Annotated in this window: 39 protein-coding genes, 1 tRNA gene and 2 pseudogenes (1 of these 42 running past the window's edge); 24 read left to right on the top strand and 18 right to left on the bottom strand. The window is 69.2% G+C overall.

From position 1 onward, the window contains the following. The 3 genes from FB455_RS34570 to FB455_RS20100 all read left to right on the top strand — a co-directional run. Positions 1–273, top strand: a 273-nt coding sequence (locus tag FB455_RS34570) for a transposase (protein WP_222434141.1), incomplete at its 5' end; no start/stop codon positions are given. Between the two features lie 107 nt (positions 274–380). Next, complete coding sequence (locus tag FB455_RS20105) at positions 381–1322, top strand: HAD family hydrolase (RefSeq protein WP_083816921.1); 942 nt, start codon at positions 381–383, stop codon at positions 1320–1322. Between the two features lie 47 nt (positions 1323–1369). Next, entirely contained in the window at positions 1370–2407 is a 1038-nt protein-coding gene (locus FB455_RS20100; protein ID WP_377626399.1) for a TRM11 family SAM-dependent methyltransferase, read from the top strand. On the opposite strand, the gene FB455_RS20095 is transcribed toward FB455_RS20100, so the two are convergent. Genes FB455_RS20095 through FB455_RS34835 form a run of 3 tightly spaced genes read right to left on the bottom strand, consistent with a single transcriptional unit; the run spans position 2398 to position 4178 of the window. Next, entirely contained in the window at positions 2398–3348 is a 951-nt protein-coding gene (locus FB455_RS20095; RefSeq protein WP_013473831.1) for a GNAT family protein, read from the bottom strand. The genes FB455_RS20100 and FB455_RS20095 overlap by 10 nt on opposite strands. A 1-nt stretch (position 3349) precedes the next feature. Beyond that, positions 3350–4060, bottom strand: a complete 711-nt coding sequence (locus tag FB455_RS20090) for an HAD family hydrolase (RefSeq protein ID WP_013473832.1) — start codon at positions 4058–4060, stop codon at positions 3350–3352. After that, positions 4053–4178: a hypothetical protein gene (locus tag FB455_RS34835; protein ID WP_255348694.1), complete on the bottom strand. Its 126-nt coding sequence runs from the start codon at positions 4176–4178 to the stop codon at positions 4053–4055. Before FB455_RS34835 ends, FB455_RS20090 begins: the two co-directional genes overlap by 8 nt. A 364-nt stretch (positions 4179–4542) precedes the next feature. On the opposite strand from FB455_RS34835, the gene FB455_RS20085 reads away from it, so the two are divergent. Next, on the top strand, positions 4543–8571 hold the full coding sequence (locus tag FB455_RS20085) for a non-ribosomal peptide synthetase (RefSeq protein WP_186461717.1): 4029 nt from the start codon (positions 4543–4545) through the stop codon (positions 8569–8571). Here the strand turns inward: FB455_RS20085 and FB455_RS20080 are convergent. The 4 genes from FB455_RS20080 to FB455_RS20065 are packed head-to-tail and all read right to left on the bottom strand — an operon-like array spanning position 8546 to position 11435. After that, the gene (locus tag FB455_RS20080) at positions 8546–9331 is read right to left on the bottom strand and encodes an ABC transporter permease (RefSeq protein WP_013473834.1); all 786 of its coding nucleotides are present in this window, start codon (positions 9329–9331) and stop codon (positions 8546–8548) included. The genes FB455_RS20085 and FB455_RS20080 overlap by 26 nt on opposite strands. Further along, on the bottom strand, positions 9328–10104 hold the full coding sequence (locus FB455_RS20075; RefSeq protein WP_013473835.1) for an ABC transporter permease: 777 nt from the start codon (positions 10102–10104) through the stop codon (positions 9328–9330). Before FB455_RS20075 ends, FB455_RS20080 begins: the two co-directional genes overlap by 4 nt. Continuing rightward, positions 10101–11120 carry an ABC transporter ATP-binding protein gene (locus tag FB455_RS20070; RefSeq protein WP_013473836.1) on the bottom strand — a complete coding sequence of 340 codons (1020 nt, stop codon included), beginning with the start codon at positions 11118–11120 and terminating at the stop codon, positions 10101–10103. Before FB455_RS20070 ends, FB455_RS20075 begins: the two co-directional genes overlap by 4 nt. 48 nt (positions 11121–11168) lie before the next feature. Then, the gene (locus FB455_RS20065; protein WP_041784091.1) at positions 11169–11435 is read right to left on the bottom strand and encodes an acyl carrier protein; all 267 of its coding nucleotides are present in this window, start codon (positions 11433–11435) and stop codon (positions 11169–11171) included. Between the two features lie 283 nt (positions 11436–11718). On the opposite strand from FB455_RS20065, the gene FB455_RS20060 reads away from it, so the two are divergent. From FB455_RS20060 to FB455_RS20045, 4 genes are read left to right on the top strand one after another with little or no spacing between them, the layout of a single operon-like run. After that, positions 11719–12864: a radical SAM protein gene (locus FB455_RS20060; protein WP_222434140.1), complete on the top strand. Its 1146-nt coding sequence runs from the start codon at positions 11719–11721 to the stop codon at positions 12862–12864. A gap of 20 nt (positions 12865–12884) precedes the next feature. Continuing rightward, on the top strand, positions 12885–14330 hold the full coding sequence (locus FB455_RS20055) for a glycosyltransferase family 2 protein (RefSeq protein WP_013473838.1): 1446 nt from the start codon (positions 12885–12887) through the stop codon (positions 14328–14330). After that, on the top strand, positions 14330–15151 hold the full coding sequence (locus FB455_RS20050; protein WP_186461716.1) for a phytanoyl-CoA dioxygenase family protein: 822 nt from the start codon (positions 14330–14332) through the stop codon (positions 15149–15151). Before FB455_RS20055 ends, FB455_RS20050 begins: the two co-directional genes overlap by 1 nt. A gap of 31 nt (positions 15152–15182) precedes the next feature. After that, positions 15183–16661, top strand: coding sequence for an FAD-dependent oxidoreductase (locus FB455_RS20045; RefSeq protein WP_013473840.1), 1479 nt, complete (start codon positions 15183–15185; stop codon positions 16659–16661). Here the strand turns inward: FB455_RS20045 and FB455_RS20040 are convergent. Together FB455_RS20040 and FB455_RS20035 are read right to left on the bottom strand one after the other, a co-directional pair. Beyond that, entirely contained in the window at positions 16658–19096 is a 2439-nt protein-coding gene (locus FB455_RS20040) for an amino acid adenylation domain-containing protein (protein ID WP_186461715.1), read from the bottom strand. The genes FB455_RS20045 and FB455_RS20040 overlap by 4 nt on opposite strands. A 7-nt stretch (positions 19097–19103) precedes the next feature. After that, positions 19104–20060 carry an LLM class F420-dependent oxidoreductase gene (locus FB455_RS20035; RefSeq protein WP_013473842.1) on the bottom strand — a complete coding sequence of 319 codons (957 nt, stop codon included), beginning with the start codon at positions 20058–20060 and terminating at the stop codon, positions 19104–19106. Between the two features lie 89 nt (positions 20061–20149). On the opposite strand from FB455_RS20035, the gene FB455_RS20030 reads away from it, so the two are divergent. From FB455_RS20030 to FB455_RS19980, 11 genes and pseudogenes are all read left to right on the top strand, one after another. Next, positions 20150–20977 carry an FkbM family methyltransferase gene (locus FB455_RS20030; RefSeq protein ID WP_083816925.1) on the top strand — a complete coding sequence of 276 codons (828 nt, stop codon included), beginning with the start codon at positions 20150–20152 and terminating at the stop codon, positions 20975–20977. A gap of 31 nt (positions 20978–21008) precedes the next feature. Beyond that, entirely contained in the window at positions 21009–22154 is a 1146-nt protein-coding gene (locus tag FB455_RS20025; RefSeq protein WP_145754555.1) for a Gfo/Idh/MocA family protein, read from the top strand. A 92-nt stretch (positions 22155–22246) separates the two neighbouring features. After that, positions 22247–23230: an NAD-dependent epimerase/dehydratase family protein gene (locus tag FB455_RS20020; protein ID WP_013473845.1), complete on the top strand. Its 984-nt coding sequence runs from the start codon at positions 22247–22249 to the stop codon at positions 23228–23230. Then, complete coding sequence (locus tag FB455_RS20015; RefSeq protein ID WP_041784098.1) at positions 23223–23912, top strand: PIG-L deacetylase family protein; 690 nt, start codon at positions 23223–23225, stop codon at positions 23910–23912. Before FB455_RS20020 ends, FB455_RS20015 begins: the two co-directional genes overlap by 8 nt. After that, positions 23913–25913, top strand: coding sequence for a DegT/DnrJ/EryC1/StrS family aminotransferase (locus FB455_RS20010; RefSeq protein ID WP_145754553.1), 2001 nt, complete (start codon positions 23913–23915; stop codon positions 25911–25913). It begins immediately after the preceding gene. Beyond that, positions 25913–26839 (top strand): Gfo/Idh/MocA family oxidoreductase, encoded by a 927-nt coding sequence (locus FB455_RS20005; protein ID WP_145754550.1) that lies wholly within the window; start codon positions 25913–25915, stop codon positions 26837–26839. The genes FB455_RS20010 and FB455_RS20005 overlap by 1 nt, the downstream gene beginning before the upstream one ends. Before the next feature lie 204 nt (positions 26840–27043). After that, positions 27044–28036 (top strand): phosphotransferase, encoded by a 993-nt coding sequence (locus tag FB455_RS20000; protein ID WP_013473849.1) that lies wholly within the window; start codon positions 27044–27046, stop codon positions 28034–28036. A 171-nt stretch (positions 28037–28207) separates the two neighbouring features. After that, positions 28208–28495: pseudogene (locus FB455_RS19995) on the top strand (transposase); the annotation flags it as partial. A gap of 216 nt (positions 28496–28711) precedes the next feature. Next, positions 28712–29797 (top strand): IS110 family RNA-guided transposase, encoded by a 1086-nt coding sequence (locus tag FB455_RS19990; RefSeq protein WP_013473851.1) that lies wholly within the window; start codon positions 28712–28714, stop codon positions 29795–29797. A 14-nt stretch (positions 29798–29811) separates the two neighbouring features. Beyond that, positions 29812–30761: pseudogene (locus FB455_RS19985) on the top strand (IS3 family transposase); the annotation flags it as partial. Between the two features lie 436 nt (positions 30762–31197). Then, on the top strand, positions 31198–32457 hold the full coding sequence (locus tag FB455_RS19980) for a nucleotide sugar dehydrogenase (protein ID WP_013473852.1): 1260 nt from the start codon (positions 31198–31200) through the stop codon (positions 32455–32457). 6 nt (positions 32458–32463) lie between these two features. Here FB455_RS19980 and FB455_RS19975 read toward each other — a convergent pair whose 3' ends face one another. Further along, positions 32464–33081: an IS5 family transposase gene (locus FB455_RS19975; protein WP_085983661.1), complete on the bottom strand. Its 618-nt coding sequence runs from the start codon at positions 33079–33081 to the stop codon at positions 32464–32466. A 263-nt stretch (positions 33082–33344) separates the two neighbouring features. Between FB455_RS19975 and FB455_RS19970 the strand changes: the two genes are divergently transcribed. Beyond that, positions 33345–33420 (top strand) — tRNA-Arg (locus FB455_RS19970). A gap of 8 nt (positions 33421–33428) precedes the next feature. Here FB455_RS19970 and FB455_RS19965 read toward each other — a convergent pair. The 3 genes from FB455_RS19965 to FB455_RS34565 all read right to left on the bottom strand — a co-directional run bounded on the left by FB455_RS19965 (position 33429) and on the right by FB455_RS34565 (position 34796). Next, entirely contained in the window at positions 33429–34091 is a 663-nt protein-coding gene (locus FB455_RS19965; RefSeq protein WP_145754546.1) for a DUF6882 domain-containing protein, read from the bottom strand. Positions 34092–34165: 74 nt separating this feature from the next. After that, the gene (locus tag FB455_RS34355; RefSeq protein WP_013283846.1) at positions 34166–34339 is read right to left on the bottom strand and encodes a hypothetical protein; all 174 of its coding nucleotides are present in this window, start codon (positions 34337–34339) and stop codon (positions 34166–34168) included. Between the two features lie 316 nt (positions 34340–34655). Beyond that, positions 34656–34796: a hypothetical protein gene (locus FB455_RS34565; protein WP_222434139.1), complete on the bottom strand. Its 141-nt coding sequence runs from the start codon at positions 34794–34796 to the stop codon at positions 34656–34658. A gap of 433 nt (positions 34797–35229) precedes the next feature. Between FB455_RS34565 and FB455_RS19955 the strand changes: the two genes are divergently transcribed. Together FB455_RS19955 and FB455_RS19950 are read left to right on the top strand one after the other, a co-directional pair. Continuing rightward, a complete protein-coding gene (locus FB455_RS19955; protein WP_145754543.1) occupies positions 35230–36006 on the top strand; it encodes an HAD-IIB family hydrolase in 777 nt (258 codons plus the stop codon). Between the two features lie 120 nt (positions 36007–36126). Next, positions 36127–37926 carry an adenylyl cyclase gene (locus tag FB455_RS19950; RefSeq protein WP_145754540.1) on the top strand — a complete coding sequence of 600 codons (1800 nt, stop codon included), beginning with the start codon at positions 36127–36129 and terminating at the stop codon, positions 37924–37926. Between the two features lie 47 nt (positions 37927–37973). Here FB455_RS19950 and FB455_RS19945 read toward each other — a convergent pair whose 3' ends face one another. After that, positions 37974–38564: an ATP-dependent Clp protease proteolytic subunit gene (locus tag FB455_RS19945; protein ID WP_013283850.1), complete on the bottom strand. Its 591-nt coding sequence runs from the start codon at positions 38562–38564 to the stop codon at positions 37974–37976. Positions 38565–38689: 125 nt separating this feature from the next. Further along, the gene (locus FB455_RS19940) at positions 38690–39331 is read right to left on the bottom strand and encodes a helix-turn-helix domain-containing protein (protein ID WP_145754538.1); all 642 of its coding nucleotides are present in this window, start codon (positions 39329–39331) and stop codon (positions 38690–38692) included. A gap of 159 nt (positions 39332–39490) precedes the next feature. On the opposite strand from FB455_RS19940, the gene FB455_RS19935 reads away from it, so the two are divergent. After that, a complete protein-coding gene (locus FB455_RS19935) occupies positions 39491–40504 on the top strand; it encodes a potassium channel family protein (protein WP_013473883.1) in 1014 nt (337 codons plus the stop codon). 24 nt (positions 40505–40528) lie between these two features. On the opposite strand, the gene FB455_RS19930 is transcribed toward FB455_RS19935, so the two are convergent. Then, positions 40529–41011 carry a MarR family winged helix-turn-helix transcriptional regulator gene (locus FB455_RS19930; RefSeq protein WP_174361689.1) on the bottom strand — a complete coding sequence of 161 codons (483 nt, stop codon included), beginning with the start codon at positions 41009–41011 and terminating at the stop codon, positions 40529–40531. An 83-nt stretch (positions 41012–41094) separates the two neighbouring features. On the opposite strand from FB455_RS19930, the gene FB455_RS19925 reads away from it, so the two are divergent. Next, on the top strand, positions 41095–41742 hold the full coding sequence (locus FB455_RS19925; RefSeq protein ID WP_145754534.1) for an NAD(P)H-dependent oxidoreductase: 648 nt from the start codon (positions 41095–41097) through the stop codon (positions 41740–41742). Between the two features lie 39 nt (positions 41743–41781). On the opposite strand, the gene FB455_RS19920 is transcribed toward FB455_RS19925, so the two are convergent. Beyond that, positions 41782–42816 (bottom strand): 2-oxoacid:ferredoxin oxidoreductase subunit beta, encoded by a 1035-nt coding sequence (locus tag FB455_RS19920; RefSeq protein ID WP_013473885.1) that lies wholly within the window; start codon positions 42814–42816, stop codon positions 41782–41784. Continuing rightward, on the bottom strand, positions 42809–42917 hold the 3' end of the coding sequence (locus FB455_RS19915) for a 2-oxoacid:acceptor oxidoreductase subunit alpha (protein WP_013283856.1). 1739 nt of this gene lie beyond the right edge of the window; 109 of the gene's 1848 nt are visible here — the last part of the coding sequence; the start codon falls outside the window, past its right edge; it ends in the stop codon at positions 42809–42811. The genes FB455_RS19920 and FB455_RS19915 overlap by 8 nt, the downstream gene beginning before the upstream one ends.

Below are 42917 nucleotides of genomic sequence, written 5' to 3'. Positions count from 1 at the left end.
TACATCGGCACCCTGAGCACCTGGGCCCGCCACGCCCTCGACCTCACCGTGCACCTGGTCCACAAACTCCCCAGACAACACACCTTCGTCGTGCTTCCCCGACGCTGGGTCGTCGAACGGACCTTCGCCTGGATCAGCAAGAAACGCCGCTGCGTCCGCGACTACGAACGCCTACCCACAAGCCACGCCGCCTTCGTCACCTGGGCCATGATCCACGTCATGGTCACCCGCCTGGCCCGACACACGAAACCGGCCCAGGCAACCCACACCTGAGCCGGAATCTCAAACACTCACTTATAACCGTCCTCAATACGAAATCCAGGCATGCCGATGTCACTGTCCGGAGCGGCCCGGCGCGACATCAACCGCACCGGCCTCGTGTGGCAGGCACACGGTTGGCCTCCGCTCTCGGGGTCGATGCGCTGCTCGACGGGGAGGGCTGGTCGGGATGGGTCGGGCCTGATCTGCGGGCCGACGCCGCGCTGGGGGATGGACTACAGTCGGGCCGCCGGATGACGATGACAGAGCGGGGACTTCGAATGCGCCAGCGGTTGCCCAGGAACCATCAACCCGACGACTCCTGCGGGCGGCCATTTGTGCTCTTCGACCTCGACGGGACGTTGATCCGCCCGGGCTCATCCGTGCAGCGCGCCCACATGGGGGCGATGGCCGACGCGGTGCGGGCCGCCACTGGGCTGCCGATCCTCGACTTCACATACCAGCGCGGTCACCTGTCCTACGCGGGCGTCGACCTGGCCGGTTGCACCGACGCTGGAACGATCCGGGTCATGCTCCGGCGACACCGCGTCTCCGATCGCGACATCGACGGGCTCCTGCCGACGATCGTTGCATCCATGCCGGGGCACCTGGGTCCGCTCGAGGCCGGGGGCCCCGGCGATCTCCTGCCCGGCGTCCGCGTGATGCTCGCCCGACTGCAGGAGGCCGGTATCGCGCTCGGTATGTGTACCGGCAACGCCGCCCCCGTGGCGCGGTGGAAGATGAGCCGGACCAACCTGGCCGACCTGCTCATCGACGGCGGCTTCGGTGACCGTGCGGTCGATCGGGACGACATCGTGGTGGCGGCGTCGGACGCGGTTGCCGGCGGCTGCCGGTGCGGCGTGCTGATCGGCGACACGGTCAAGGACATCACGGCCGCCCACCGAGCAGGGTTGCGCGCGGTCGGGGTGACCACCGGCCCGGCCACGGTCAGTGACCTTCTGGCGGCTGGAGCTGATGCCGTGCTCGACGGGCTTGCCGACGGGTTCGGTCGGGTCGCCGCGCTGCTCGCGCCGGTTGGCCGGGCCGCCCGCGTACCGGCGTAGCCGGCGGGCCGCCGATGGCCACGGACACGAACCGTAAGATGCAACATATGACAAGCGATGGTCGACCCCGGCGACTTGATCTAGACCGGTCGATCGACGACGAGATCCTGCTGCGTACGGTGCCCGGCGCAGTGGATTACCTGTTCGAGGAGCTGCGCACCTTCTCCGGTGCCGAGGTGCGAGTGGTGGCCCGGCGGCGCGACGCACTGCAGCTCTCCTACCGGGGAACGCTGCGTCCGCTGGCCGCGATCCGCTACTTCGACACTGCAGCGATCTGCCTGTACCCGGACCCGGATCGGCGAGTACGGGAATCCACCGAGCGTGGTGTCCTGGCCGCGTTGACCGGCGACTCGCCGCAGATCCAGTTCAGGGTGGGTGACCTGGGTGAGGCGCGCTGGGACATCCGGGACCAGTTCGAGGCCGACCCACACTGGCATAACAGCGCCGGCAACTGGGACATCAACGTCGTCGACTCGCCCGGAGGACTGGTGGGCGAGGTGGGCGAATTGTACCTGACCGAGCGGTTCGGAGCATTGTTGCGGGCACCGGCGTCCACCAATCCGGTGATCGGCGCGGTGATGGTCCGTCTGGCGAAGATCGAAGACGGGCAGACCGTACTCGACCCGTTCTGCGGAGCCGGAACCCTACTGGTACTGGCCGGCGAGATGGCCAAGCCCGGCCTGCTGATCGGCGGCGACGTCCAATCGAGCTGGGCCCGGGCGGCCCGGACCAACGTACACAGCCGCGGGCTGGACGGTTCGCTGCTGAACGTCGACGCCCAGCGTCTGCCGTTCCCCAACGGCTCGATCGACCGGATCATCGCCAACATGCCGTTCGGCAAGCGGGTCGGCACGCACAAACACAACATCCAGATGTACCCGGCGGCACTGCGTGAGATCAGCAGGGTGATGACGCCTCGGGGAAGGGCGGTCCTGCTGACCGAGGACAAGCGTCTGTTCCGGGAGACCGTCCAACGCACGCCCCTGCTACGGGTGATCAAAGAGATCCTTCTTGAGCGGGGCGGGGCCCATCCGTCGGCGTACGTCGTGGTGAAGCGCGGCAACAGTCGGGCGGTTCAGCGCTGATCGGCGCGCCGCGGAATGAAATGGACACGGTGGGGGTCCACGTCGTACAGTGAAAGGTCGACCTCCGCACCGTCTTCGACGTACGCATTGAGCTGCAGGCAACACGTACCGTCGAGGTAGTCGAGGGCGGTGGCTGACGGGGTCGGGTCGTCGTCGAGGTACGCCAACGCGAGCGAGGACAAGCCGGCCAGGTTGACGACCCGTTCGCACACCATCTCGCCGACATCGTTCAGCAGATGGGTGGGGGTCGGCCGGAAACCCAGGCGCACCTTGAAATGCTGCAGGCCAGGCTTCAGGAGTTTGCTGTAGAAGTTGATGTCGTTGCCCAGCGAGAACAGTGCGCGGCCACGGTCACGGGCCCAGTCGGCGGTGACGAGGATCGCCGCTCTGGCCGCACCCAGATCGCGCAGGGCCGGCTCGAAGGCCGCGAAGCGCATCCGGAAGATGTCGAAGTCGGGCATGTCATACATGACCCAGCCGCCAACCAGTCGGCCGTCGCGGTGGACCGTCGCCATCCGGTGTGGCGAGTCGGGTGCGAGGATCTCGTCGCGCGAGTCCCGGGCGATGTTCAGCCCCTGCTCCATGCCGTCGACCATCGAGGTGTAGATGGTCAGCCATGGATCGAACACCTCCGCCTCGATCGTCGGGTGGAACCGGATGTCGAGCCCGTCGAAGGCCGCCAGCGCCTGCCGGGACCGGCGCCGTTCCCGCCCGGACTGGGCCGACAACAAGCTGGCTCGTCCGTCCGGGATCGGGCTGACCCAACTGATCCAGGTCGGCTTCGTGTCGAACATGGGGCGCAGCTGGTCGGCCGGGTAGCGGACGGCCGTCTGAATCATGTTGACGTCGTCCGGTGGGGTGAGCCCGCCGGCCACAAGCTGATCCGCCTCGGCGTCGGTGAGCTGCAGGATCTGCATACCCGCGAAGGTCATCCGTTCCATGTCACGCCTCCACCGCGTCGCGGAGCCGGTCGGTGGTGTCCGCGCCGGCAGCCAGGCCGAGGCATCTCAGGACCAGGCCCAGACCCCGGTCGCCGCCTGGATGCGGCGGCAGCAGCAGGGTCGGCATGCCGAACCGGATGGCCGCGCCGTCGGAGTACGGGTCGTCCCCGACCATCAGGCACTGCTCGGCCTGCACCCCGAGCGCCTGGGCGGCCGTCGTGAACATGAGCTGCTGCGGCTTCTCGATCCCCAGCTCGCAGGACAGCACGTAGGCGTCGATGAGATCGTGGATGTTCGCCCGAACGAAGTGCCGCCGCAGGTCCCACCCGATGTTGCTCACCACAGCCAGCCGTAGTCCGGCCGCATGCATGGTCCGTAGCGTCGAGGCCGTGTCGGAAAAGACCTCCCACGTGGCCTCCGCCACCAGCTGCGCGTAGAGCGCATCGGCCAACTTCTCCGACATCCCGGCCATGCGGTACCTGGTGATCAGGGCGGTCCGGTGGGCCTGCGGCGAGCGGTCCCGCACCTCCTCCATCGCGATCACGGTGGGATCGGACATCGTCTGCTGGAACCGCCGGGCCAGATCAGCGGCTTGATCCTCGGTCATCGACTCACCGGCTGATTCGGCCGCCCGCAGATACGGGCCGTAGCCCGGCGGCATGGCGAACAGCGTGCCGCCGAAGTCGAGCAGTACCGCGCGGATGTCAGTCATCGATTGCCCCCGAAGCGATGGATGTGGCCGACTCGATCAGGCTGACTAGCCGCGCCGGGCTCTCCACCGGGCGGCGGCCGTCGGTGGCGATCCAGTTCACCCACGAGGTCGGCTGCATGATCAGCTACCGTACCCGGAGCCGGCCGGTCCGCGCGCACGTCTTCATGGGTGCCGTAGCCGGCCAGGACGTCCGCCGTCCGCCGTGGATCCTCGGCCCTCACCGCGGACGGCCTCGGCTGTCGGTGCCTGGGTCCCGCTTGAGTGATGTGGACGCCCGCCTGGTCCAGCAGCTGCATCCGGCCATTATGCCGATCCGGGGCCGGCGTCGGCGGGGGCCGCCGATAGCAGCGAGTGTATGTATCCTCCGTCTGACGGCACCCAGATCACGGGCTGACCGCAGTACGGGGAGGCTGATTGTCCTGGCGAACCTCGAGTTCTTTGCTGCTCGCCACCGGGACGGCACCGAGAGCGCGATCGCCCAGGTGGCCAGCGAGTTCGGCGTGGAGTGCGGGAGTCTTGGTGCCCAGCAGTCGCTGCGACCGGTGTATGTCGACCCGGTGGCCCGGTACGCGTTCCTGGCCCGAATACGCGAGGTGTTCGGGTCGGGCGACCTCGCCGCGTGCTTCGATGAGCACAGCACGATCGCAACGCTCAGTGTCCACCTACGACGGCACGCAGACCGGCGATGGTGCCTGCAGCCCGCGCCGACCGTCACCCCTCCGGACGCCCCGACGATCTACTACATCCATTCCGCGTCAGGCAACGCGTTCGCGCTGGGTGCCGCCCGACCGGCACTACCCGCCCGGATCGTCGGCATCCGCGCGGCCGGGATCGAAGGCGAGTGCCCGATTCCGACCACGGTGCGGGGCTTCGTCGAGTACTACATTCCGCAGCTGAAGGCGTTCCAGCCACGTGGACCGTACCGGCTCTGTGGGTTCTCGGCTGGCGGCACGATCGCCCATGCGATCGCTGTCGAACTGCTGGCGGCCGGCGACGAGGTCGACCTGCTCGCGCTGTTCGACAGCGAGCCGCCCGCGCGAGACCGGGCGCCGCTGTCACAGTCGGACGTCATTCGGTACCGACTGATCGGGTTGCTGCGGCGTACCGGTTATCCGATCACCTATGACGATCAGCCGCCGACCATCGCCGAGGGGCACGCAATTCTGCAGGAGCGGCAGGCTTATCCGTTGGACACGAACGCGGATTCGCTGCGCTGTCGGCTTGAGGTGTTCGCTCGCACCCTGCAGGCCACCGCCACCCACGAGCCGGGCTGGTTTCCCGGTGACGCGCATTTCTTCCTCGGCGCCCACCCGGCCGACGTGACGGAACGATGGCGCCGCCACGTTGGCCGGCTGCACACCTACTACGTCGGGGGTGAGCACTTCGAACACAAGCTGTTCGCCGACCCGCGATTCAACGGACCGTTCTCGGCGCTCCTGCGGAACGTGTCCGGGCGCGGCCGCCCTGCGGGCCCACGTGGGCTCACCGCGCCGCTGACCGGTCGGCAACTGGCGATCTGGGCCACGACGGCCGTCCGGGGCGCGCCCACACCTCCGGTGGCGGTCCGGCTGAGCCTGCCAACGGGTGTCACTCCGGCCGACGTCCGGAGCGCGGTCGACCAGTTGGTCGCCCGGCACGCGGCCCTGCGCACCGAGATCGAGGTCCTTGACGGCGTTCCTGTGCAGCGCATCCATCCTCCGCAGCATCCGGCGCTGACCCGCGCGGTCGACGCGGTCACCGCCGCCGACGCCGGACCGCCTTCGGCGCCGGGCCCGTTTCCGTTGTGGGACCTCCGCCTGTCCGACCGTGGCGGGCCGGCCGTCGAGGTACGCATTGATCACACCGTCGCCGACGGCCGTGCGGTGGCGGTGCTCGCCGAAGATCTTCAGCGGTTGCTGGCCGGGACGTCGGACACCACCCAGGCGGCAGCCGACAGCACGGTGCGCTACGCCGACCTCGCGTTGCGGGACCGGCAGTCGCTCGACCCGCGACGAAACAGTGGTCCCCACGAGTTCTGGTCCGAGCGGCTGGCGGACGCAGTCGGGCGGTTGGTGCCCCCGGGCCGACCGGCACCGGCGCGGTGGGTTCCGGTGGTGGATGCGCCGCGCACCTGGACCCAGCTGGACGGTGTCGGGCACGCCGCCGACGCCAGCCCGGCGGTCGTCCGGTTGGCGGTATCGGCCCTTGCGCTGTCGCGGCTGACCGGGTGCACCGACCTGACGATCGGCATCCTGGCCGACTTCCGTACGCCGGCGACGAGGGACCTCGTGGGTTGCCTGGTCGGGGTCCTGCCGATCCGTGTCCGGGTCCAGTCAGGCCGGTCGTTCGTGGACCTGGTCAACGAGTGCCAGGAGCAGTTCGAAGATGCCGCGGCGCACAGCGGAGTGGGTTACGACTCGATCGTCGAGGCGTCGCGGCGCGGCGCCAACGGGCCGGGCATTCAGCTCGACGTGCTGCTCAACCATCTGCCCGAGCCGGAGATCGTGCACGGTGCGGTCCGGGTTCACGAGCACCACCTCGGGGCGGGCTTTCCGTTGACGATCGCGTCCCGCGGCACTGGCGAGCGGACGAGCATCGCCCTGATCAACGGGACCACTGGGCTGAGCGATCGGCAACTGGGCCGTTGGGCCGAAGCGTTCGGCCTGCTGGCGGCGGACGCGGCCGCCCGCCCGCACGTCGAACTGCGGCACTTGCGCTCGGCCGTGACTACCGATCGGGCCCCGGCGACCCGGGCCGAGGTGCCGGTAGCGGTGAACGATGTGATGGAGCGGTTCGTCGCGGCCGCGACGGCCGGGCCGGACCGGGTGGCCGTGGTTGATCGCGGTCGCGAATTGACGTATCGGCAACTGCAGGAGGCGGCGGGAAGCGCCGTCGAATCTCTGCGCGCGGCCGGCGTGCGACCGGGCGATCGGATCGGCCTGTACGCGCATCGGGGTGCCGAGTTCGTGATCGGGCTGGTGGCGGCCCTGTCCGTCGGAGCGGTGGCCGTCCCGCTCGATCCCGGCCAGCCGTCGGCCCGGTGCCAGGCGTGCTGTGAGATCGCTCGGCCCCGGTTGGTGATGTCGGTGGGCGCGACCGTCGACGAGGCGACCTCCCGCTACCTGGCCAACGCCGGCGTGCCCCAGCTCGAGGTCGATCCGACCCGGCGTGCCCGGCCTGCCTCGCCACTGCCCGCCATCCCGGAGGCCGGCTACGTCTTCTTCACCTCGGGCACGACCGGCCAACCCAAGGGTGTCCTGGGCGCGCGGGCCGGCCTGAGTCACTTCCTGCAGTGGCAGGCCACCCAGTTCCGGTTCGGCGCCACCGACCGGGTCGGCGCGATCACCGGGATCACCTTCGACGTCGTGCTGCGCGAGGTGCTGACCGTGCTCACCGTCGGCGGCACCGTCGTGTTCGGCGACCCGCTGCAAACCGGTGAGCAGATCCGGGACTGGGTGCGGGCTGACTCGGTCACCGTGCTGCACGTTGTGCCGTCACTGGCCCGCACCTGGTTGGACACCTGCGACGGTCCCGGTGAGACGCCGCTGCGGCTGGTGTTCTTCGCCGGCGAACCGTTGCAGGCCGACGACGTGCGGCGGTGGAAGGCTGCGTTCGGCCCGCAATGCCGGGTGATCAACCTGTACGGGCCGACGGAAACCACACTGGCGAAGTTCTGGTACGAGGTTGAGGATGCCTGCCCGGACCCGTTGCCGGTCGGTTGGCCGCTGCCGGAAACCGAACTCGCGGTGGTGGCGTCCGACGGCCGGCGATGCGGCACCGATGAGCCTGGTGAGGTGTGGATCGGCACGCGGTACCGGTCGCTGGGCTATCTCGGCGCCACCGCAGATCCGGCGAGCAGGCTTCCGGGTGAGGCGGCGACCGAGCCGCCGTGGTACCGGACCGGTGACCTCGGTTCGTACGACTATGACGGTCGGCTGTTTCTGCGCGGTCGGCTGGACGACCAGGTGAAGGTGAACGGGGTGCGGATCGAGCTCGCGGAGCTGACCACACTGCTGCGCGGCCTCCCCGGCGTCCGCGATGCCGTCGTCGTCCCGCGGCCCAACGCCGCCGGCACCGAACTTGTCGCCTTTCTGGTCAGCGACGGAACGAACTGGGCAGCGACCCGGGCCAGCGCCGCCGCGGCCGTCGCCCGGTGGATGCCGGCCGGGGTGGCACCGTCCCGCTTCGCCCGCGTCGACTCCCTTCCCCTACGCCCCAGCGGCAAGGTGGACCGGGAGGCCTTGCTCGCCGCCCTACCCGAAGCGGTACCGAACCCACCCGACGTCCAGTGGTCCCCGGCCGAGGCCCGGGTTCGAGCGATCTGGGCCGAGATCATCGGTAACCCCGGAGCCGGCCCCGATGACAGCTTCTTCTCGGCTGGCGGCGACTCGCTGGCCGCGGTACGACTGGCCGCGCGGCTCAGTGCGGAGTCGGGCGTACCGGTGGCCCCGGCGGACTGCCTGCTCCACCCGACGGTGGCGACGCAGGCGGCGTTGCTCACCGCGGCTACCAGAGGTCGAGAACGCCCTTGATCCGTGAGGCGTGCTCCAGCCGGCGCAGCACGATCAGACCGACCACCAGGTACCCCGCCCCAACCAGGAGCTCGACGCCCAGGTCGGGCAGGACGGCGCCGAAGGTCTGACCGTGCTCCAGATCCCGGGCGGCGGCCAGGCCGTGGGTGAGCGGCAGCCCCGAGGAGACAACGCGCAGCCAGTCGGGCAGCCGATCAAGCGGAATGTTGGCTCCGGTCAGGCCGAGCAGGATCATGTTCACCAGGTTGGAGCCGATGAAGACGTCGCGGTACCGCAGGCCCAGCGACCCGACCAGAACGCCGAGCGCGGTACACGACGTCACGCTGAAGAGCAGCGCCACGAAGATCGGGCCGAGCGTCGCGTACGGCACCCGGACTCCCGTGATGAGCGAGCCCACCAGCAGGCAGAACGTCGAGACCAGCAGCCCGTTGAGGATGATCGGGGCACCCCGGCCGAGGAAGACGGCGATGCGGCTGGCCCCGGTCGCCAGGATCGGCGCCAGTGTTCGGGTCGACCGCTCGTTGGCGATCGCCATGGTCATACCGAAGATCGTGGCCGTCGTGCAAGTCTGGAACGCGTTGCCCACCAGGTAGAACTGCTTGCTCTCGACGCCGTACCGGCTGCCCGTCGTCACGAAGAACACGATCTGCAGCAATGGGCCCAGCAACATGATGGGGATGTAGGCGCTAGGCGCGATCCAGTTGAACAGCGCACGGTAGCCCAACGTGCCCGACGCGATCGCCAGTCGCACAGTCTTCACAGCAGCTCCAGCGTTCCACGGACCCGGGCCACGAACATGGTCCGCCGGACCAGGAATTGGCCGATCACGAAGTAGACGGCGGATATTCCCAGGGCCCAACCGACCGACTGCAGTGCCGCTTCGCCGTGCAGCGCCTGGTCCAGCGCCCGGTTGCTCCAGGTCGGGGCGAGCGCGTACGACAGTGGCCGCAGCACCGCCGGCAGGTCCTCGACCGGCGTCACGAACCCGCACAGCAACCAGATCGGGTAGCTGAGCAAGTTGGTGATGACGTTCGACTGGGGATACAGGGCGAGCAGGTTGGCCAGCAGTACACCGAGCAGGCCAACCGCGATCAGTGCGCTAAGCAGCGCGATGAGTATCATCGGGAGAGCCGACAGGCCTGGCAGCGATACCGAGAACGCGAAGACGCCGAGCAGGGTTGCTACGCCCATGGCGTACAGGCCGTGCACGGAGCTGCCGATGCCGACGCCGGTCAGCATGGCGTAGAACGGGGCCGGCGACGACGCGAGGTGGGCCAGCGTGCCCTCGGCCCGCATCGACTGGAACATGTTCGCCGAGCCGAACAGCGCGGCGCTCCAGATTCCGATCTGGGCGACCCCACCGACGACGCTGAGCCGGTCGGTGTCCGAGCCGGCGGTCGCCATCACGATCAGCGCGATGACCAGAGGCTCGCCGAGCACAGCGAGCAGGAAGAAGCCGGACGCGCTGATGGTGCGTAGCTGCAACCGGGCCATCACGAAGGCGGTCGACAGCCAGCCGCTGCCGGGGCTCACGCCGATACCTGGTTCCGGACGGCGTCTCCCTGCCGCTGGGCCTCCGCCAACCGCGTCACGTACGCATCCTCGAGGTTCGGTGCCCGGGTGACCACGCGGCCGATCCGAACGCCGGCCAGCAGCTGGTGAATCGCCGCCTCGGTCCGCTCGTGGTCGTGGGTCTGGACCTCGAGAAGCTGCGCGGCGCCACGGTGACCGGCCGTCACGGCGACTACCGAGGGCAAGGCCTCGATCCGGGCGATCACGTCGTCAGGCACACCGAACGCCTCGACGTCAAGGATCCGCAGGCCCTCATCGGTCCGCTTCAGCTCCTGTGGCGTGCCGCGCGCGATGATCAGACCCTGATAGATGATGGCGATCTGGTCGGAGAGCTCGTCGGCCTCGAACATGTAGTGCGTCGTGAGCAGGATGGTGGTGCCGGCCGAGCGCAACCGGGCCACGACCTCGCGCAGTTCGCGGGCGCCAACCGGGTCGATGCCGTTGGTGGGCTCGTCGAGGAACAGCACCTCGGGGCGGTGCAGCATGCCGCGGGCAAGCTGCAGCCGTTGCCTCATGCCACGCGAGTAACCTTCGACCCGGCGGTCGGCGTCGGCGGTCAGGCCGACAACGTCGACCATCTCGTCGATGCGACGCTTCTGTTCGCGATGGTCCAGCCCGTACAGATGGGCGAACAACCGCAGGTTGTCACGACCGGAGAGACGCTCGTAGACCCCGCGGTCGCCGCCCAGCACCAGCCCGATCCGTTGGCGGACCGCCTGTGCCCGCGACACGACGTCGAACCCAGCCACCTTCACCGCTCCGGCGCTCGGTACCAGCAGAGTCGACAGCACTTTGATCAGCGTCGTCTTGCCGGACCCGTTGGGCCCCAGCAGGCCGAACAGCGTGCCCCGCTCGATGTCGAGGTCGATGCCCCTCAGCGCGGGCCGGTAGGTGACGCGGCCGAGCCGCAACGTGGACGATGTGTAGCCACGTTCCAGCTTGCGGATGCTTACCGCAGCGGCGTCCGAGCCGGCCAATTGCGCCTCCAGTGCATCGGGGTGTCCACGGCCGCCCCACGCCGGCCGCTACGCCTGATCGGTCACGACCAACTCAGCCTGAATCGCGGCGACAAGGCTGCTGAGCGTGCGGTTGTTGGCAATCAACCGGAAGCGTAGCCGGTGGCCGAGAGAGCGGCTGACCTTGGCCATCAGTTCGGCCGCACGTAGCGAGTCCCCGCCGATCTTGAAGAAGTCGGCGTCCGGCGCGGCACTTCCCGGCCCCAGCAGCTCGGTCCAGGCCGCCACGACGACCGTTTCGACATCGGCCGTCGCCCCGCCGGTGCGCTCGTGCATCCCCCGCCTCGCTCCCCCCGTGGTCACCGCGCCCGGCTCGCAGGCCCTGCTTGTATAACAGATGCTCTTGGGAGCGACAACTGCGCCTCTCAGCGATGAACGCCGGATCGCGGAAGTCCACACTGGCTCACATCTATCGAGATAAATCGATTCCGTCGGGGCATCATGGCGACCGTGGCGGGGGTAGCATGGCCCAAATCTTCTGGTGGGCGCGGGCCGCGGGTGGCCGCGATGCCCAAGACGCAGGGCAGCCAGTCAGTAGCGAAGGTTGGTCAGAATGCACATGGACAGCGAGACCCGGGTCAGCAATCGTGAGCTGAACATCCGCGAGTTCGAGCGGCGCCAGGCGGTCCTGTCGAGCCTTCCCCGGGTGTTGTTCGTCGAGTTAACGGAGAACTGCAACCTGTCCTGCACGATGTGTCGCTCCAACGGCCCGTTCGACCGCAGCCGCAACATGAGTCCGGAGCTGTTCGATGCGGTCGCGGCCGAGCTGTTCCCGACGGCGGAGATCGTCGACCTCCGCGGCTGGGGCGAAAGCACGGTTCTGAAGGACTTCCCCGCCTACGTGGAGAAGGCGCTCGACTACGGTGTCCGGCTCCGCCTGGTGACCAACCTGACCGTGCCGAACGAGGTGCTGTGGCGTCGGTTGGTGAGTACGCGATCGTTGATCGCGGTCTCGTTCGACGCCGCCGAGCCCGAGACGTTCGCCGCTCTCCGACCGGGTGCCAAGCTGAACGTCATCCTGCGGAACCTGGAGATTCTGGCCGATGAGGCGGCGGTCAGCGGCGTCGGCACCGCCGGCATCCACTTGAACGTCGTGGTTCAGCCGGCCGCCATCGCGGAACTGACCGGCATCGTGCGACACGCCGCTCGGTTGGGCATCCGGGTCCACCTGAACCCGCTGTCCACCGGACACGACGACCCTGACAACCTGCGGTTCCACCGGGCCGAGATGTCCGCCGCGCTGGCCGAGATGGCCGCGGTAGCGGAAGCGGAACAGGTCGACGTTCAGCTCAACACCGCCCTCGACCCGTCCTGGTCGTTAATGGAGCACGCCGACAAGACTTGCACCCATCCGTGGATGTACTGCTACGTCAACTACCGGGGCCAGGTCGGCTTCTGCGATCATCTGATCGGCGTGCCCGACCAGCAGTACCTGCTGGGCGATCTGACCACGCACTCGTTCGCGGAGATCTGGAACGGCGAACTCTATCAACGGCTGCGCACCGAGCACAGCGGCGGCGTCCTGTCCAACCGTTTCGAGGAGTGCCGGTGGTGTTATCGCAATCGGTACATCGACTTCGATGAGGAGTCGTACCCGCCGTACGCCGAGCATCGGGTGATGCTCGACCAGGCCAGTTGCAAAGGTTTCACGGTCGGGCCCGATGAACCGCACCGACGGGTCCTGCCACTGACCGTCAACGCCTGACCCCGCGCCGAGGAGTTGGCATGTCGCAGGAGCTTCCCCGTATTTCGGTCATCGTGCCCAACCATAACCGGACCCCGCCGCTGCGGGCCACGCTGCGGTCACTGCACCGGCAGCACCTCGAAAACGACTGGTTCGAGGTGATCGTGGTCGACGACGGGTCGGCGGTTCCGGTGGAGCCAGACATCGCCGACCTGTTGACCGGCGGCCCATCGATCCAGGTGATCCGCAACGACACCGCCGTCGGCGCGCCGGCGGCCCGGAACATCGGCGCTGCCCGGGCCCGCCATGAAGTGCTGCTTTTCCTGGACGCCGAGTGTATGGCGCACCCGGGGCTGCTGGCCGCTCACGCGCGGGCGCACCAACTCTTGTCGGCCTCCTACTGTGGCTACACCTCGGCCCGGGAACTGACGCCCGAGCAGTGGCCCGTCCTGCTCGGATCGGACTGGGACTTCGAGGACACCGAGACGGTCTTCCGGGCGGTGGAGCGCAATCCGCTGTTGCACGATCCGCTGGTCGACCTGCTGGCCGAGCCGGCCGCGACGGACTGGGCGTTCTTCTGGACGTCGGCGGCCAGCGTACCGGCCAAGGCGTTTCATGATGTCGGTGGCTTCGAGACCGCATTCGAGGTGAAGGGCGTCGAGGACATGGAGCTGGCCTACCGGATGGCGCGCATCGGCCTGCCCACATACTTCTTGCCCGACGGCATCTGTTTTCACCAGCCGCACGATCGGCCGAGGCACATGGAGCTGATCCGGGACCGGCGAAACGACCACATCATGTTGGCGCTGCACCCGGAACTCGAGGTGGAGGCGGTGTGTGCCTTTGGGGTGCTGCCGGCCCGCGGTCTGTTCCCGGCCCTGCACGCATTCGGGCAGCGGCTCCCGGCGACCTCGGGCGACTGCGCCAAACTGGGCGATCTGGCCGAGGTGCTGGCCCTCATCGATGCGGCAGACGGCCGCACGCTGCTGCTCGGGGATCCAGGTGGCTGGCCGGCGACCACGGCAACGCCGCACGCGGTCGTCTTTCCGGGACAGGCCGGCGGGCCCGACGTGACGCACCGACTGCTCGGGGCGAGGCTCCCGTACGCCAACCAGGAGTTCGCAGTCGGCATCATCACCGACTACTGGCGGTCGTTGCCTGAGCGCACGCTCTGCCGCGTGCTGGACGAGCTGCTGCGAACCTGCCGGGAGGTGATACTGCTGGCCGACGTCAGCACGGCACCGCCAGCGGTGCCCGATGCCGACCTGGCCGCTGCGTTGGCGGTGCATGACCGACCGTTCTGGGAGTTCACCGTCCGGCTTCGGCGTGAGTTGCACGAATTCCAGTTCACCGCGATGCAGGAAAAGGCAGGGGTTCGGTCCTACCGGGTCACCGGGCGGGACTGGTTGACGACGACCGTTGCCGACGCGCTCGATGGGGTGACCGTACGGCGGTCCGGACCGAATGATGGGGATGAGGTCGAATAGTGAGTGTCCTGAGCGCACAGCAGCGCGACTACTTCCACACCTATGGATTTCTGGTCCTTCGCGGCTTCCTGTCCGCTGAGCTGAACGCGGAGCTCGAGGCCGAGGTACGCCGGAGCCTGAGCGAGAACTACACCATCGAACCGTCCGCGCATCGTCGCCCGGCGACCGGGGATGACAGCGTCTTCCTGCCCATGATGGGTCCTCGTACGCCGGTCAGCCGTGCCCTGGTGGCCGACGAGCGGCTGGTCGAGATCGCGCAGGTACTGCTGGGCGGCGGCGTGATACCTAAGCCCGCCAAGGGGAACTTCTACAACGACGCCTCGTTCTGGCACAGCGACTCGTTGAGTCGGGACCTTCAGGCCATCAAGGTGGTGACCTACTTCGACGCCCTCGACGGTCCGTCCGGCGCGCTGCAGGTGATGCCGGGCTCGCACTGGCCCGACCTGTTCGACAAGCTGGCAGCGTTCCGGGCGGCGTGGCCGTGGTCGACCGGAACGGACAGCGAAGCGGTCGAAGAACGCTGGTGGCCGGGGCAGGTCCTCGCGACCCAGCCGGGTGACGTGATCATCTTCGACGTGCACCTCTGGCACGCCAGTCTCGGCGGCAGGGATCGCACGCAGTGGAGCGTGTCATACGTGGCTGAACCTACCAATGACCAGGAACGGGACGCCGTTCGGGCGTACCTCATGTCCTTCATGGAAGCCGGCCACGAGTACAACGACGAGAACTATCCGTACTTCGACCCGGACTGGGCGACCGATGACACCGGGCCGTTCGCCCGCGGACTGAGGGCGATCGACTACGCCGCATCATTGCGCTGATCCGACCATTGGCCGACAACAGGGGACGTTTGTGACCAACTTACTGATCACCGAGCTGCCCGCTCATGCCCGGATCGTGATCGTCGGCGGCGGCATGGCGGGGCTGGAGCTCGCCGCCGAGCTGGAGCGGCGCGGCCAGACCGGCGTGCTCGTCCTCGAGGCCGGACCGGCCGCCGACCCGCGCCACGTGTCGTACGCGTACGACCCGGAAAAGGCTGCCGAGGTGAGCTCTCAGCCGGAGTCCGACGAGTACTTCCGGCGGTCGTGGACCTCCGACTCGCCGCCGTTCTACGACAGGAACTCGGGACTTCGCGCTCGCCTCGGCGGGCGATCGCTGTACTGGTTCGGCCTGGTGCTGCCGCTGGAGCCCTGGGCACTGGCCGGGTCGGCGTGGCCAGCGTCGATCGTGGCCGACCTCACCGAGTCGTGGCGGGGCGGCCGGTCTCTCTATGACCGACTGTCGGACGATCTGGGCGTGCCGCTGCGCGGGTACATCGACCCGGCCGATGCCGGGCCCGAGACAATCACCCTGGGCGGACACGTGTTCGGGCCGGCGCCTCGGGCCTACCGCGGTACCGACGACCGGTGGTGCGCCTACTCACCGCTGGACCATTGGCGGGATCCGCAGACCGGTGAGTCGGTGGGTGCGCGTGGCGGCGTCGAGGTGGCCTGCGATACCGAGGTCGAGTCAGTCGTCGTCGGCGGCGGCAGGGCGACCGGGGTACGGGTACGCCGCGCCGACACCGGCGAGATCCACGACATCACGGCCGACGCGGTGGTGCTCTGCGCGGGCACGGTGGACAGCGGTCGACTCGCCATCGACGCGATCCAGCAGGCCGAGCCCTCGGCGCCGGCCCACCTGTTCGGGCTGAGCGACCACCTGGCTCAGGGCTTCGCGGTCGAGGTCGAGCCCGGCGCGGCACCCGACAGCCCACTGCGGTTGGGGAGCTTCACCGCGGTCGGCGACGGATCGGCTCGGTCGAACTTCTTTCTCGAGGTGGAACCGACCGAGGACGGGCGGTGGCGTGTCACGGTGACCACGCTGGGTGAGCAGGAGCCGGGCGCCAACGGGCTGATCCGGGTGCCCGGCGAGGCCGGTGACCAATGGCGGGTGCGGGCCGAGATCGGTCCGCGAGATCGCGACGTGCTCCGAGCCCAACAGGAAGAGCTCGAGCGGATCTGGGAAGCGGTCCGTCACCTGTACGACCTCAAGCCTCACCGGCTTGAGTTCGCGGAGTACGGCGCCGCGTCACCGTCGTCCGACGTACCGCCCGGCACCCCGTACACCGGCAAGGGCACACTGGGGACGCTCCAGCACGAGGGTTGCCTCGTGCGTATCGGCGACACGCTCGACAGCGACCAGCAGTTCGTCGCTGTGGCCAACCTGTACGCTGCCGGGCCGACGACGTTCCCGCGGATGGGGGCGGCCAACCCGACCCTGACGACCCTGGCGTTGTCGCGACGGCTGGGTGCGCACCTGGCCGACCGGCCCGGCAGCGCGGACCGCTAACGTCCGCCGGTTGGAGCTGCTGCGGTCAGCCGTAGCAGCTCCAACCGGTCAACCTTGCCGTTGGCCGTGACCGGTAGATCGTCCACGGTTCGCAGCACCTCCGGCACCATGTACTCGGGCAGCAGCCGGCTCAGGTGGACCCGCATCGCCTCGACATCAAGCTGGCCGCGGCGGCTGGTGTAGAATGCCACCAGCCGTCTGTGCCCGCAGGTGTCATCGGCTACCGCGACAGCCTCGTCCACCAGCGGGTGGGCCGACATCGCGGCTTGGACGTCGCCGAGCTCGATCCGGTATCCCCGGATCTTCACCTGGTCGTCGAGTCGCCCGAGGAACTCGATGTTGCCGTCGGGCCGCCATCGGGCGCGGTCGCCTGTCCAGTACATCCGGGCAGCGCCACCACCGAACGGGTCCGGCAGGAACTTCCGTGCGGTCAGCTCCGGATCGCCGAGGTAGCCCTCGGCCACACAGATACCAGCTATGTACAGGTCTCCGGCCTCGTTGACGGGGCAGGGCTGCCGATCGGCATCGAGAATGTGGTACCTCGCGTTCTGCATCGGCCGGCCGTACGGGACGCTGCGCCAGTGGTCCTCGACCGTGTCGACCACGAACGCGTTCGACCAGACGGTCGCCTCGGTGGCGCCGCCCAGCGCGATCACCTCAGCCCGGGGGAAGAACTCCCGGATCGTGCCCGGCATGGCCAGGGGAACCCAGTCGCCGCTGAGGAAGACCCGCCGTAGTGACTCGATCGGCCCGGCATCGCCGGCCGCCGCGCGTGCCGTCGCCGCCGACAACAGCACAGCCATGGCGGCCGGCGCAGAGTCCCAGAACGTCACCCCGCCGGCCTCGATCGCGTCGAGCAGTGCGTCGGGATCGGCTAGCTCATCGTCCGCCACCAGGCGGACGGCTGCGCCGGCAGCGAGCGTGCCGAAGACGTCGTACACCGAGAGGTCGAACGCGAACGAGGTGACGAACAGCAGGATGTCCTGCTCCGTCACGCCGAAGGTCCGGTTGACCCAGTCGATCAGATGGACCACCGAGCGCTGGGTGACCATGACACCCTTCGGATGGCCGGTGGAGCCTGACGTGAAGATGCAGTATGCCAGGTCGGATGGCTGGCCGACCGCGGCCGGAAGGGGTTCGACCGCCGTCATGTCCCGAGCGCCCCACAGCTGAGGCCGGACCACCCCGGGCTCGGCGCCGCCCGGGCCGAGCACCACGTCGTAGCGGCGACCCAAATAAGGGTCGTCGCGCAGCGGCGTGTCGGCTCGGTCGACGATCGTGACACCGCCGTGATCGGCATGGCGCCCAGTGAAGTACCGCCGAGGAACGGCCAGTAGCTCGGGCCGGTCGGCGTACACCGGATCAACGACGTCGGCGACTACGAGGTGCCCGCCCGGGGCGAGCAGTCGACGGCACTGGTCCATGACGTCCGTCAGATACCGCGTACCGGGAAAGAACTGGATCGTGCTGGCCAGCACGATCAGATCGAAGGGACCGTCAACCAGCTCGCTGACCTGGTGCGCGAAGCCGTGGACGAGTTCGACGGACGCTCCGGTCCCGTCAGCCCAGGCTCGGATGCGGGCCAGGGCGACCCGGGATGGATCGACGGCGACGTAGTGGCCCGCCGATCCGGCGAGCTCGGTCAGAATCAGCCCGGATCCACAGCCGATTTCCAGTACGCGTGTCCCCGGGTTGACGAACGGCGCGGCCAGGCCGACCACGTGACACTGGTAGGCGTCGGCGCGGGCGATGTCCGCCGTAGGATCGGTGTCGTCACGGAGGCCGAAGCCGGCCGCGCGATGCGGTTCCGGCTGCTCGGCCACTGTGTCCCATAGGTCCTCCACCGCGTCGGCATCGAGCATCCGCTCGAGATCGGGTGGATCGCCGTCGACCAGGTGGATGTCGGTCAGGGCGGGCGCCAGTTCGATCAGCCCCGGCACGCGGCCGGCGTGGGCGCGATCCACCACCAGATGCCGGCAACCGGCCTGATTCAGCGCGTCGGCTATCCGGGGCAGGGGCCATCGGGGGTCGATCGGCACGTACGCGGCGCCGGATCGGTTGATGCCGAGCAGCCCTCGGATCCCGGCCGTGTGGTGCCCGCAGAGGAAGCCGACGTACTCCCCCGGCCCGACGCCGCGTCGGCTCAGGTGGGCCGCCACCTGAGCCGACGCGGTCCGCAGAGCGGCATGGGTGTAGGCGACACCCGTGCCGTCCACCAGGGCCGGACGGTCCGGAAACCGCGCGGCCGCGCGATCCAGCAGCTCGGCGAGGAGCAGCGATCCGTCGTACGGCTGCTCGGTGCGAAACCACTCCGGGTCGGGCAGCCGCCATCCGGCTGAAACACTGGAACCATCGCCTGTACGCACTTCCGCCCCCATCGACCAGCGCCGGCCTGCCGAACATCTGGCACGATAGCGGCTCGCGACCGGGCGCACCGGCCCGTCAGACCTCCGCCGGTGCCGTCGAGCCGCTACGCAGTTCCGGTAACACCTCATCGGCCAGTAGACGGATGTGGTCGATATCGTGGACATCCGGAAGCTGAAGGTAGATCCGCTCGCAGCCGGCCGCTGCGTACTCGCGGACGCGCCTCACCACCTCGTCCGGACGGCCGCCGGCTTTGCGCTCCCGATACCGTTGCGGTGTCGAGCCGCCGGCCGATGCCCGGGCGGCGAACTCCTGCTCGGTCCGTCCGCACGCGACTGCCACCGCAGCCGAGTAGACCAGCTCGCCCGGATCACGGCCGATCGCCTCGCAGGCGCGCCGTAACCGGGCGAACTGGTCGGTCATCTCAGCGGCGGTCGCGTACGGCACGTTGAACTCGGACGCATACCGGGCGGCCAACGCCGGAGTTCGTCGCGGACCGAGGCCGCCGACGATGACCGGTAGGCGGTCCTGCTGCGGCTTGGGCAATCCGCGGCACTCGACCAGCTGGTAGTGGCGGCCGGTGAAGGTGACCCGCTCGCCGATCCGGCACGACCACAGCCGCGTGATCACTTCGAGTTGTTCGCAGAGCCGGTCCAGTCGCGTGGAAGGCGCGGGGAGGCCGATCCCGAACGCCCGATGCTCATCGGCCCACCACCCCGCGCCGAGCCCGAGTTCCACCCGACCGCCGGACATGCGGTCGACCTGAGCGACCTGGACGGCCAGCACGCTCGGATGCCGGAAGGTCGCGGCGCTCAACAGCGTGCCGAGCCGGATCCGGTCGGTCTCCCGGGCAAGGCCGGCCAGCGTGACCCAGGCTTCGACCGGGCCGGGCTCGCCGTCGCCGTCCCCGAAGGCCATCAGGTGATCTGCCACGAAGAACCCACCGAAGCCGCCGTCTTCGACAGCCCGGGCCGCCCGCAGCACGTCCGCGTACGTCGCGCCCTGATGCGGTTCCGCCACTATTCGCACGTCCATCGGGCAGCAATATGCCACATCAGGCCCGGCTGCGAAGGACCCCGAATCACGGGATAGTCAACTCTCGACGATGTGTGTAGGGTGGCCCGATGCCGCATGATCGTCGGCACTACGGGGGTGACATGGTTACGGGCTGGACGCCGCAACGACTGTCGCGTCGGGCGCGTACTGACCTGGCCTCTCTGTGGTTGCGACGGCGGCTGCGTCGGGGCGAGCCCTACCGGTCGGCGCCCGTATGGGCCACGGTGGCTGGGGCCGATGTGGAGACGTTCAATCTCGACACGTTGAGCTACCTGGTTCGTGAGATCTTCGTCGACGGCTGCTACGAGATGGGCGATCTGGGCGACCGCCCCACGATCGTCGACGTGGGAGCCAACATCGGCCTGGCGTCGCTCTACTTCCGTCGCCGCTATCCGCGGGCGTCGATTACCGCCATTGAGGCGGACCCGGACGTGTTCGCACTGCTGGACCGCAATCTGCGCCGCAACGTCGTGGCCACCCACCTGACCACCCACCACCTGGCTGCCCATGGCCGTGGTGGTTCGGTCGCGTTGTACCGTCGAGCGGCCAAGCCGGGTCGGCTGACCACCAGCGTCGAGGCGCACCGCGGCGGACCGGAGGCGGTCGACGTTCCGGCGCGCCGGCTGTCTGAGCTGATACCGGGGCCGATCGATCTCCTCAAGGTCGACATCGAAGGCGGCGAGCATGGTGTCATCGCCGAACTGGCCGAGGCGGGCGCTCTGGTCCAGGTACGGCGCATCGTGCTGGAGATGCACTCGTCAGGCGACGGCGACGACCGGGTTCAGGCAACCCTCGATCACCTTCGACGCTGCGGTTTCCAGCTCCTGATGGGCGATGGGGCCAGCGACCTTCGGGGTCTGGGGACAGGCACCGCCATCGTGAGAGCGATCCGTTGACCGCGTCGCGGCCCGGCTCGGAGAGGAACGCATGCAAAGCCTGGGAATCGGGCAGGTCGGCGTGGGTGGCATCGCAGCCACTCATCGTGAAGGTTATGACGCCCTCGGCCTTTCGGTAGTCGCTGGTTACGACATCGCCACCGCCGCGCTGGCCGGTTTTCGCGAGGAGCGCCCCGACGCGGCCGCGTACGACCAGCTGTCCGCCCTGCTTGCCGACCCCGCGGTCGGCGTGGTGGACGTGGCCGCGCCGCATCAGCAGGGGCTCCGGACCGAGCTGCTGGAGGCCGTGCTGAAAGCCGGAAAGCCGGCGTTGGTGCAGAAGCCGCTGGCGGTGTCCTATCCAGAGGCCGAACAGATCGCCGTTCTGGCGGAGCGGTTCGGAGTGCCGGTGATGGTCAACCAGAACATGTGCTTCGCGCCGAACCTCCTTGGCCTGCAGCACCTGGTATGCGTCGAGCGGTTGATTGGTACTCCGTCGTACGCGCAGATCCGGACGGAAGCGAAGTTCGACACGGACCGCCATCCCTGGTACGGCCGGTACACCCGGTGGTGGACCGCTGCGGTGGGGGTGCACCACCTGGCGCTCGCCCACCACCTGCTGGGGCCGCCGGAGACCGTCTACGCCCTCATCGGTCACGAGCCCGGCCAGCCGGGTGTCACCGGCAACGACGGTTACGGACACCTGGCCCTGAAGTACGCCAACGGCATGCAGGCGCTGGTCATCCTGTCGGGCACCTACTACGGCGCGCACCAGGTGAGTCACGGCTCGGAGTTCATCTGGGTCCAGGGACCGGACGGCGGTGTCGATTGTCGGCCCGACGGCGATCTGGTGGTATCGACCCGGCGCTCGGACAGTCGCCGCAACATCGATCGCATTACGCGGCCGCGCATGATCAGCGGTGACTGGTTTCCCATGGGCTTCGGCTTGTCGATGCGGCACTTCCAGGACGCCCTGGCCGAGGGTGTGGCGCCCTGGTGCTCGATCACCGACAACCTCTACGTGGTTGCCGCAATCGAGGCCGCCTACCGGTCGGCGGTCGAACGCCGGGAGGTCAGCATCGAGTCGATCATGGATGATCGGTATGACCCCGCCTACGGGCCGGGCTCGACGCGCGCGATGACGGACTGGGTGGCCGGCATCGCGACGGCGGAGGCACTGTATGACGGCGCAACGTAGCCTCGATCGCTCAGTTCGCGGATCCGGCATGCGTTGCGCCCGTGGATCCGATCGCCGCCTGGCGACCGACGGACGGTTGAACGGGGAAGATTGTGCCTGAGGTTGTGGTAACCGGGGGGCTGGGTTTCATCGGCTCGACCATTGTGGAGGCGTATCTGGCCGAGGGCACCGAGGTCAGGATCATCGACTCCGGTGTGTCGTCGGTCGTCGACTCTCTGTTCGACGACGATCCGCGTGTGACGGTGGTCCGCGCGCCGGTGGAGGAGTACCTCGCCAACGGGGACGGCTTCCAGGGTGCGGAGCGGGTCATCCACTGCGCGGCGCGACTGGGCCCGGCCGGGATCCTCGAGCACGCCGGCACCTTGGGGCGTGACCTGGTCGTCTCCACCTCCGCCGTGATCGAGGCGTCGCTGCGGGCTAAAGCCAAGTTGTGCGTGTTCAGCTCGGCCGAGGTATATGGCCACAGCGGCGTCCTGGCCGAGGACGCCGACATCCGGGTACCGGCCAACTACAACGCGCGGATCGAGTACGCCGTCGGCAAGACCCTGACCGAGGTGATGGCGCTCAACAGCCGCTACCGCGGCCTGGACGTGCTGGTGATCCGACCGTTCAACGTGGCCGGCGCACGCCAGTCCGGGGCTGGTGGTCACGTTCTGCCGACCTTCATCCGGCAGGCGCTGGCCGGGGAGCCGATCACCGTCTTCGCCTCCGGCACCCAACTGCGTTCGTTCTGCTCGCCGACCGACCTCGCTGAGTTCGTGGTGCACCACATGGATGCGGCAATTGGCGCTGGTGTCGGCGTCGTCAACATCGGCAGCACCAGCAACGAGATCGACATGATGGGCCTGGCGCATCGGGTTCGCGAGTTGGCTGGCAGCACCTCGGAGGTCGCGCTTGTCGACTCCCAGTCGATTCACGGCCCGCGTTACTTCGAGGCCGAGTCGTTCCGCAAGATGCCCGACCTGACGCTGGCCACCGAGCTCGGTTGGAAGCCCCGGGTCGGACTGGACAACCTGATCCTGGATGCAATCGAGTATGCCCGCAGCAGGCAGAGTAGGGATGTGCGTCATGCCTGACTTCCGACGGGTCCTGGTCCTGGCACCGCACGCCGACGACGAGGTGCTGGGCTGCGGTGGCCTGCTCGCCCGGCTGCGTGACGAGAACGCCGCCGTGCGCGTGCTGTTCATGTCGGTGGATGGAATGCATCACGCCGGCCTGGACCGTCGCGCCGGCTTCGCCGAGCGGGTCGCCGAGATCGAAGCCGTACGCGGCATCCTCGGCTTCGAGTACTCCATAGCCTACCCAGACAAGGACATGTGCGAGCGACTGGACACGGTGCCGCGGCGCGAGCTGGTTGACCTGATCCAGTCCGCCGCCGACGAGTTCGAGCCGGACCTGCTGTTGCTCCCCAGCGGGCACGATTACGACCAGGATCATGTCGCCACGTTTGCCGCCGGCTTCGCGGCCGCTCGACCGATCGCCCGGCAGTTTGGCCGCTGGCTGGTACCGCACGTGTTCAGCTACGAGATCACCAAGATCCAGTGGTCGGCCGAACCATTGCCGCGGGCGGCTGCATTCGTCGACATCACCGACCAGCTCGACACCAAGCTGGCCGCGTTGCAGGCCTATGCCACGCAGCATCGCGCAGTACCGCACATCCGCAGCGAGGAGGCCGTGCGTGGACTGGCCTGCCTGCGTGGGGCTGAGATCGGGGTGCACTACGCGGAGGCGTTCGAAGTGCACCGGACGACTCTGTAGATGAGCCAGCACTATCGAGGCATGGGCATTACCGGAGAGGGTGGGTACGTGACGGTGGAAGATTGGCCCCGCTGGCCGGAGACCGACGACTCGACCATCCGCCGCGTCGGCACGACCTTCCTCAGCGGCCGACTCGCGGTCAGCGGCGCCCGCAGTCGATGGCGGTCGCGCAACGTGGCCGCCGCCGAGCGAATCGCCGACACCGTGGGGCGCCGCCATGCGATCCTCACCACCAGCGGCTCCAGCGCGATCGTGGTCGCGTTGCAGGCGGCCGGCATCGGGCCCGGCGATACGGTCCTGATGCCGGCGACGACGTGGGTCAGCTGTGCCACGGCAGTCATGCGGGTAGGCGCGATGCCTGCCTTCTTCGACGGCACGGCGGACTCGCCCTGCCTGATCGGCGCGGCCCCGGACGTCTCGCCCGCCGCGGTGCTGGGCATCCACCTGTATGCACAGCACTACGATGTCGGGGCGCTGCGCGCGGCGTACCCGTCGGCCATCCTTATCGAGGACGCCTCGCACAGTCACTTCTCGGCCGTCGACGACGGTCGTCGGGTGGGGACGTTGGGCGACATCAGCATCATGAGCCTGCAGGCCACCAAGATCTTGGCCTGCGGCGAGGGTGGCGTCGTACTGACCGACGACCCGGAGCTGGCCGCCCGGATGGAGTCCCTGGTGATGGATTCCCGGCGCCGGGCGGCGGTGACCGCGCGGACCGCCACCAACGAGCTTGAACCGGCACTGCTGATGCACGGCGCGAACCACGCGTTGTCAGAGGCATCAGCCGCTCTCCTGCTGGACCAGCTCGAGCGCTTCGATGACCAGGCTGCCCGCCGAAGCGACGCCGCGCACCGGTTCGTCGATCGGATGTCCGACGCCGGCTGGCGGGTGTTTGCCGCCGCCAGCGCGCTGAAGACCGGGAATTTCTACGGCATGGCGGTGGAGGTCCCCGACGCGCGGGGCGACCGCCAGACCTTCATCGAGCAGGTGGTCACCGACGCGGGGCTGTCGCTGGACACGGTGTATCCGCCGGTGCCCGAAGGCCCGCTGTTCCGACCCTTCTCGGTCAAGCAGTACGAGCGGATCGCCCACCACGCACCGCCCACCCCGGTGGCCCGCCGCTGGCACGAGCGGCACGTGGTCGTCCCGCACCACGCGTTTCTGGCCGGGCTCGACAACATTGACCGGCTGGCCGACGCGATGATCGGACGACCGGTGTCGGCTCGACCGGTCCAGGCCCGCCCGACCGTTGACGTAGTGGTGATCAGTGGCGGTACTCGGCCTAGTCTGACCGCCGCCCTGGACAGCGTCCGAGCGCAGCGGGTCGACGCGAATGTACGGATCACCGTATGGCTTGACCTCGCGGCCGATGGTGAGCGGCCGGCGTGGCTCGACGATGCCGTACGCGGCCTGCCCGTCGCGGAGTTGCGCGCACGCGGCGGCGTCCTTCCGGCGCAGCCCTTCGAGCGCATCTCCGCGCTGCGGCAGCTGGCGGCCGGCCGCGCTACCGGCGATTTCGTGGCGTTTCTCGACGACGACAACGTATGGGACGCCGACCACTTGGCAATGCTGCTGGCTGCGGCGCGATCGGGCTTCCCGGCGGTGCACTCCTGGCGGCGCCTGGTGGGCGAGGACGGCAAGGATGCGCCGGTACGCGCGTTCCCGTGGTTGCCGGCCGGGCCGGCAGCTGACGAACGGCTCGCCGCGATGGAAGCCGCGGGAGTGATGAAGCCGGGTGACAGTGTGGTCCGCGACCGTGTCGACGCCGGCATGGTGGACATGGGCGAGTGGCTGTTCGACCGGGTGCTGCTGTCCCAGCTGCGATTCGGGCGATCCCGTACCGAGCGAGAGGTTGCCGAGCGGCTCGGCGAGGACGACATCATTCTCGAGCAGCTGCTGGAGGCCGGCGTGCCGGTGCGGTGCACCGGGAGGGCCTCGCTGCGGTACCGCCTCGGCGGCATGTCGAATCCGGAGTCCACCAGCGATGGCGAGGTCGGCTGATGGTCGCGCCGCGAATCGCCGTGGTCGGTGGTGGGCGAATCGGTGAGGTGCACGCGCGAAATCTGGCAGCTGCGCGGGCCCGGGTCGTCGTCGTGGAGCCCGATTCGATGCGGGCCCGCGCCGTCGCGGACCGGCTCGGGCTACCGACCGTTGCCGGTTTGGACGCGCTGGAGCCGGGCGCGCTCGACGGGGCGGTCGTCTGTACGCCGACGGACAATCATGAGGAGTCTGTCCGGGCCCTGTTTCGGCACCGCGTCCCGATCCTGCTGGAGAAGCCGTGTAGCGCCGATCCGGTGGCGAGCCAGGCGCTCGGCGAGGAGGCCGAGAAGCGCGGGGTGGCTCTACGGATCGGGTTCCAGCGGCGGTTCGCTCCGGAGTACCTGGCGTTACGTGACCTGGTGCGGTCCGGGACCGAGCGGATCACCCTGGCCACGTACACCAGCCTGGATGGTGCTCCGCCCCCCACCGGCTATCAGGTCGCTGGTGGAAGCCTCGCCTTCGATCTGCAGATTCATGACGTCGACCTCGCCCTGTGGACATTCGGGACCGAGGTGGCCGACGTCGTCGCCGTCCAGGTCGATCTCGACGGGGTGGCCGACACATTGCTGACCTCGCTGCGGCACTCGGGTGGAGTGGCCTGCTCCTTGGTCAGCAAGCGGACCAGCGGTGGCGGATGTGAGGTCTACGCCGAGGTGATTGGTGAGCAGGCCACCTTCTCGACCCGGTCAATGGTGGCGCCACAGCGTTACGCCGACTTCCGGGATAGGTTTCGGCAAGCGTACGTCGAGGAGATCCACAATTTCCTCGGGCTGATCGCCGGTCGTCGAGATCGCCTGGCCACCTGGTCGGATGCGGTCGCGGCGGAGAGCGTGTGCCAGCGCATCGACGTTGCCGTGGCGGCTCGACTGTCGCTGAGTCCGTCCTGATACCGCCGGTCGTGCGCTGCGGGGCTGGCGGACCGGCGCAGCCACAATGACGTGGTCCAGGTGGGCCGGGAAGTTTCGAATCAGAGACCGTGTGATTCGTAGGTCCGGCTGCCTCCGGGCGGGCGGCGAACTCCCGGGCAGTGGGGAATACCAGGCCGCCCCGCGTGGAACCCCCGATGCCGCCCGAACTGATGTGGAGCGCCCATGATCGGCGTTACGGATCCGCGCGCGACAGTCGCGGAGGTCGACGCCCTCCGCCACATGTGTGACCACTTCGGGCTCGGCGATGCCGATCGGGTCACGTTTGCCGCCCGCGGCTCGATGGGGCGGGTGTATCGGGTCGATTCCGGTGGTCGCGCGTACGCGCTGAAGATGTTCTACGACCATCCGGACCCAGACAGGGTCGCCGCCGAGGTGGCCTTCACCGAACTGGCGATGGCCCGCGGGCTGGCCGCCCCACAAAGCATCGCCGCCAGGAATGGTGGCTTTGTCGTACCGTCCGCCCTGCCCGGGGTCGCCTACGGCCGGCTGTACACATGGGCCGACGGGAGCCAGATCAGTTCGGCCGCTCGCCACCTGAGCGATGCCGCCGAAATTCTGGCTGTCCTGCATGGCACCGATCACCGCACCGATCGGGCCATCGACCCGTGGTACGAGATCACGCCCAGCGCCGACGAGTGGGACTCCCTGCTGGCTCGACTGGCTGCCGTCCGATCCCGGTGGGCTGAGCCGCTGCGGGTCCGCCGGGCGGACCTGGTCGAGTTCTCGGGTTGGGTGGTGCCGACGGCTGCACCTGCCGGTTACAGCTGCCATCTGGACGTCAAGCCGGCCAACATCTTGATCACGGCTAGCGGCCGGCGGACGCTGGTGGACTGGGACAACGCGGGACCGGCCGACCGCGACCGGGAACTCGTCTGCACCATGCTGAACTGGACCGGTACTGATCCGGGCGTCGCGGCTGGTGCCATCTCCACCTTCATGCGGCGTTACCGCGAGGCAGGTGGCCAGGCCCGACCGCAAGGTCTCCCGGCGCTCTCGATGTACCTGGCGACCACCATCAACTATCTGTACGTCCTGGCGTTGGCGGCACTCGACGGCGCCAACCGGCTGGACCCGGCCGAGATCCCCAGGTTCCTGCACGGCCTGCCAGATGCCTCGACGTTGATGGGGCTGAGCGCCGAATGGGAGCGGTATTAGCGCGACCGGCCCCGGCCTCGGGACCCCGGTGCGGCCAAGATCTTCGTGCGGATCGGGGGCGGGTGCGAAATCCCGCCATCCATGCCCTCGACAGCCAGGCTCACACGTCATGGCGCTGACTGAACCGCCCCGGGTTTGGTAGCGGCCCGACCTCTTGTGGAGGATCGAGCCATGTCACGCCCTTCCCCTTATCCCCGTGAGTTGCGTGAGCGAGCGGTGCGGATGGTCGCTGAGGTGCGGCCGAACTATGAGTCGGAGTACGCGGCGATCGGCGCGGTGGCGCACAAGCTGGGCATCGGCACCGCGGAGACGCTGCGTAAGTGGGTGCGCCAGGCCGAGGTCGACGCCGGCCAGCGGGCCGGGGTGAGCACGGACGAGTCGGCGGAGTTGAAGCGGCTGCGCCGGGAGAACGCGGAACTGCGTCGGGCGAACGAGATTCTGAAGGCGGCGTCGGCTTTCTTCGCGTTCATGCCAGCCTGATCGTCGTCCGGCGGGGTTCGCTCGTTTCTTTGCTGCCCCGGCATCCTGGTTTGGTGGCTTCTCGTGCGATGTGCGGCCCTGTCGGACACCTGCGCCGGGCGCGGTGTGGCTTGATAGGTGCGTGCCGATGCTCGATGAAGGCGTGCCCCCGCCGCCCGGCTGAAGGTTCCAGCTGGTCGGGCAAGGGGAGGCGATATGGTCGTGATCGGGGTCGATGCGCATAAGCGCAGCCACACGCTGGTGGCGGTGGATGAGTTGGGCCGCAAGCTCGGCGAGCGGACGGTCGGAACGACCAGCGATGGGCATCTGCAGGCGGTGCAGTGGGCGGCGCAATGGCCGCAGGTCCGGTTCGCGCTGGAGGACTGCCGGCACCTGACCCGCCGCCTGGAGGGCGATCTCCTGCGCGCCGGGCACCAGGTGGTGCGGGTGCCAACCCGGCTGATGGCCGCGGCGCGTCGGAGCTCTCGGCAAGCGGGTAAGTCCGACCCGATCGACGCCTTGGCGGTGGCGCATGCGGCGCTGCGTGAACCGGACCTGCCGGTGGCGCAACTGGACGGCCCGGCCCGGCAGGTCAAGCTCCTGTCGGATCACCGCAGGGACCTGGTCGCGGAGCGGACCAAGCTGGTCAACCGCCTGCGGTGGCATCTACACGAACTCGACCCGGGCCTGCAGATCCCGTCCCGAGGCCTGCGCCGCTACTGCGTCATCGACGAACTCACCGACCGGCTCTCCGATGCCGAAGGCACGGTCGCTCGGATCGCCCGGGACCTCCTCGTGCGATGCCGCGAGCTGACGATGCAGATCAACGGCTTGGAGCGGGAACTACGCGACCTGGTCCGCGTCCTGGCGCCCAGCCTGCTCGCCGTCCCAGGCTGCGGTGTCCTCGGCGCGGCCATGATCCTGGGCGAGACCGCCGGCGCGGCCCGATTCCGCTCGAAGCACGCCTACGCCCGATTCAACGGCACCGCCCCTATCCCCGTCTGGTCAGGTAACACCGTGCGCGTGCGGCTCAACCGGGGCGGCAACCGGGTCGTCAACACCGCCCTGCACATGATCGCCGTCACCCAGGCCCGCGGCGTCGGCCCTGGTAAGGACTACGTCGACAAGCAACTCGCCGTCGGCAACACCCGCACCGAAGCGCTCCGGCTACTGCGCCGCCGGCTGTCCGACCGGGTCTTCACCGCCCTCAACGCCGACGAACGCGGCACCTCCCAGCCCACCAGAACCGTCACGACATTGCCTCCTACCAGGGTGAGAACCGCGATGACCGCGGCGGCTTGACATAGGAGCATCGCCGAGCTCGACCGGCCACAGCCGCGCTCGTGAGGTTCATCGACGAGCACAAGCAGGTGTTCGGCGTCGAGCCGATCTGCCGGGTCTTGCGGAGCACGGCTGGCAGATCGCCGCCAGCACCTACCGGGCCGCCTCCCGGCGCACACCCTCCACCCGCACGCGCCGCGACGCCTGGCTTGGGCAGGAGATTCGGCGGGTGCACGCGGCGAACTACGGCGTCTACGGGGCTCGGAAGGTGTGGCTGAGCTTGAACCGTGAAGGGGTGCCGGTGGCCCGGTGCACCGTCGAGCGGCTCATGCGGCAGCTCCGCCTGCGCGGGGTGGTGCGGGGCAAGACCCGACGCACCACGATCGCCGACGAACACGCCGCCCGGCCGGCGGACCTGGTGCAACGCCGGTTCACCACCGAAGCGCCGAACCGGCTGTGGGTCGCCGACTTCACCTACGTGCCTACTTGGTCCGGGATGGTCTACGTCGCGTTCGTCATCGACGCCTACTCCCGCCGCATCATCGGCTGGCGGGCCGCCACCACGATGAAGACCAGCCTCGTGCTGGACGCGCTGGAAATGGCGATCTGGGCCCGCGGCCGTCAGGGCGCCACGGATCTGGCCGGGCTGGTGCACCACAATGACGCGGGCAGCCAGTACACCTCCATCGCGTTCACCGAACGTCTCGCCGCCGCCGGCGTCGACCCGTCCGTCGGATCCGTCGGCGACACCTACGACAACGCTCTGGCCGAATCCACGATCGGCCTGTTCAAGACCGAACTGATCAAACTGCACGGGCCGTGGCGGACGTGTGACCACGTCGAGATCGCCACCCTGGAGTACGTCGACTGGTACAACCACCGCCGCCCGCACAGCGGAGCCGCGGACCTACCACCAGCCGCCTTCGAAGCCCTCTACGATCCCACCGAACACCGGCAGACCCAGCCGGAAACCCAACCCATCTAGCCGCTACCAAACCCGGGGCGGTTCAGACTGCCCTTGCGGAGTTTTCGCGAGCCGCTGGCTCCGCCGATACACCGGATCGTCCCGTCCCTTACGCAGCTACCCGGACAGGTCGTGGGTTGCGTCCACAGCAGAGTGAGGCCGATCCGGTGCCGGTGGAGCGGCCGGATCCGGGATCGTGGTTCCTCGGCGCGCAATCAGTTCCGCAGCGTCTCGTGGCTCATCCGGAGCCAAGCGCCCTCCCTCTGGACGAACGTCCAGTTCCAGGGTGTTCCGATATCAGGGGGAAGCCAGCTACCCTGCCACAGGTCGCGGGACGACCGGGTGTCGACATCTCAAGGAAACATCAGGTTGGCAGTACATCTTCTCGGGGCCACCATCGCCGCATAGCATCAACCGGCTGACGACGTTCCGCACGGGGTGTGAAAGGAGCGGGCACGTGTCTGTCGATCTTGTGGTGCTTGGACTCGGTTACGTTGGACTGCCGCTGGCTCAGCAGGCGTTGAGGGCCGGCATGTCCGTGCTCGGCTTCGACGTCAGCTCGACGGTCGTCGAGGCTCTCAACGGCGGCGTCTCACACGTGGATGATCTTTCGGACGCCGACGTCTCCGAAATGGTCCGATCCGGGTTCCGCGCCACGACTGCTCATGCGGAGATCGCCACCGCGGCAACGGTCGTCATCTGCGTGCCGACACCGCTGTCCAAGGACGGCGGCCCCGATCTGGGAGCGGTCAAGGCCGCAGCCCACACAGTGGCTCGTAACCTGCGTCCCGGCATGCTAGTCGTGCTCGAATCAACGACCTATCCCGGGACAACCGACGAGATCGTCCGCCCCATCCTCGAACAGTCCGGTCTCGTCGCAGGCGTGGACTTCTTCCTCGCCTTTTCCCCTGAGCGCATCGACCCGGGAAACGAGCGTTTCGGCACCCACAACACGCCGAAGGTGGTCGGAGGTGACACTACACAGAGCACCGAGCGGGCAGTGGCGTTCTACGGCCGGTTCATCCACACGGTCGTCCGAACCAAGGGAACCCGGGAAGCCGAGACGGCGAAACTGCTCGAAAACACGTACCGGCATATCAACATCGCCTTGGTCAACGAGATGGCCAGATTCTGCCACGAACTCGACATCGATTTGTGGGACGCCATACACGCCGCCGCGAGCAAACCGTTCGGTTTCCAGGCGTTCTACCCAGGTCCCGGCGTAGGCGGCCACTGCATCCCGATCGACCCGAACTATCTGAGCCACAAGGTGCGGGCAAAGCTCGGGTACCCGTTCCGGTTCGTCGAACTGGCGCAGGAAATCAACGCCACTATGCCGACGTACGTCGCGAGCCGGGCGCAGAACATCCTCAATGGTGCCGGGTTGGCCATCAACGGTGCAATCATTCTGCTGCTCGGTGTGACATACAAGCCCAACATCGCCGACCAGCGCGAGTCTCCAGCGGTGCCGCTGGCGCGCCGGCTCGCCGCTCTGGGCGCGAAGATCAGCTACCACGACCCGCACGTCGAGCATTGGACGGCGGCGGGAGTCGACTTCCCGAAAATAGATGACCTTGAGGGCGCAATCGCCTCAGCCGACCTTGTGATCCTCGTGCAGAACCACCGAGAGTACGACGCCGACCATCTTGCTGGGATTGCCAAACGATTCTTCGACACAAGGGGAGTCACCTCGGGAGCGATAGCAGACCGGCTCTAAGAGGTCCTAATAAAGTGGTACGACATGTCGGTACGTGATGATGCAGGTGGCCAGGCCGAGGAAGGCTTCGTGAATGTCGTCGCGGCGTTCCCAGCGGATGCGTAGCCGTTTCATGCCGTGGTACCAGGCGACGGTGCGCTCGACCACCCAGCGGAAGGCGCCGAGACCGGAGCCGTGGGGTTGACCGCGGCGGGCGATGCGCGGGCGGATGCCCTTGCCTCGTACCGCCTTGCGGTACTTGTCGTGGTCGTAGGCGCGGTCGGCGAACAGCTGGTCGGGGCGCTGGCGGGGCCGGCCGGCCACGCCGCCACGCACGGGCCGGATCTTGTCGATCAGCGGCAGCAGTTGGGTGACGTCGTGGCGGTTGCCGCCGGTCAGTGACACCGCGAGGGGGATGCCGGCGCCCTCGGTCAGGATGTGGTGCTTCGATCCTGGGCGGGCGCGGTCGACCGGGCTCGGGCCGCTTTTGGGCCGCGTCTGGCGGCCCGCACATGCGAGGGGTCGATCACGGCGCGGGGACCAGTCCAGCTTCCCGGCGGCCTGGAGCTCGGCCAGCAGCACCTCGTGCAGTCGCTGCCACACCCCGGCCCGGTTCCACTCCTCCAGCCGCCGCCAGCAGGTCATCCCGGACCCCGACTGTGGGCCCTACGGACGGAACACCGTTGATCTTCGATGATGTGCGCGGTGTGTGCTCTCCAGCGGGTGCCAACCCGGGTGAACCGGTGCCAACGCGGGTCACCGCGGCCGACCGCCGGTCGCAAGCCGGGGTTCGTGTGCTCCGGGTGTGGTCCTGGGCTGGGAGAACGGGGGTCCGGATGACGTGGGTGAACGTGCGCCACTCCCTGCCACCCCAGGTGCACCCCCAGGTCGCTAGACTGTGCCCTCGCGCCCTCGTAGCTCAGGGGATAGAGCATCGGTTTCCTAAACCGTGTGTCGCAGGTTCGAATCCTGCCGGGGGCACCACATTCCGCCTACGGGCTGACCGTTCCCGACAGGTTGCTGACCCGACCCATCGCGTCGAAGTCGATACGCAGGACCGACCCGCCCCGATCCTGCGCCGTCACCGACATCGGCGCTCGATCCAACCGCCACCCCTGCTGGTGCAGGAACGACTCGACGGCGACGCGGTGCTCCACCGGGAAGGACTGAAGGACCTGCGTCAGAACGGTCAGCGCCCGCTCGGGCCGGACCGGCGCGGTGATCTGCGGTGGGGCGTCGTCGAGGTGGAAGAAGACGGCGCCGCCGTCGTACGGCCCGCGGTAGTAGCAGCGGCCGGTCAGGCCGGACGCCAGCAGGGCGAGGCGGTGTCCGTCGGCGCGCTGAAGCGGGAACGTGGGTTCGGTGAGTTCGGCGACCCGTTGGCGGTGCCCGTACTCGCGAAGCCAGCCGGCCAGATGCAGCAACGCCGGCGGGAGGTTGCTGGCGTCGTTGGCCCAGGCCCACAGCCAGGTGCCGTTGTCGTGGCTCTCGGTGCCGAGGAGCTGGACGCGGTACCGCAGGTCGGTCCCGAACGTCGCGATGCCGTCGGGCACGTCGAGCTGCCAGTCACGCTCGCCGAGCAGGTCGGCCAGCGCCATCTGGCGGGCCAGGCCGGTGCCGACATGTTCGGCGAAGAGTCGATCAAACGTCGGCATCGCCGCAGTGTGCCAGACCTTTCAGCGCGGGACGGCCCCGCGTCCGGCCGGAGCCGGAGCGCGGGGCCGGCGGGTCAGCGGACCAGCGCTGCCACCAGCGTCCCGATGCAGGCGACGACGGCGGCGATGATCGGACTGAGCGTCTTGATGTACGCCAGGATGAGCCGGTGCCGGTCGGTCGGCTCGGCAACGGTTTCGTCCTCGTCCTCTGGTGTCTCGAAGTCTGACCCGTGAGGGATTACAGTCAACGTGACTCCTTCCGTTGCAGCGGTGGAGTCGAATGCGGCGTCCGGTGGCAGCCGGGCGCCGCCCTCTGTGTGAGGCGACGCAGTGCCGTTCGACCGTTCGAGCATCCTCCCGGCGGACAGCTAGCACAAGAGTGGGCAATTCACTGTCGGGTACCTGACAAGCAGATGCATCGCATCGAGAAAATTTCGGTGCCATCTCTTGCCAAATGCAATTTTCCGTGAAGCAGTTCAACTCAGCGTGACCACGCCAAAGCACATGGTGAGCAGTAGTGTCGTCAGGCGCGCCAGGCCGCGGGACCGAGCCGCGGCACGCCGGCTACGAGACGAGGAAGCCGGTGGAGGAGCGGGTCAGGACGCCGGTCATCGGGAAGCGGGCGGAGCCGTTCCACCAGTGCCACGCCACGGCCCAGGCGCCCTGGCCGGACGGCAGCGCGTCGTGCGAGGCGCAGTCGGCCATGCCGACGCTGTTGCCGGAGCCGTGGACCAGGGCCGGTACGTACAGCCTGCCGGTCGCGCCGCAGCGCGCGCCGGTCCCGGCGCCGACTGTGGTGCCGTAGGTGACGTAGGGAGCCGTCCTTCGCCAGCAGGGTGTCCGGGTCGGCCGGCGGGAAGGTGGACGAACCCGCCGGCGTGGACATGTCGTCGGCGGGCGCGGCGGCGACCGGCACTCCTCCATCGATGTAGGTCTTTGTCGGCCGAACGCTATCGACGCCGACGATCCCGTCGACGGGGGGAGCGCTGACGCCGGGAGCGGGAAGCGGGGCTGCCCGGAGACCCGCCGGGTTACGCTCCGTCGAGGGGACGTGTCACCCGCCGGGCCCTCAGGCCGGTGCCAGGACCCGTCGGTACCCTGGCAGGTCCTGGCCTGTCCGCGACGACATGAGGTATTCGTGAACGATCTTCGAGTGGTGGCGTTCGATCTCGACGACACCCTGGCGATTTCCAAGTCCCAGATCGATCGTCGGATGGCGGAGTTGCTCGGCCACCTGCTCACCGAGGTGGACGTGCTGGTCATCTCCGGTGGCCGGTTCGAGCAGTTCCAGTCGCAGGTGCTCGCCCACCTCGACCTCACCGAGGAGCAGCGCGACCGGCTGCACCTGATGCCGACCTGCGGCACCCGCTACTACCGCTGGTCCGACGGGGACTGGCGGCAGGTCTACGCGGAGGATCTGACCGAGGCCGACAAGGCCCGTGTCGTCACCGCGCTCACCGAGTCGGCGCAGGCGCTGGGCCTGTGGGAGGCGAAGACCTGGGGCGACATCATCGAGGACCGGGGCAGCCAGATCACGTTCTCCGCGCTGGGGCAGTCGGCCCCGCCGGCCGAGAAGTACGGCTGGGATCCGGACGGCGACAAGAAGCGGCGGCTGCGGGACGCGGTCGCGGCGAAGCTGCCCGACCTGGAGGTGCGTGGCGGCGGCTCGACCTCGATCGACGTCACCCGCAAGGGCGTGGACAAGGCGTACGGCATGCGGAAGCTGCTGGAACACCTGGACCTGAAGATCGACAACGTGCTCTTCGTGGGTGACCGCCTGGACGTGGGTGGCAACGACTACCCGGTCAAGGCGATGGGCATCCGCTGCGTCGCGGTCACCCGTTGGGAGGAGACCGCCGACTACGTCGAGAAGCTCGTCGACGACCTGGTGAAGCAGCGCGCCGAGCGCGCCTGAGCACAGTCCGACCCAGAGCCCGCCGGTTCCGGAACCGGCGGGCTCTGGCGGTATCGACGGTGATGAGGTAGGAACAGCCGAGAGAGCGCTCTCCCGTCCCATCACCGAACAGGCAGGCAGATGCGATCACCCGACCCCTCCCGCCGCCGTTTCCTCACGCTCACCGCCTCCGCGGCCTCGCTCACCGCCCTCGGCCTCCCGGCCGGCGCCGCGGCTGCGTCCCCGGCCGCATCGCCGGCCGCGCGCCCCGGCCGCGAGCCCGACTTCGGCCCGAACGTCTTCGTGTACGACCCCAGCACGCCGGTCGAGGAGATCCAGTCCACGCTGGACCGGCTGTTCACCGCCCAGGAACGCAACGAGATGGGCTTCGACAGGTACGCCGTGCTGTTCAAGCCCGGCCGCTACGAGGTGGACGCCCGGCTCGGCTACTACACGACTGTGGCCGGTCTCGGCGCCCACCCGGACGACGTGGAGATCCACGGCGCGGTCCGGGTGGTCGGGCAGCCGGACCCGAACTCGCCCGCCGGCATCTCCGCGCTCACCAACTTCTGGCGCTCGGCGGAGAACCTCGCTGTCACGCCGACGGACTGGTCGAACCAATGGGCCGTCTCGCAGGCGTCACCGATGCGCCGGGTGCACGTCAAGGGCGTGCTGTGGCTGGAACCCGGCAACGGCGGCTACTCCAGCGGCGGCTACATCGCCGACTCCAAGGTGGACGGCATCACCATCAACGGTTCCCAGCAGCAGTGGCTCACCCGGGACAGCGAACTCGGCGGCGAGTGGACCAACGGCGTGTGGAACCAGGTCTTCTCCGGCGTCATCGGCGCGCCCGCGCAGGGCTTCCCCGACCCGCCGTACACCACGCTGCCGACCAGCCCGGTCACCCGGGAGAAGCCGTATCTGTTCGTCGACGCCCGTGGGGCCTGGCGGGTGGCCGTACCGCGCCTGCGCCGGAACACCGCCGGCACCACCTGGGCCACCGGCGGCGCGCCGGTGCCGTCGCTGCCGCTGTCGGCGTTCTTCCTGGCCCGGCCCACCGACTCGGCGAAGCGGATCAACGCGGAACTGGCGCGGGGCCGGCACCTGCTGCTCACCCCCGGCGTCTACCACCTGGACCGGGCCCTGCGGGTACGCCGCCCGGACACCGTCGTGCTCGGCCTCGGCATGCCGAGCCTCGTGCCGGACCGCGGGGACGCGGCGCTGCGGATCGAGGACGTGGACGGGGTCCGCATCGCCGGAGTGCTCGTGGACGCCGGGCCGGTCGAGTCGCCGGTGCTCGTCGAGGTCGGTACGCGGCACTGCCACCGTTCGCACGCCACGAACCCGATCTCGCTGCAGGACGTCTTCTTCCGCATCGGCGGCCCGTACGCCGGGCGGGCGGTGACGAGTCTGGTGGTGCACAGCCGGCACACGCTCATCGACAACATCTGGGCCTGGCGCGGCGACCACGGCCGGGCCGGCACGATCGGCTGGACCGTGAACACCGCTGCCACCGGCGTGATCGTCAACGGCGACGACGTGACCGCGTACGGGCTGTTCGTCGAGCACTCCCAGCGCTGGCAGACGATCTGGAACGGCGAGCGCGGCCGGACCGTGTTCTACCAGAGCGAACTGCCCTACGATCCGCCGAGCCAGGCGGCCTGGCGCAGCCCGACCGGCAACGGCTGGGCGTCGTACAAGGTGGCCGACCACGTCCGCACGCACGAGGCGTGGGGACTGGGCGTGTACTCGTACTTCAACCAGGGCGTGGACATCCGCTGCGACCGGGGGATCGAGGCGCCGCGCCGGGCCGGGGTGCGGTTCCACGACGCGATCACCGTGTTCCTGGACGGCAGCGGCGGCATCGAGCGCACGATCAACGAGATCGGCACGCCTGTCGTCGGGTCGTACGGCACCAGCACGGTGGTCACCTACCCCTGACCGCGAGGGCGGCCCGGCCGGTGCGGGACCGGCCGGGCCGCGCCCGCTCACGCCGCGAGCTGGTCGACGCGGGTGAGCACCTGGTCGACGAGGCCGTACTCGCGGGCCTGCTCGGCGGTGAACCAGCGGTCGCGGTCCCAGTCGCGCTGGATCTCCTCCAGCGTCCGCCCGCTGTGCTGGGCGATCAGCTCCTGCATGGTGCGCTTCACGTGCAGCATGTTCTCGGCCTGGATGGTGATGTCCGCGGCGGTGCCGCCCATCCCGCCGGACGGCTGGTGCATCATGATCCGCGAGTGCGGCAGCGCGAACCGCTTGCCCGCCGCCCCGGCGCAGAGCAGGAACTGGCCCATCGAGCCGGCCATCCCGAGCGCCAGCGTCGCCACGTCGTTCTTGACGTACCGCATGGTGTCGTAGACGGCCATGCCGGCGCTGACCGAACCACCCGGCGAGTTGATGTAGAGGAAGATGTCGCGCTCCGCGTCCTCGGCCGCGAGGAGCAGGATCTGCGCGCAGATCTGGTTGGCCGACGCGTCGGTGACCTCGGTGCCGAGGAAGATGATCCGCTCCTTCAGCAGCCGCTCGAAGACCCGGTCGCCGAACGCCGGCTGCCCCTCGTCGAGCATCCAGATGCCACCCATCGCCGCCCACCTCCGTACGCCGGTGGGCGGGGGACCGCCCGGGAACCCGGCGGTCTCCAGCGTCCGCCGGGCGCACCCGTGCGGCCCAGGCTTTCTGCCGGCGGCAGATTCGCCCTGGGCAGAAGCTACGCGGCGACCGGCCGCCGCCGGCCCGCGCGGGCCCGCCGCCGGGCGACAGTGACGGAGGTACGCGGACGGGGGCGGACGGCCGGGGCGGAGGGAGCCGGCCAGATCCGGATGCCGCCGGCGAACCCGATCGGCGTGGCGGCGTCGAGGGGCGCACCGAGCGGCGCCGGCACCAGGCCGAAGGGCCGCAGCGCGCCGCCCAGCAGCGGCGTGGCGGTGACCGGGCGGCGGCCGACGTGCGGCCGGAGCGAGACGGCGGGCCGGCGGGTCACTGGTGGGCGGGGCGACACGGCCGGGCGGCGCGTGACGGACAGCCGCGGCGGCCCGACCCGCAGCTGTGGCCCGGTGCGGGCGGTCGGCACCCGGTCGAAGCGGGCCGCCGAGACCCCGGGGCCGACCGGGGCCGGACGCTCCCGGCGCAGCTCGTCGCGGGCCTCTTCGAGCAGGTCGGCGAGGTGGATGCCGAGCGCGCGGCAGATCGCGGCCAGCACCTCGGAGGAGGCCTCCTTGCGGCCGCGTTCGACCTCGGAGAGGTAGGGCAGGGAGACGCCGGCGGCCAGGGCCACCTCGCGCAGCGTGCGGCCCTGGCGCAGGCGGATGCGCCGGAGCACCCCGCCGATCACGCGTCGCAGCAACGACATGCCGGCCTCCTCGCGGTCGCCGTCCCGGACGTCCCCATCATGCCCCGTCCACGCCCCCGGAAGCGCCCCGGCCGTTCCGTTCGGCACCCGGCGGGCCGAATCCCCACGTACCCGTTATCTTGTGGGCGTGCAGGCGACGGTGGCGGAGCAGGGCCGACGGTGATCCATTTTCCCGCGCAACGGCGGGGGCCGCTGAGCGCGCTGAGTCTGCGCCTGCTCGCCGCCCTCGGCCTGGTCTTCGCCACGGTGGCGGTGGTCTGGCTCGACCGCGACGGCTACCGCGACGTGGACGAGAGCGGCCTGAGCCTGCTCGACTGCTTCTACTACGTGGTGGTCTCGCTCTCCACCACCGGGTACGGCGACATCACCCCGGTCAGTTCGTCGGCGCGGCTGGCGAACGTCCTGTTCATCACCCCCGCCCGGGTGCTGTTCCTGATCATCCTGGTCGGCACCACCCTGGAAGTCCTGACCGAGCAGTACCGCACCGGCCGTCGCCTGTCGCGGTGGAGGAGAACCGTGAAGGACCACGTCATCATCTGCGGCTACGGCACCAAGGGCCGCAGCGCGGTCTCCGCCCTGCTGGAGAACGGCACGGACAAGTCCAAGATCGTGGTGGTCGAGCGGAGCGGGCCGGCGCTGCGGCAGGCCACCTCCAACGGGCTGGTGACGATCGAGGGTTCGGCGACCCGCTCGTCGGTGCTGGAGCAGGCGCACGTGCGTACCGCGAAGTCGGTCATCATCGCGACGGACAGCGACGACGCGTCGGTGCTGGTGGCGCTCACGGTCCGGCAGCTCACCGCCGGTCAGGTACGCATCATCGCGGCGGTCCGGGAGGCGGAGAACGCGCCGCTGCTCAAGCAGAGCGGCGCGCACCACGTGATCGTCTCGTCGGCCACGGCCGGGCGGCTGCTCGGCCTGTCCACCTCGGCCCCGCCCCTGATCGACGTGGTGGAGGACCTGCTCACCCCGGGTCAGGGCATGGCGCTGGCCATGCGGTCGGCCGAGCGCGACGAGGTGGGGCGCTCCCCGCGTGAGCTGGAGTCGCTGGTCATCGCGCTGGTCCGCCGGGGCAAGGTGGTCACGCTCAACGACCGCGCGGGCGCGGTGATCGAGACCGGCGACATGCTCGTCCACGTCCGGGACGACCGGCCGCAGGCCACCACCGCGATCTGACCCGGCCCCGCTGAGCGCCAGCGGTCAGCAGGCGCCCGGGCCGCCCTCCGCGATCACTTCGCCGCAGGTCGACGACCGGCCCTGGGTGGCCCGTCGCAGCAGGTCGTAGAGCAGGTCCCGCTCGCCCGGAGCCAGCGCGCCGAGGACCTCCTCCTCCGCCCCGGCGAGCGCGCACTCCGCCTCGCGCAGTCGCTTCGTGCCCGCCTCGGTGAGGCGTACCTCGTGCCGACGGCGATCCTCCGGGGAGCGGCGGCGCTCGGCCAGGCCGTCCGCCTCCAGGTCGTTGAGCAGGCCGACCACGTTCGTGCTGTCGATCTGGAGCGTGCCGGCGAGCGCCTGCTGGCTGATTCCGCCGGCGTCGCGCAGCACGGTGAGCGCCACCAGGTGGCGGGGGCGCAGGCCCAGCGGGGCAAGCACCGACTCCGAGCGCAGCCGCATCCGCCGGGCCAGGTGGTCGAGCAAAGGCCCGGAGCGGCGCTCGGACTCCTCGACCGGTGCGGCGGACATGTGACCCAGTTTACGCGGCCCGGGGAACATCGACCTGCTATAAATAGTTAGTCCTACACGAACGATCGATGGAGGAGGAAGAAATGGCTCACCTGTTGCACATCGACTCGAGCATCACCGGGGAGCGGTCGATCAGCCGGCGGCTCACCGCCCGCGCCGCCGACGCGTGGCGCGCCGCCCACCCGGACGGCACCGTCACCTACCGCGACCTGGGTCAGAACCCGCTTCCGCACCTCGACACGGCGAGCGGCCTCGCGCGCATGGTGCCGCCGGATCAGCACACGCCCGAGCAGCAGGCGTCCTGGCGGCTGACCGAGGAGGTCGTGGCCGAGGTGAAGCGGGCCGACACGGTCCTGCTCGGGCTCCCGCTCTACAACTACGGCCCGCCCAGCAGCGTGAAGTCCTGGGTCGACCACCTGATCGCCCCCGGCATCGCGTACGACCCGGTCACGAACGCCGGGCTGCTCGGCGACCGCCAGTTCGTCGTCCTGGTCAGCCGCGGCGGCGGGTACGGCGCGGGCACCCCGCGGGAGGGCTGGGACCACGCCGAGCCGTGGCTGCCGCACGGCCTGTCCCTGACCGGCCTGGAGCCGCGGTTCATCTGCGCCGAGCTGACCCTGGCCCCGGTCAACCCGGCCATGGCCGAGCTGATCCCGCTGTTCGAGCAGAGCCTCGCCGCGGCCGAGCGGGCCGTCAACGAGCTGTGGGTGCCCGCCTCGGCGGCCGCCTGACCGGGCCGGCACACACGCGAAGGGCGGGTCAGCGGCGGATCAGAGGATCGTCCAGGTGTCGCCGCTGCCGAGCAGCGCGGAGAGCTGCTGCTCCGGGGTCTGGTCGACGGTGGCCTTGGCGGCCGCGACCTGCTCCTGCACCACGCTGTCGTAGGAGGGACGGTCCACCGACCGGAACACCCCGATCGGGGTGTTGCTCAGGTCCAGGCCGGGCAGGCGGGACAGCGCGAACGCGTACGCGGGGTCGGCCACGCCCGCGTCGTGCACGACGATCTCCTCGGCCGGCGTGTTCGCGGTCTCCCGGACCTCCAGCCCGAAGCCACCGGGCGGGTGGACGACGCAGAACTGCCCGTCCTTGCCGAACGTGATCGGCTGCCCGTGCTCCAGCCGGATCAGGAAGTCGTCCCGGGTGGCCGGCTCCTTCAGCGGGTCGAACGCGCCGTCGTTGAAGATGTTGCAGTTCTGGTAGATCTCCACGAACGCCGAACCCTCGTGCTGGGCGGCGGCCCGCAGCACCGACTGGAGGTGCTTGCGGTCCGAGTCGATCGTCCGGGCCACGAACGTCGCCTCGGCGCCGAGCGCCAGCGACAGCGGGTTGAACGGGGCGTCCGCCGAGCCGACCGGCGTCGACTTGGTGATCTTGCCGACCTCGGAGGTGGGCGAGTACTGGCCCTTGGTCAGCCCGTAGATCCGGTTGTTGAACAGCAGGATCTTCAGGTTCACGTTGCGGCGCAGCGCGTGGATCAGGTGGTTGCCGCCGATGGAGAGCGCGTCGCCGTCACCGGTGACCACCCAGACCGACAGGTCCGGCCGGGACACCGACAGGCCGGTGGCGATCGCCGGGGCGCGGCCGTGGATCGAGTGCATCCCGTACGTGTTCATGTAGTACGGGAAGCGCGACGAGCAGCCGATGCCCGAGACGAAGACGATGTTCTCCCGGGGGATGTTCAGCTCCGGCATGAAGCCCTGTACGGCCGCCAGGATGGCGTAGTCACCGCAACCGGGGCACCAGCGCACCTCCTGGTCGGACTTGAAGTCCTTGGCGGTGAGCTTGAGGGCGACGGGCTCAGGCATTCTTCAGGACCTCTTCCAGCATCGTCTCCAGCTCGGCGGCCGTGAACGGCAGGCCGCGGACCTGGTTGTAGCCGATCGCGTCGACCAGGTACTTCGCCCGG

Source organism: Micromonospora sp. CNZ296 (assembly GCF_007827635.1).
This window is presented reverse-complemented; position numbering and strand designations above follow the sequence as displayed.

Coding starts and splice junctions, on each gene's coding strand:
- FB455_RS20095 (WP_013473831.1), bottom strand. CDS start 3,348: ATGGAACGGATGACCTTCGCGGGTATGCAGATCCTGCAGCTCACCGAC.
- FB455_RS19940 (WP_145754538.1), bottom strand. CDS start 39,331: ATGTCGTTGCTGCGACGCGTGATCGGCGGGGTGCTCCGGCGCATCCGC.
- FB455_RS20015 (WP_041784098.1), top strand. CDS start 23,223: ATGCCTGACTTCCGACGGGTCCTGGTCCTGGCACCGCACGCCGACGAC.
- FB455_RS19930 (WP_174361689.1), bottom strand. CDS start 41,011: ATGTCCGCCGCACCGGTCGAGGAGTCCGAGCGCCGCTCCGGGCCTTTG.
- FB455_RS19945 (WP_013283850.1), bottom strand. CDS start 38,564: ATGGGTGGCATCTGGATGCTCGACGAGGGGCAGCCGGCGTTCGGCGAC.
- FB455_RS20065 (WP_041784091.1), bottom strand. CDS start 11,435: ATGCACGAGCGCACCGGCGGGGCGACGGCCGATGTCGAAACGGTCGTC.
- FB455_RS19975 (WP_085983661.1), bottom strand. CDS start 33,081: ATGACCTGCTGGCGGCGGCTGGAGGAGTGGAACCGGGCCGGGGTGTGG.
- FB455_RS20000 (WP_013473849.1), top strand. CDS start 27,044: ATGATCGGCGTTACGGATCCGCGCGCGACAGTCGCGGAGGTCGACGCC.
- FB455_RS20055 (WP_013473838.1), top strand. CDS start 12,885: ATGTCGCAGGAGCTTCCCCGTATTTCGGTCATCGTGCCCAACCATAAC.
- FB455_RS19925 (WP_145754534.1), top strand. CDS start 41,095: ATGGCTCACCTGTTGCACATCGACTCGAGCATCACCGGGGAGCGGTCG.
- FB455_RS20035 (WP_013473842.1), bottom strand. CDS start 20,060: ATGGACGTGCGAATAGTGGCGGAACCGCATCAGGGCGCGACGTACGCG.
- FB455_RS20005 (WP_145754550.1), top strand. CDS start 25,913: ATGGTCGCGCCGCGAATCGCCGTGGTCGGTGGTGGGCGAATCGGTGAG.
- FB455_RS20060 (WP_222434140.1), top strand. CDS start 11,719: ATGGACAGCGAGACCCGGGTCAGCAATCGTGAGCTGAACATCCGCGAG.
- FB455_RS34565 (WP_222434139.1), bottom strand. CDS start 34,796: ATGGCCGACTGCGCCTCGCACGACGCGCTGCCGTCCGGCCAGGGCGCC.
- FB455_RS19950 (WP_145754540.1), top strand. CDS start 36,127: ATGCGATCACCCGACCCCTCCCGCCGCCGTTTCCTCACGCTCACCGCC.
- FB455_RS34835 (WP_255348694.1), bottom strand. CDS start 4,178: ATGCAGCCGACCTCGTGGGTGAACTGGATCGCCACCGACGGCCGCCGC.
- FB455_RS20025 (WP_145754555.1), top strand. CDS start 21,009: ATGCAAAGCCTGGGAATCGGGCAGGTCGGCGTGGGTGGCATCGCAGCC.
- FB455_RS20100 (WP_377626399.1), top strand. CDS start 1,370: ATGACAAGCGATGGTCGACCCCGGCGACTTGATCTAGACCGGTCGATC.
- FB455_RS19965 (WP_145754546.1), bottom strand. CDS start 34,091: ATGCCGACGTTTGATCGACTCTTCGCCGAACATGTCGGCACCGGCCTG.
- FB455_RS19920 (WP_013473885.1), bottom strand. CDS start 42,816: ATGCCTGAGCCCGTCGCCCTCAAGCTCACCGCCAAGGACTTCAAGTCC.
- FB455_RS19990 (WP_013473851.1), top strand. CDS start 28,712: ATGGTCGTGATCGGGGTCGATGCGCATAAGCGCAGCCACACGCTGGTG.
- FB455_RS20090 (WP_013473832.1), bottom strand. CDS start 4,060: ATGACTGACATCCGCGCGGTACTGCTCGACTTCGGCGGCACGCTGTTC.
- FB455_RS20010 (WP_145754553.1), top strand. CDS start 23,913: ATGAGCCAGCACTATCGAGGCATGGGCATTACCGGAGAGGGTGGGTAC.
- FB455_RS20030 (WP_083816925.1), top strand. CDS start 20,150: ATGCCGCATGATCGTCGGCACTACGGGGGTGACATGGTTACGGGCTGG.